Genomic DNA, 53,907 nt, shown 5'->3' on the forward strand with positions numbered 1-53,907 from the left:
CGATTGTTCAGACGATTTCCTGTCACCCTTTATTTTTCGGGATCCGACCTGTTCATGCCAGCACCCCAGCGCAGCGCCATCTTCATCGACGGCGCCAACCTCTACGCCACCACCAAGGCCCTCGGTTTCGACATCGACTACAAGAAGCTGCTCAAGGAATTCCAGTCGCGGGAGAACCTCCTGCGGGCGTTCTACTACACAGCCATGATCGAGGATCAGGAATATTCCTCGATCCGGCCGCTGATCGACTGGCTCGACTACAACGGCTACCGCGTCGTGACCAAGCCCGTGAAGGAGTTCACGGACTCGATGGGGCGGCGGAAGTACAAGGGCAACATGGACATCGAGCTGGCGATCGACGCCCTCGAGCTCAGCCCGCATATCGACCACATGATCCTGTTCTCCGGCGACGGCGATTTCCGCTCGCTGGTCGAGGCGATGCAGCGGCGCGGCGTCAAGGTGACGGTGATCTCCACGATCCAGACCCAGCCGGCGATGATCTCCGACGAGCTGCGGCGGCAGGCCGACGAGTTCGTCGACCTCGCGAGCCTCGCGGGCCGGATCGGGCGCGAGCCCGGCGAGCGCCCGGCCCGGGCCTCCGGGGAGGCGCCGACCCGCTACCGCGGCGAGGGCCGGGCCAATCCGGGCCTGGAGAACCGCTACGGCATCCGCCAGCCGGAGGCCGAGGAGGAGTAGCGCCTCAGGCGCCGGCCCCGTCGAGCCAGTCGAGGACCTGCCGGGCGCTCCGGTCCGGCGGGAAGACCGGGTAGAACAGCCGGCTCACGACGCCGTCGTCGATCACCAGGGTGAGGCGGCGCAGCAGCACCTGGCCGCCGGCCTCGAAGACCGGCAGGCGCGCCGCCATCGAGAAGGCCCGGTGCGGGTCGGCCAGGAGCGGGAAGGGCAGGCGCAGGCGCTCGGCCGCCTCCCGCTGGTAGGCGCTCGTCTGGGTCGAGAGGCCGAAGACCTGGGCGACGCCCCGGGCCGTCAGCGCGGCGTGGTGATCGCGGAAGTCGCAGGCCTGCGGCGTGCAGCCCCTCGCGCCGGGGATCGCGTCCCAGTCGGGCGTCAGGCCCGGCCGGCCCGGCTCGCCGGTGCGCGGGTAGGCGTAGGCCACGGTGCGGCCCGGGAGCCGCGCCAGCGAGACCGTGCGGCCGTCCGTGGCGGTGAGCGCCACGTCGGGCAGGCGCATCCCGCGCAGATGGTCGGCCGCGCCGTCGTCGACGGGGACCGGCAGGTCATCGGGCAGGGTATCGTGGGTGGATGGCATGGGTCGCTCCGCAGGATCGCAGGCTCGGGACGCGGCACCGGCGAGTCCGGGATCTTGTGCCATCGCGCGGTCAGCGCAAGGCGCGCGCATCGCGGCCTGCGCGCGCCCCTGTCGGAACGATCGTCTCTGCGAGCGGAGCGAAGGCATCCGGCAGCACCGTGCTCGTCGAGGTCGCGCTGCCCTGGCTCGCTTCGCTGCGCTCGCGATGACGGCGCGGCCTCAGCCCCGGTCCCGCAGCAGCCGCGCCCGGTCGCGCTGCCAGTCGCGCTCCTTGACCGCCTCGCGCTTGTCGTGGGCCTGCTTGCCCTTGCCGAGACCGAGTTCGACCTTCGCGCGCCCCTTGTCGTTGAAGTAGATCTTCAGCGGCACCACCGTGTAGCCCTGGCGCTGGGTCGCGCCGATCAGCTTGTTGATCTGGCGGCGGTGCAGCAGCAGGCGGCGCGGGCGCTTGGTGTCGTGGTTGAAGCGGTTCGCCTCCAGGTATTCCGGGATGTAGGCGTTGAACAGCATCAGGTCCGTGCCGGAGGGCCCGGCATAGGCCTCGCCGATCGTCGCCTTGCCGCCGCGCAGGGACTTCACCTCGGTGCCGGTCAGCGCGATGCCGGCCTCGAGCGTGTCCTCGATCGTGTAGTGATAGCGCGCGGCGCGGTTGTCGGCGACGATGCGCCGACTGGGCTCCGGTTTCGGGGCCATGATGCGTGACTTCCCTCAGTCCACCAGCAGGCCGGCGTGGCGCAGGGCGTCGTCGACGATGCGCTTGGTGGGCTCGGTCACCGGCACCAGCGGCAGGCGCAGCTCGTCGGTCATGTGGCCGAGCCGCGACAGCGCGTACTTCACCGGCGCCGGGTTGGCCTCGGCGAACAGGCCGGTCTGCAGGGGGAACAGCCTGTCCTGGAGGGTCAGCGCCCTGGCGTAGTCGCCCGCCAGCGTCGCCTCCTGCAGGTCGGCGCAGAGGCGCGGGGCGACGTTCGCCACCACCGAGATGCAGCCGTGGCCGCCGTGGGCGTTGTAGCCGAGCGCCGTCGCATCTTCGCCCGAAAGCTGGATGAAGCTCGCGCCCATGGCCTGACGCTGCTGGCTGACGCGGTCGATCTTGGCGGTCGCGTCCTTCACGCCGGCGATGTTCTTCAGCTCGAAGAGCCGGGCCATCGTCTCGACGCTCATGTCGATGACGGAGCGCGGCGGGATATTGTAGATGATGATCGGAATGCCGACCGCGTCGTTGACGGCCTTGAAGTGGGCGTAGAGGCCCGCCTGCGTCGGCTTGTTGTAGTACGGCGTCACCACCAGGACGGCGTCGGCGCCCGCGCGCTCGGCGTGCTGCGCCCGCTCGACCGCCTCGGCGGTGGAGTTGGAGCCCGCGCCCGCCACGACCGGCACGCGCCCGCCCGCCTCGTCGATGCAGGCCTCGACCACCCGGTCGTGCTCGGAATGGGTCAGGGTCGGGCTCTCGCCGGTGGTGCCGGTGGGCACGAGGCCGTGGCTGCCCTGCTCGATCTGCCAGCGCACGAACTTTCGGAACGCGGCCTCGTCGAAGGCGCCGTCGCGGAAGGGCGTCACAAGCGCGGTGAGCGAGCCCCGCAGGCGGCTCCCGGTCATCTCGGTCATCTCAGGCGTCCCAAAGGGTCCCAGCTGGGATTTCGGCGGTCTCGGCGCCGCGCGTGGTCCGCATCGTACGGGCACGGACCGGCAGACATAGGCGGTCGCGTCACGGCGCGCAAACAGATCGTGGCGACGGTTAACGCGATCTTAATGGTCACGGCCCGATCCTCGACCTTTCCCGCTCCGGTGATCAGTAGGGGGGAATCGTGATCCGACCCGCGGCCTCGTCTCCGGCCCCGAAGCGCACGTCCCTCACCGCCGCCGCGCTCATCGCCACCGTCGGCGTGGCGCTCGCCGGCCCGGCCGGCCAAGCTGGCCCAGCCGGCCAGGCCGGCACCGACGCGGCCGCGACGCCGCCGGCCTCGCAGCCGACCCCGCCGGCGAGCGACGCCGCCCTCTCGACCGCCCAGGTCCGGGGCGCGCAGGCCGCGAAGGCCAGCGACCCGGTCGCGGCCGACGCCCTGAAGCTCGACCCGGTCCACGCCTCCGGCGGCGACGACAAGGGCGAGGAGCCCGCCCGGACGCTGCCGGCCGCGGCCTCGGCCTACGCCTCGGCCGACCCCGACGCCCCGGTGGCCTTCCCGCTGCCGGACGCCGCCGTCACACCGCCGGCCCCGGTGCCCGAGGTGCCGGACCCGGCGCGCCCGAAGATCTCCGGCGACACCGACCCGACGCTGCTGCGCGGCGCCATCGACCTCTACCGCAAGGGCCGGGTCGCCGACGGCGACCGGATGCGCGACGGCTTCACCGACCCGGCCGCGAAGGCGCTGCTCGAGTGGGTGGCGATCCGCGCGGGCGCCGGCATCGGCTTCAACCGCACCGTGGCCTTCGCTCGGGCCAATCCGGACTGGCCGGCCGGCCCGCTGCTGCGCCGCCGGGCCGAGGAGGCGCTGCTCTCCGAGAAGAAGGCGCCCGCGACGGTGCGGGCCTACTTCGCCACGGCGAAGCCGGTGAGCGCGCCGGGCAAGTTCGCCCTGGCGCTGGCCCTGCGCGCCGACGGCTGCGAGGCCGACGCCGCCGAGATGGTCCGCGACCTCTGGCGCACCGAGAGCTTCGGGCGGAGCCTGGAAGCCAAGGTGCTCGACGCCTTCCCGGACGCGCTGACCCGGGTCGACCACCGCTACCGGATGGAGCGGGCGCTCCTGAAGGACGACTGGGAGAGCGCCGGCCGGGCGGCCGGCTACGCGGGCGGCGCCTACGCCAGCCTCGTGCGCGCCCGCCGGGCCGTGGAGGACAAGTCCTCCGGCGCCGCTTCCGCGCTCGCCGCGGTGCCGCCGTCGCTGCGCGGGGACGCCTCCTACATCTTCTCCCGGGCGCAGTACTTCCGCCGGGCCGACAAGCCCGAGGCGGCCGCCGCCGTGCTCGCCGCGGCGCCGAGCAACCCGGACGTGCTGGTCGACGGCGACGAGTGGTGGATCGAGCGCCGGATCGTGGCGCGCAAGCTCCTCGACCTCGGCGATGCCAGGACCGCCTACGCGGTCGCGAGCGGGCAGGCGGCGCGCACGCCCGAGAAGCGGATCGAGGCCGAGTTCCACGCCGGCTGGATCGCCCTGCGCTTCACCGGCGACCCGGCGAGCGCCGCGCAGCATTTCGCCCGGATGGCCACCGTCGCGGAGAGCCCGATCTCGGTGGCGCGGGCCGCCTACTGGCAGGGGCGGGCGGCCGAGGCGCTCGGCCAGGCGGAGGAGGCGAAGCGCTTCTACGAGCGCGCCGCCCTGCAGCCGATCGCCTATTACGGCCAGGTGGCCCGGGCCCGGCTCGGCCAGACCAGCCTGCCCCTGCGGGCGCCGGCCGACCTCGAGGGCGCGGAGCGCCAGGCCTTCGACGGGCGGCTCTACATCCGCGCCCTGCGCCTGCTCGGCGAGGCCGGGATCAAGGAGCTGGCCCTGCCGCTCTACATCGACGCGGCGCGGGATCTCTCCGACCCGCGCGAGCTCCAGGCGCTCGGCGACCTCGCCACCGACATGAAGGACGCCCGCGCCCTGGTGGCGATCGGCAAGCTCGCGGTCCAGCGCGGCCTGCCGCTGGACGCCCACGCCTACCCGACGATCGGCATCCCCAGCTACGAGACCTTCACGGCGGTCCCGCAGGTGGAGCGGGCCATGGTCTACGCCATCGCCCGGCAGGAGAGCCAGTTCGACCCGCGGGCGCAGTCGGGCGTCGGCGCGCGCGGCCTGATGCAGATGATGCCGGCCACCGCCCAGCGCACCGCCCGCCGGGTCTCGACCGCCTTCGACGTCGACCGCCTGACCAGCGATCCCGCCTACTGCGCGAAGCTCGGCCAAGCCCATCTCGGCGAGCTGATGGAGGATTGGCGCGGTTCCTACGTGCTCGCGTTCGCGTCCTACAACGCGGGTGGCGGCAACGTGAAGAAGTGGATCGACGCCTACGGCGACCCGCGCAAGGGCGACGTCGACGTGATCGACTGGGTGGAGCGCATCCCGTTCACGGAGACGCGCAACTACGTCCAGCGGGTCATGGAGAACCTGCAGGTCTACCGCGCGCGGCTCGACAGCCGCAGCGCCCTGCTGATCGAGGGCGACCTCCACCGCGGCGCGCGGTAGCGGGCTCCGCACCGTCTTCGCGCGCGGAGCGAAGACGAAGTTCTCGATCTGCAGCCCCCCTCCGGGACGTAACCCACACCCCTCTCCGCGGCGGCATAGCTTTTGGTTGTGCCTCCGGCGTCTCGCTCCCTAGAAGATGGGCCGGTCCGCGTTGACCGGCCCGGGCGGGCCGTCGCTGCCGAGAGGTTCCCATGCTGCGTTCGAGATCGGGTTTCGCCCTCCTGCTGAGCACCGCGCTCGCGGCCGCCGCCCTGGCCCAGGCTCAGGCTCAGGCACAGGCTCAGGCCCAGGAGGCCTCCACCGCCGAGCAGACGATCGACGTGATGACCACGCTGTTCGGCAAGCATCCGGGGGCGCGGGCCAACCACGCCAAGGGCGTGGTGGCCGAGGGCAGCTTCACCCCGTCGCCCGAGGCGGCCAAGATCAGCAAGGCCTCCCTGTTCCAGGGGCCGGCGGTGCCGGTGACGGTCCGGTTCTCGGACGCCACCGGCGTCCCGACCATCCCGGACGGCGTCGCCGACGCCAACCCGCACGGCCTCGCCCTCAAGTTCAAGCTGAGCGACGGCTCCGAGATGGACGTCGTCACCAACGCGCTGAAGTACTTCCCGGTCGCCACCGGCGAGGAGTTCCGCGACCTCCTGAAGGCCGCCGCCGAGAGCGGCCCGAACGCGGCCCATCCGACCGCCCTGGAGCGCTTCGCCGCCGCCCACCCGGCCGCCGCCACCGCGGGCGGGACCGCCAAGACCCCGTCGAGCCTCGCCCGGCAGACCTATAACGGCGTCAACGCCTTCATCCTGGTGGACGCCGCCGGCAAGCGGCAGCCGTTCCGGTTCCGCTTCGTGCCGGTGGAGGGCGAGGAGATCCTCCCGCCCGAGGAGGCGGCCAAGCGCGACCCGAACTTCCTGATGGCCGAGATCGGCCCGCGGGTCGCCAGGACGCCCGCGAAGTTCAGGATGCTGGCCCAGCTCGCCGAGCCGGGCGACCCGACCAACGACGCCACCAAGCCCTGGCCGGACGACCGGAAGACGGTCGATCTCGGCACCGTGACGGTGAGCAAGGTCGTGCCCGACAGCGCCGAGGCCGAGAAGGCGCTGCTGTTCATGCCCAACAACCTCACCGACGGGATCGAGGTCTCGGACGACCCGCTGATCGACGCCCGCGTCCAGGCCTACGCGGTCTCGTTCAGCCGCCGCTCGCAGTAGCGCCGTCCGGCCGGGCGGGACCCCCGACCCGGCGCCTCATCCCGAGGTGCCGGAGCGGATCAGCGGCCCGTCCCGGCCTTCGGGGCGGAGGGCGGCTTCGCGCCGCCCGGCTGCCCCTTGCTCTCGACCGGGCTCGTGCGGGCGCCGTCCCGGGTGGCGCCGGTGCCGCTGAGGCCGCCCGCGCCCATGCTGGTCGTGGGCGCGCCGGCATCCGTGCGTCCCTCGGCCTTGCCCCGGCCCTCGGCGGCACCAGCGGCCCCCGCCGCGCAGGTGAGCAGGGCGGCGAGCAGCATCGTACGGTTCAGGAACCTCATGGGGCCTCCGCGAGTCCTCGTGCGCCCCGGACGGGCTTGCCGGTCCAACCGGGTGTGCCCGGCAGCGTTCCCGCTGACGACCGGCCTGTCACCCGGCGGCGCCGAGCGCGGCGGCGGCGCGGCGGCCCCGCCGCTCGGCGGGATCCTGGAACACCCCCGACCACAGGCCGAGGCGGCGCCCCCAGGCCCGGTCCGCCGCCGGCGCGTAGTCCGGCGCGAGGTCCCGGTCGGGCAGGGCGAGGCCCTGCGCCACCATCCAGGCCCCGAGATCCGCCTCGCCGACCCGGCAGAGCGCCGCGCCGGCCTCGCCCCGCGTCTCGCAGGCGACGAGGGCCCCGCCGATCCGGTCGGCGAGCGCCCGGGCGGCGTCCCGGCCGCACGGGTAGGGCCGGTCCCGGGCGTCCGCGCAGGTCGCGTCGGCCTCCGGCGCGGCGATCCCGAACAGGCTGACCGGCCGCCCGCCGACGCGCAGCGTCCCGCCGTCGATCACCTGGGCGGGGCCGCGCAGGGTCTCGCCGGCCCGGGCGGGGCCGTGCCAGGCGAGGCCGCCCGCCAGGAGCGCGGCGAGGAGCGGCAGGCGCGAGCGGCCGGACCTGCCGTCCGGGCAGAGGAGGGTGCCGGCGAGGCCGGCCGCGCAGGCGAGGAGGATACCGACGTAGAGCGACATGGTCTCAGGTCTCCGGACGGGCTATGGCGGCCCTTGTGCCGAAGCCCCGCCCCGCGACCCTGACGCCGCCTGTCAGCGTCCCGTCAGGCGGCGCGGCCTAGCCTGCGCCCGCATGAGCCCGTTCCCGCCCCGCCGCGTCCTCGTTCTCGCCCTGCTGGCCGCCCTCGCGGGCGGGCCCGTGCACGCCTCCGAGGACGCCGACCGGGCCCGCCGGGCCCTGGAGAGCGGCGCGATCCACCCCCTCGACGCGGTGCTGGCGGCGGCCCGGGCGGCGGTGCCGGGGGACGTCGTGTCGGTCGACCTGAAGCACGACGACGGACACTGGCTGTACAAGCTGCGCATCCTCGGGCCCGACGGGAAGCGCCGGACCGTGAAGGTCGATGCCGGCACGCTGAAGATCCTGGACGAGGACGACGATGATTGAGGAGGCCGGCCCGTGCGCGTCCTGATCGTCGAGGACGAGCCGCGCATCGCGGCGGACATCCGGCAGGGCCTGGAGAGGGCCGGCTACGTCGCCGACGTGGTGGCGGACGGCGAGGCCGCGTGGTTCCGGGCCGAGACCGAGACGTACGACGCCATGGTGCTGGATCTCGGCCTGCCGCGCCTCGACGGGCTCGGCGTGCTGCGCCGCCTGCGCGCGGCCGACATCGCCCTGCCGGTCCTGATCCTCACCGCCCGGGACGGCTGGCGCGAGCGCGTCGAGGGCATCGACGCCGGCGCCGACGACTACCTCGCCAAGCCGTTCCGCATGGAGGAGCTGGTGGCGCGCCTGCGGGCGATCCTGCGGCGCACTGCCGGCCACGCCGCGCCGGTGCTGCGCGCCGGCCCGGTCGAGCTCGACACCCGCACCCGCGCGGTCAGCGTCGACGGGCGGCCCGCGGAGCTGACCGCCCTGGAGTACCGGCTGCTGGCCTTCCTGCTGCACCGGCCGGGGCAGGTCGTGCCGGCGGGCGAGCTGCTCGACCACCTCCACGGGGTCGGGACCGAGCGCGAGGCCAACGCCCTGGAGGCGCTCCTGACGCGCCTGCGCCGCAAGCTCGGGCCGGGGGTGATCGAGACCCGGCGCGGCCAGGGCTACCTGATCGCCGGACCGGGCGGGTCGTGAGGCGCGACTCCCTCCGCCTGCGGCTCGGCCTCGCGGCGGCCGCGCTGATCGCGCTGGCGCTGGTGCTCGCCGGGCTCGGCCTGACGGTGATCCTCGACCGGGTGCTCGACGCCCGCACCGTCGCGGACCTGGACCGGACCGCCAAGCTCATCGCCGGGCGGGTCGGCCTCGCTCCGGACGGGGCGCCGACCCTGTCCCGGGACCTGCCGGACCCGCGCTTCGCAACGCCCTACGGCGGCCTGTACTGGCAGGTCGAGGCGGGATCGCACCTGCTGCGGTCGCGCTCGCTCTGGGACAAGAGCCTCGATCTCGGACACGCCGGCACCGGCGCGCAGGTCCCCGCCACCCTCGACACGACCGGGCCCGACGGCGGCCGGCTCATCGCGGTGGTTCGGCCGCTGCAGATCGGCGCGCCGGGCGCCGAGACCGCGCTGCGCGTCGCGGTGGCGGAGGACCGGCGCGGCCTCGCGGCGAGCCGGACCACGTTCCTGCGCCTGCTCGTCCCGGCGCTCGTCGCCCTGTTCGTCGTCCTGACGGTGGCGATGGGCCTGTTCGTCCACCGGGCGCTCGGCCCGTTCCGGGTGCTGCAGGCGGAACTCCTGGCGGTCCATGCCGGGCGGCGGGCGCGGCTGCCGGAGCGGTTCCCCGACGAGGTCCGGCCGCTGGTCGCCGACCTCAACCGGCTGCTCGACGCGCAGGAGCGCGCCCTGGTCCGGGCCCGCGACGCCGCCGCCGACATGGCCCACGGCCTCAAGACCCCGCTGGCGGTGCTGGACGCCCTGGCGCGCCGGACCGGGCCGGCCGACCCGGCGCTGGCGGCCGAGATCGCCGAGCAGGCGCGGGCCATGGGCGGTCAGGTCGAGCGGGCGCTGGCCCGGGCGCGGGTCGCGGCCGCGGGCGACCTGCGGCGGCGGTCCTGCCGGGTCGCCCCGGTGGCGGAGCGCCTCGTCGCGACCCTGCGGCGGCTGCCGGAGGGCGACTCCCTGGAATGGACAGTGGCGGTGCCCGGGAGCCTCGCCTATCCGGGCGAGGAGGGCGAGCTGATGGAGGTGCTGGGCAACCTCCTCGACAACGCCCGCAAGTGGGCGCACCGGCGGGTCCGCATCACCGGGACGGCAGCCGGGACGGGCGCCGGCCACCCGGGCCTCGCCGTCGAGGATGACGGCCCCGGCATGAGCGCCGCGGCCATCGCGGGGATCGCGCGCGGTCAGCGCTGGGACGAGAGCCGGCCGGGCACCGGCTTCGGCATCGCCATCGCCCGCGACGTCGCCGAGGCCGCGGGCGCCCGGCTGGATTTCGGCCGCTCGGAGATGGGCGGCCTGCGGGCGGAGCTGCGCTGGCCGGGCAGGTAGGGGCACCGGCGCCGCTGGCGGGCGCGACCGGCCGCCTCTCCCCTCCGGGAGAGGGTCGGGGTGAGGGACGAGACCGCCCGGAATCGAGCCCGTGATCGACGCGCCGGCAGGGCGCGCCGCTCACCGCCCCGGCGTCTCACCCGCGGCCGCCCGGCTCAGCCGCATCAGCCGCGCGCTCAGGGCGCGGGCGCAGGCCCCGGTGCCGCGCCCCTCGGTGGCGATGGTCAGGTCCGGCCGCTCCGGCGCCTCGTAGGGCGCCGTGACGCCGGTGAAGCCCGGGATGCGGCCGGCGCGGGCCAGACGGTAGAGGCCCTTCGGGTCCCGGGCCTCGCACAGGCCCAGCGGCGTGTCGACGAACACCTCCAGGAACGGGATGTCGCCGGCGATCCGGCGGGCCAGCGCCCGGTCGGCCCGGTAGGGCGAGATCAGCGAGACGATCACCACCGTCCCCGCCTCGGCCATCAGCCGCGCCACCTCGGCGGTGCGCCGGACGTTCTCGGCGCGGTCCTCCGGCGAGAAGGCGAGGTCGGCGTTGAGCCCGTGGCGCAGGTTGTCGCCGTCGAGGACCGCGCTGTGCCGGCCGCCCGCCACCAGGCTCCGATCGGCCTCAGCCGCCAGGGTCGACTTGCCGGCCCCCGACAGGCCGGTCAGCCACGCGATCACCGGCACCTGGCCGAGGCGCGCCCAGCGCGCCTCGCGGGCCTGGAGGGGGTGCCAGGTGACGGGCCCCGGAGGGTGGCCAGTTGGGCTCGCCCCCGGGATCGTCTGGGGGATCGTCTGCACGACGCACATATCCACCGCTCGGTTCACCGCCTGGTCCACCGCTTGGTCCACCGTCTGGGGCGGCGTCCGCGGGGGCGGCCGCCGGTTCTCGGACATCGACACGGGCGGACCCTAGGGCACGCGCCAGACGGGGTAGCCGACGGCCTCGCCGAGGCGCTCCCGGCACTCCTCCAGGACGTGGGCCGTCCGCCGCCGCCACGCGGGCGGGGACCGGAAGGCGGCCCGCGCCGCCGCCGCCCGCACCAGCGCCTCGACCGCGGCCTCCGTCTCGGGCGCGACCGGCCCGGCGGCGAGCTCGTTCGGCGGCGCGGCGGGCGCGGGCGCGATGACCGCGTCCCAGCTCTGCCCCCAGCAGGCGGCGGCGAAGCGCGCGTTCCCGGCCGCGTAGCGCGCCGCGACGCGGGCCAGCCCCTCCGGGGCGTCGCCGCGGAACCGCTCCGCGTCGAGCCCCCGCGCCCAGGCCCAGTCGTCGAGGACGTGGCCGAGGAGCCGGCGATGCCCGGTCACCTGCCGGTGGACGCCGAGCCGGTATAGGCGGCGCGACGCCTCGACCGCGACCGGCCCGGAGCTCCGGTTCGTGCGGTAGGCGAGGTCGGCCGGGCCGAGGAGCGGCGCGAGGCGCCCGCCCAGGCCGAGCCCGTCGACCAGCCGCGCCAGCAGCGGCGCGTCGGACCGCCGGTCGCGGTACGGCAGGGCGGTGACGCGCCCCGCGGCGGCGCGGCGCCAGGGCTCGAGCCTGTCCGCGTAGTCGTAGCGCCGGGACGCGCCCTCGGAGCGCAGGAAGCCCCGGAAGGTGCGGCCCTCGGCCACGACCTGCGCCCGCAGGGCGTAGGCCGAGGCCAGCTGCTCGGCCTGCGGCTTGACCACCAGCACCGCCTCCAGGGCGAAGCCGCGGCGCGCGAACAGGTCGGACAGGATCTCGGGAACGCGCCAGAGCGGGCGCTGGACGGAGAAGTCCTCGTAGGAGAGCAGGACCGTGTCGGCCGGCGTGGCGGCGAGGATCGCGTCGAGGCGCGCGAGGGCCTGCCGGCGCTCCGCGGCGCCGCGGCGCCGGTCCAGCGCCTGCCCGAGCCGGTAGTGATTGACGTCGTCGCCCCCGGGGGCGCCCGGCGGGGCGAGGTTCGGGTAGCAGATCCCGACCGCGGCGAGGTGGGGGCGCAGGCGGGCCAGCACCTCCTGGAACGCGGTGGAGCCGGTTCGGGGCATCCCGATGTGAACGATCGCGCGGCGCACGTGTCCTGTCGACCCTGCTGGAATTCGCGATTGCGGCAAGTTTTCCGCCCAGCCGGACACAGTCCACGACCCCTCGTGAACGCGTACGTCTCGGGAAAAGCGCCAAACGAATCCGTAATCACGGTCCGATCACGGGAGCGCGACCAGAAATAGCCAAGCTCCGTTTCTGCTCTATTTCGGACTGCCGGCGTCATCCCCGGGCCGGGGCGCGGCGGGTGCCCGGGAGAGACAGCGCCGTGCGGCGACCCTCGAGCGCCGGACAACAGCGGCGCGATGCTGGGGCCGCTTCCGATCGTGTTGCAACGGTTGGGAAGGACGACGACCCCGGTCGAGACATCGGCGCCATGCCCCCTCTCCCGTGCGGGAGAGGGTCAGGGTGAGGGACAAGACGCTTCGAGGTCGAGCGAGCCATCAGGGCGCGACCGGAGTGTGCCTCGTCCGGCACGGGCTCGACGCGCCACCGCCTCGCCTTGATCGGGCGCGGCGCTAGGGCCCGGCATCCTCGCGCCGGAGCAGGAACACGCCCTGCGCGCCGAACAGGTTCCAGACCCACCAGGGCATGGAGAACCGCATCGGCCGGCCGCGGGCGTCCAGCGCGGTCGCGTGCTCGATCCGGGCGCCGATCAGGCGGCACAGGCCGACGAAGTCGCGGATCGTGCAGTGGTGGATGTTGGGCGTCTCCCACCACGCGTCCGGCATGATCTCGGTGACCGGCATCCGCCCGCGGAACGCCAGCTCGGAGCGCACGCGCCAGTGCCCGAAATTCGGGAACGAGATGATCACCTGCCGGCCGATGCGCAGCAGGTGCTCCAGCACCACCCGGGGATTGCGGGTCGCCTGGATGGTCTGGGACAGGACCACCACGTCGAAGGCGCCGTCCGGGTAGTTGGCGAGGTCGGTGTCGGCGTCGCCCTGGATCACCGACAGGCCCCGGGCGAGGCAGGCGTTCACGCCCTCCCGGGACAGCTCGATCCCGCGCCCGTCGATGCCGCGGCGGTCGCGCAGCAGCGCCAGCAGCGAGCCGTCGCCGCAGCCGATGTCGAGGACCCGGGCGCCGGCCGGGACGAGGCCGAGCACGACGAGGTGGTCGACGCGGGCGCCGCCGCCCTCGGCCGCGTGGGGGAGGGCGTCCGCGCCCTCCCAGGGGGCACCGTGCCGGACCTTGCCCAGAGCGATCTTGCCCGAAGAGATCTTGCCCGAAGAGATCTTCTCCGAAGAGATCTTGCCCATGGGCGGCTTGCCGAAGGTCATCTTGCCGGACCCGCCGCTCGCCATCCGCGTCACAGCCCGCGCGCCCGGGCGGCGGCGTCGATGAAGCCGCGCGCCGCGGAGAACATCGCCGGCTCGTCGAGCAGGAAGGCGTCGTGGCCCTTGTCGCTCTCGACCTCCACGAAGGCCACGGGCGCCGCGGCCGCGTTGAGCGCGTGCACGATCGCGCGCGAGTCGCGGGTCGGGAACAGCCAGTCGGAGGTGAACGAGATCACGCAGAAGCGGGTCTTGGTGCCCCGGAAGGCGTTGGCGAGCACGCCGCCGTGGTCCTCGGCGAGGTCGAAATAGTCCATCGCCCGGGTCAGGTAGAGGTAGGCGTTGGCGTCGAACCGCTCGACGAAGCTCAGGCCCTGGTGGCGCAGGTAGCTCTCGATCTGGAAATCGGCGTTGAACGAGAAGGTCGGCGCCGTGCCGCCCTGGAAGCGCCGGCCGAACTTCCGGTGCAGGGCCGGCTCGGACAGGTAGGTGATGTGCGCGCCCATCCGGGCGACGCCGAGCCCCTTGGCGGGGCGCGTGCCCGCCTCGAGGTAGCGCCCGTCCGCCCAGGCGGGATCGGCCATGATCGCCTGACGGCCGACCTCGTGGAAGGCGATGTTCTGCGCCGAGTGGCGGGCGCCGGTGGCGATCGGCATCGCGGCGAAGACGCGCTCGGGATAGAGCGCCGCCCATTGCAGCACCTGCATCCCGCCCATCGAGCCGCCGATGCACAGGAACAGGTCCCGGATCCCGAGATGCTCCAGCAGCATCGCCTGCGCCCGGACCATGTCGCGGATCGTGACCAGCGGGAAGTTCAGCCCGTAGGGCCGCCCCGTCGCCGGGTCGATCGAGGCCGGGCCGGTGGAGCCCATGCACGAGCCGATGACGTTCGAGCAGACGACGAAGTAGCGGTCGGTGTCGATCGGCTTGCCGGGGCCGACCAGCGTCTCCCACCAGCCGGGCTTGCCGGTCACCGGATGGGTGTGGGCGAAGTACTGGTCACCGGTGAGCGCGTGGCAGATCAGGACGGCGTTCGAGCGCGCGGCGTTGAGCGTGCCGGCGGTCTGGTAGGCGATCTGGAAGGGCGCGAGCTCGACGCCCGCGTCGGTGAGCAGCGGCGTGTCGGCGGCGAAGCGCGCCACCGGGCTCCTCGGGTCGAGCGCCTGCGAGCGCTCGGACGCGCGCCGCGCCGGCTCGTCGATCGGGTCCGGCCTCAGGGCCGTGTCCGTTTGGGTGTCCATGGCGGGTCTTGACGACCGTGTATCGGTTCGGATCCGAACCGGGAGAGCACGGGATCGCCTGACGCGCCGCACTCGCCCGACGCGGCCAGCCCCGCCGAGGTAATGCGCGGGGCGCCGAGCGTCAACGCGCGTGCGGGCTCCGGCCCTCCGACGCGCCCCGGGTCTCGGAGCCCGGACGATCCCGCGCGTCGGGGGCGGCCCCGAAGAGACGCCGCCGCCCGAACCGCCAAGCGGCCTCGATCGCGTCGATCACGAGGAAGAAAACGATATCCGCTACGATGCTCATCTCGAGGCTCCGCCGTTCGAGATGGACCTCTACGATCGGCGCCCGGCGCCCGAGGTGCCGCGGAACACGGGCCCCGGCGCCCGTCCACGGCCGATCGGGCGGGGTCCGACACCCGGCACCTCACTCACGCGATCGGCGCGGCCATCACGGCGAGCCCCAGGGCGGGCAGGCCGAGCGCGAGGGCGGCCCGGACGTCGAGCCGGTCCGCGCCGACGCCCGCCCGCCAGTGCCGGCTCGCCGCGCTCTCGATCAGGATGCCGGTGAGCACGAGCCCGCAGCCGATCAGGGCCTGCATCGATACCATGGAACCCTCGCCCCGCCAGTCGCGCCGCCGGGCGCGGGCCCGGACGCCGCTGTGAAAGTCCGTCCGGCGTCCGGCGGTTCCTCAGAACATGGCGGCCGCGCAGGCCGCGAAGACCAGGGCGGCGCCGGCGGCCGTGATGCAGCCATTGGCCCACGGGGCCGCCTCGACACGGCGCAGGCGGCAATCCGCGGCGACCGACACGAGGATCCCGATCAGGAAGAGGCTGCAGGGGATCAGGTCACCGGGCATCGTCGATCCATCCAGGGGCTGCGGGGTGGGGCACGCCCGACGCGCCCCTGTTCTCCCGGTTCAACAGGCCGAAACGTGGCGAGTGCCCCGCGGCATTTGCGCGTCGCCGTTTTGCCGCGGCGCCCCGGATGGATCGCGCTGTTTGAGGCCCGCCGCTCAGGGCCTGCCGCTCAGGGCCTGGCCGAGGCCGGCCGGGTGTCGAAATCCTCCGGGCCGAGATCGAGGAGGTCGTTGGGGGTCTCGGTCCGGTCGTAGGCCTGGCTCGCCGCGGCCTCGATCACCGCCTGATTGCGGGCGAACAGCTCCAGGGGGGCGAGGTCGGCGCCGCCGCCGAACTGCTGGCGCAGCACGGGAACCGGGACCTCGACCGCGATCACCCGCTGGCCGTTGGTCATGGCGAAGCGGATCAGCGAGTCGTCGGCGGGGAGGATGTGGGCGCCGCCGTCCAGGTAGCGTTCGAGGGGCATGCGGAGATCCTTCGTGTCGGGCGCCTGTCGGCGGAGCGCCGGCATACAGGCACGACTCCGTGGGGCCGGACAAGTCGCCCCGGCAGGGTCGGGCCGGCCTCACGGGCGGCGGCCCCGGGTTCACCGGCCGGCGAAATGCTGTAGACGGGCGCGGAACCGACCGAACCCCGCCCATCCCGAGTCGCACCGCTATGTCCGCCCCCCGACCCGCCCGTCCGGAACCGCGTCCCGGCGTCCTGGCGATCGACACCTACGTGCCCGGCAAGAGCGGGCGGCCCGGCGGCGGCAAGGTCTACAAGCTGTCCTCCAACGAGACGCCCCTCGGCCCGAGCCCGGCGGCTTTGGCCGCGCTCCACGCGGCGACCGCCAAGCTGGAGACCTATCCGGACGGGCGCGCGACCGCCCTGCGCACCGCCATCGCGCGGCGCTACGGGCTCGATCCCGAGCGCATCGTCTGCGGCGCGGGCTCGGACGAGCTGCTCTCGCTGCTCGCCTACGCGTATGGCGGACCGGGGACCGAGGGGATCTACTCGGAGCACGGATTCCTCGTCTACCGGATCGCCATCCTGGCCTCGGGCGGCGAGCCCGTGGTCGCGCCCGAGCGCGACCTGACCGTCGACGTCGACGCGATCCTGGCCCGGGTCACCGACCGGACCCGGATCGTCTACGTCACGAACCCCAACAACCCGACCGGCACCTACCTGCCCTTCGACGAGATCCGCCGCCTCCACGCCGGCCTGCCGCCGCACGTGCTGCTGGTGATCGACGGCGCCTACGCCGAGTACGTCCGGGCGAACGACTACTCGGCCGGGCTCGAGCTGGCCCTCGAGGCCGAGAACGTCGTGATGACCCGCACCTTCTCGAAGATCCACGGGCTGGCCGCCGTGCGGATCGGCTGGATGGTCGCGCCGGCGCACGTGGCGGACGCGGTCAACCGGATCCGCGGCCCGTTCAACGTCTCGGGCCCGGCGATCGCCGCGGGCTCGGCCGCCATCGCCGACGAGGCCCACATGGCGGCGGCCGCCGCCCACAATGCCGAGTGGCTGCCGAAGCTCACCGAGGGCGCCCGCGCGCTCGGCCTGGCGGTCACGCCGAGCGTCGCGAACTTCCTGCTGATCCACTTCCCCGACGCGCCGGGCCGCTCGGCCGAGGACGCGGACGCGTTCCTGACCGAGCGCGGCCTGATCACCCGGCGGGTCACGGCCTACGGCCTGCCCAACGCCCTGCGGGTGACGGTGGCGGGCGCCGAGGCCAACACGGCGTTCCTGGCGGCGCTCGGCGACTTCGTGCGGGGCCAGCATGGCTGAGACCCTCAAGGCCGCGGCACCCGTCGTCGGCCGCCTCGCCATCGTCGGCCTCGGGCTGATCGGCTCGTCGATCGCCCGGGCGGCGCGCCGCTACGGCCTCGCCCGGACCATCGTGGCGGTGGACCGCGACGCGGCCGTGCGCGCCCGGGTGCGCGACCTCGGCATCGCCGACGTCGTCACGGGCGACCCGGCGGAGGGCGCGGCCGGCACCGACCTCGTCATCCTGTGCGTGCCGGTGGGCGCCATCGGGGCGGCGGCGGCCGAGATGGCGCCGCACCTCAAGCCCGGCGCGATCGTGTCGGATGTCGGCTCGGTGAAGGGCGCCGTTGTGGCGGCGGTCCGGCCGCACCTGCCCGACGGCGTCGCGCTGGTCCCCGGGCACCCGATCGCCGGGACCGAGTTCTCGGGACCGGACGCGGGCTTCGCGACCCTGTTCCAGGGCCGCTGGTGCATCCTGACCCCGCCCGAGGGCACCGACCCGGCGGCGATCGAGACCGTCCGCGCCCTGTGGGCGGGGATGGGCGCCGACGTCGAGACGATGAGCGCCGAGCACCACGACCACGTGCTCGCCATCACCAGCCACCTGCCGCACCTGATCGCCTACAACATCGTGGGCACCGCCGCCGACCTCGAATCGGCGACGCAGTCGGAGGTGATCAAGTTCTCGGCGAGCGGGTTCCGCGACTTCACCCGCATCGCGGCGTCCGACCCGACCATGTGGCGCGACATCTTCCTCAACAACCGCGAGGCGGTGCTGGAGATGCTCGGCCGGTTCAACGAGGACCTGTCGGCGCTCGCCAAGGCGGTGCGCTGGGGCGACGGCGACGCGCTCCACGCGATGTTCACCCGCACCCGGGCGATCCGGCGCAGCATCGTGGCGCAGGGCCAGGAGACCGCGGCCCCGGATTTCGGCCGGCCGCGGCCGCCGGAGGCATAGGGACCGCCGGCGCTCACGCCGGCGGGCGGTTGACCAGCACGGGCTGCGCCGCCGTCCGCTCCGGGAACAGGGCGCGCAGGGCCTCGAGCTTCGGCGCGTCGTTGGCGGCGATGTACGGGTGCCCGGGGTGCTGGGCCATGAAGTCCTGGTGGTAGGCTTCGGCCGGATAGAAGGTCGCCCCCGGCTCGATCCGGGTGGCCACGGGCCGCGCGTAGGTCTTGGCCGCGTCGAGCTGGGCGATGTAGGCCCGCGCCACCCGCGCCTGCTCGGCATCCTGCGGGAACAGGGCCGAGCGGTATTGCCGCCCGGTATCGGGGCCCTGGCGGTCCAGCTGGGTGGGATCGAGCGCCACCGAGAAGAAGATCCGCAGCAGCTCGTCGTAGCGGATCACCGCGGGATCGTAGGTGACCGCCACGGCCTCGGCATGGCCGGTCCCGCCGCCGCTGACCGTCCGGTAATCGGCCTCCGCACGGGTGCCGCCGGCGTAGCCCGACACGGCGCCGCTCACCCCGCGCACGTGCTGGAACACCCCCTGCACGCCCCAGAAGCAGCCGCCGGCGAAGACGGCCACGCGCGGCCCCAACGGCTCGGCGGCGCGGGCCGCGGCCTCCGGCAGGCGCCGGGGCGCCTCCTCGGCGAAGGCCGGGAGCCGGGGGAGCAGGACGGCCGCCGCGAGGCCGAGCCCGAGACCCGCCCCGAGGACCGGGCGGGAGAGGGTGCGGAACGTGTCGCGAAGGGCCATGATCAACCTCCTGCCGGATGCTGACAGCCCGTTCGCGCCGGCGCCCGATCCGGTTACGCGCGCGGCTGGCCGCATTGCGGTGGCGGCCGCATGGGTCTAGGCACCCCGCAAATCATCGATTCGCCCGCAGGACCCGTCCCGTGACCATCGCCCCCGAGCCCAACTCCTTCCGCACCGGCCCCGACGAGCGCGGCCGCTTCGGCATCTTCGGCGGCCGCTTCGTCGCCGAGACGCTGATGCCGCTGATCCTCGAGCTGGAGGCGGCCTACGAGACGGCCAAGAAGGACCCGACCTTCCAGGCCGAGATGGAGAGCTACGGCACCCACTATATCGGCCGGCCGAGCCCGCTCTACTACGCCGAGCGCCTCACCGAGCACCTGCGCGCCAAGGCGCCGGCCGGGCAGGGCGCCAAGGTCTATTTCAAGCGCGAGGAGCTGAACCATACCGGCTCCCACAAGGTGAACAACGTGCTGGGCCAGATCCTGCTGGCCCGCCGCATGGGCAAGCCGCGGATCATCGCCGAGACCGGCGCCGGCCAGCACGGCGTCGCCACCGCGACGCTCTGCGCGCGCTTCGGCCTCAAGTGCGTCGTCTACATGGGCGCGGTCGACGTCGCCCGTCAGGCCCCCAACGTCTTCCGCATGAAGATGCTCGGCGCCGAGGTGATCCCGGTGGAATCCGGCACCAAGACCCTCAAGGACGCCATGAACGAGGCGCTGCGCGACTGGGTCACCAACGTCGCCGACACGTTCTACTGCATCGGCACGGTGGCGGGCCCGCACCCGTACCCGGCCATGGTCCGCGACTTCCAGTCGGTGATCGGCCGCGAGACCCGCGAGCAGATGATCGCCCAGGAGGGCCGGATCCCGGATTCCCTCGTCGCCTGCATCGGCGGCGGCTCGAACGCCATGGGGCTGTTCCACCCGTTCCTGGACGACCGCGAGGTCGAGATCTTCGGCGTCGAGGCCGCGGGCCACGGCGTCCAGTCGGGCCTGCACGCGGCCTCGCTGACCGGCGGCAAGCCGGGCGTGCTGCACGGCAACCGCACCTACCTGCTGATGGACGGGGACGGCCAGATCGCCGACGCCCACTCGATCTCGGCGGGCCTCGACTACCCGGGCATCGGCCCCGAGCACGCGTGGCTGCACGAGATGGGCCGGGTCACCTACCTGTCGGCGACCGATTCCGAGACGCTGGAGGCGTTCAAGCTCTGCTCGATGCTGGAGGGGATCATCCCGGCCCTGGAGCCGGCCCACGCCCTGTCCAAGATCCTGGAGCTCGCGCCGCAGCGCCCGGCCGAGCACCTCATGGTGCTCAACATGTCGGGCCGCGGCGACAAGGACATCCCGCAGGTGGCCGAGATCTTCGGCACGAAGATCTGAGGGCGCGCGGCGGCGGTCCTCCGCCCGCCGCGCCCCGCCTGCCCCGCGCGGACCGTCGGCCTCAGGCGGTCTCGATGTCCGTGAGCGGGAAGTCGTTGCCCCTGTAGAGCAGCGGGACGCCGTGGGCGCGGGCACAGGCGTAGGCGAAGCAGTCGCCGAAGTTCAGGCCGGCCGGGTGCCGGCCCTTGCCGAAGCGGTCGTAGGCGTCCAGCGCGCCCGCTTCGGCCTCCGGCGGGACGGCCAGGATCTCGATGCCGGCGAGGTCGAGATAGGCGCGCACCGCCTCGCGGGCGGCCGGGACCGGGAGATCGAGGTGGTGCGCCACGGCCACGCCGGTTTCCCAGACCGCCAGGGGCGACGTCACGCGGCGCAGCGCCCGCTGAAGCCGGGCCGCCAGGGCGGCCGCATCCGTCTCGTCGGTGAGGATCGCCGTGAGGGCCGACGCATCCACGAACATCGGGTCCCACCTCAGGTGCGCTCGTACAGACCGTCGATGAACGCCGCGTCGGCGGGCTTCCGGTCCGGGCCGGCACGCTCGTGCAGGGCACGGACGAAGTCGGCCGTCCGCGCGACGAGATCGGGCCTGTTCGTCTGGCGGGCGATCTCGTTCTGAAGCGCGCGGCGCACCGCGTCGGTCTTGCTCGTGCCCAGCAGCGCCATGAGCTGGGCCGCGAGCGCGTCGACCTGCGGATCCTTGACGTAGAGCGGCATGCGCGGACCCCTGGGATATCCCGCACAGCGCTAATTTGTATCCTCCGACGCCGCAAGACGGAGCGGGTCGCGGGGCCGCGGCCTCGCCGCACGCTCACCGCACGGTCACCTGATCCTTGATCTTCTCGTAGACCGACCGGCTGAGCACGCGCTTCGACAGCAGCTGCTCCACCGACGTGTAGGGCCGCTTGGCGACGATCGCCCGGCCGATGGCGCCCCCGCCGCGCAGGTGATTGAGATCCGCCACCGAGGCGGTGTTGAGATCGAGGATGGCCAGGGCCCGGGGACCGGCGCCGTCCTCCGCCCGGTCGACCTCGGCCTGACCGGCCGCCTCCTGCGCCGACGGCTCGGGCTGCGCCTCCCGCGGGAGCGGCTCGGCGGGGAAGGCCGTCGCGTCGGAGGGCATCCGCGCCGGCGCCGGAGCGCCGCCGGGCGGGGCGGGGGCGGGCTCGACCGCCGCGGGCGGGGCGGACGGGGTGGGCGGAGCGGACGGGGCGGGCGCCGCCGCGGGAGCCGCAGGAGGCGGCTCGACGCGCCGGACCGTCGCCGAGGGCTGGGGGGCCGCCGGTGTTTCCGGAGCGGACGCGGGCGGAGTCGCCGGTCCGGGCGCGGGGCTCGGCAGCAGGGCCTGCACCACCGCCGCGAGGATGCCGGCAATGATGAGGAGAACCGAAACTCTGAGGATTGCAGGACCGCTGAGCACGCACCACTCGACGAGGATTAAAACTATATGCATCTACAGTTAATGATATCCTTGCACGTCGTCCAATCCACGCCCGAAACCCGGCGGGTCATCCCCAGGGTATGAGCGGGCCCGCACCGCGGCCGGGGGCGGGACTGCGTCGGCGGCTGGGTGAGCGATTCGGCAAGCGCCTGGGCGAGCGCGTCGGCGCGCTGCGCCACCTGCCGACCCTGTTCCGGGAGATCGCCGCCGCGAGCCCGCGCCTGCTGGCGGCGAGCCTGTCGCTGCGCCTCGTGGCGGCCTGCCTGCCGGTCCTGACCCTCTACCTCGCCAAGCTGATCCTCGACGGGATCGTGGCCGAGCACGCCCGGCCGGCGCCGGAGGCGGGGCTCGCGGCGTGGCTCGCCGATCCCGGCCGGGCGCGGCTCGCCGGCCTCGTCGCCGCCGAGTTCGGCCTCGCCCTGCTCTCGGACCTGACCGGCCGGCTCTCGAGCCTCGTCGAGACCCTGATCGGCGACCTCTACGCCAACGCGGCCTCCCTGCGGCTGATGGCGCACGCCGCCGAGCTCGACCTCGCGCAGTTCGAGGACAGCGCCCAGCAGGACCGGCTGGAGCGGGCCCGCCGGCAGGTCAGCGGCCGCACCGGCCTGATCGGCACGGTGTTCGGCCAGCTCCAGGGCCTCCTGACCCTCGCGACCCTGGCGGTCGGGGTCGCGGCCTTCACGCCCTGGCTCGTGGTGCTGATCGCCGCCGCCCTGATCCCGGCGGTGCTCAACGAGTGGCACTTCACCAAGGCCGGCTACCGCCTCGCCTGGATCCGCAGCCCCGAGCGGCGGCGGATCGACTACCTGCGCTACCTCGGCGCCAGCGTCGAGACCGCCAAGGAGATCAAGCTCTTCGGCCTCGCGGGCTACGTCACCGGGCTCTACGCCGCGGTGGCGGGGCGGCTGCTCGCCGAGAATCGCGGCCTCGCGGTCGCCCGGGCCGGCTGGGGCTTCGCCTTCGCGAGCCTCGGGACGCTCGCCTACTACGCCGCCTACGCGGTGATCGTCTGGCGGACGGTGGCGGGCGCCTTCTCGGTGGGCGACCTCGCCTTCCTGGCCGGCGCGTTCCAGCGCCTGCGCGGCGGCCTGGAGGGGCTGCTCCTCGGGCTGACCCAGATCACCGGCCAGGCGCAGTATCTCGAGGATTTCTACGCCTTCTTCGCGATCCGGCCGCAGATCCGCTCGCCCGCCCGGCCCGTGCCGGTGCCGAGCCCGATCCGGGAGGGGCTGGTCTTCGAGGGGGTCGGCTACCGCTATCCCGGCACGCAGACTTTCGCGCTGCGCGACCTCTCCTTCGCGGTCCGGGCCGGGGAGACGGTGGCGCTGGTCGGCGGCAACGGCGCCGGCAAGACCACGATCGTCAAGCTGATGACCCGCCTGTACGACCCGCACGAGGGCCGCGTGCTCCTCGACGGCGTGCCGCTCGCCGCCTACGACCTCGACGACCTGCGGGCGCGGATCGGGGCGATCTTCCAGGACTTCGTCCGCTTCGACCTCACCGCCGGGGAGAACGTCGCGGTCGGCCGGATCGCGGCCGCCGACGACGCGGACCGCATCGCGGCCGCGGCGGCCCGGGGGCTCGCGGCCCCGGTGATCGAGCGCCTGCCCGCGGGCTACGCCCAGCCGCTGGGCAAGCGCTTCGCCGGCGGCCTCGACCTCTCCGGGGGCGAGTGGCAGAAGGTCGCGCTGTCCCGGGCCTACATGCGCGAGGCCGAGATCCTGATCCTGGACGAGCCGACCGCGGCCCTCGACGCCCGGGCCGAGCACGACGTCTTCGCGCGGTTCCGGGAACTGTCGGCCGGGCGGACGACGGTGCTGATCTCGCACCGCTTCTCCACCGTGCGCATGGCCGACCGCATCCTCGTCCTGGAGGGCGGCCGGGTGCTGGAGGAGGGCAGCCACGCCGCCCTCATGGCCCGGGGCGGCCGCTACGCCGAGCTGTTCACCCTCCAGGCCGCGGGCTACCGGTAGGCGGGCCCCGGCGCGGCCCAAGCATTGCCCGATTCCCCGGGCCTGCTATCTGCGGCGGACCGAACCGGGGTTGTCCATGCGCCTGCGCCTCTTCCCACTGCTGACGGCCGGTCTTCTCGTCTGCGCCGGGCCCGCCCGCGCGGCCCCGCCCGCCGGGCCCGAACCGGACGCCAAGCCGCCGGCCCCGGCGCCCGGGATCGTGCTCGCCAACCACCGCGCGGTCTACGACCTGTCGCTGGCCGAGGGCGGCGGCACCCGCTCGGTGGAGAGCGCCCGCGGGCGCATCGTCATCGATTTCCGGGGCGACGCCTGCCGCGGCTACACGATGCAGACCCGCCAGGTGACGGAGCTGTCCTCCGGCGAGACCGGCGCGCGCCTGTCCGACATGCGCAGCACCACCTTCGAGGGCGGGCAGGGGCGCGAGTTCCGGTTCAAGACGACGACGCTCACCAACAACAAGCCCGCCGCCCCCGTGGACGGGACCGCCTCCGAGCAGGGCGACGCCCTGACGGTGAAGCTGAAGGGCGGCCCGAAGCCGTTCACCGTGGAGGGGCCGGTCCTGTTCCCGAGCGAGCACATGCGCCGCCTGATCGAGGCGGCGCGGGCCGGCCAGTCGACCCTCGCGGTCAAGGTCTACGACGGCTCGGACGACGGCCGGAAGGTCTACGACACCTTCGCGGTGATCGGCCACGCCGCGACCGCCCCGGCCTCCGACTCGACCCGCGACAAGCCCCTGCGCGACGGGTCGCTGGCCGCCATGCCGCACTGGCCGGTGCGCCTCAGCTACTACACCGAGGGCGCCGGGGAGCGCACGCCGATCTACACCCTCGGCTTCGACCTCTACGAGAACGGCGTCAGCGGCGCCCTCAAGCTCGATTACGGCGACTTCGCCATCCTGGGCGACATGACCGCCCTCGACATCGACGCCAAGGCCGGGCGGGCCGACCGGGAGGCGGGGAAGGGCTGCACGCCCTGAGGGCGCGCCTCACGCCCACGCGTCGTCCGGCCGCGGCGACAGCGCCTGCCAGGCCGCGGCGATCCGCTCCGGCTTGATCCCGAGGCCGTTCGCGCAGGCGACGAGCACGTTCTCGTCGCCCATCACGTGGTCGAGGACGCCCACCAGGAAGGCGGGCTCCCGGGCGCTCGCGCGGAGCGTGTCGGGGCTCAGGCCGCTCGCCGCCAGGAAGGGCAGGAGACGGTCGTCGTCCCCAGCGATCCACAACAGAACGTCGAGGGCGAGCCGTTCGGCCGACTCATGCCCTTGAAGAGGTTTGCCATTCATCAACATGTGAACGCTACAAAGGTGACGGAGGGGCTTCACGGCCCGCTAATCATGATCGGCGCGCACCGGGACAACGGATCATGAAGAAAACGGTGCTGATCGTCGAGGACAACGAGTTGAACATGAAGCTGTTCAACGATCTCCTGGAGGCGAACGGCTACGCGACGCTCAAGACCGCCCACGGCATCGAGGCGATCGAGCTGGCGCGCGCCCATCACCCCGACCTGATCCTCATGGACATCCAGCTCCCCGAGGTCTCCGGCCTCGAGGTGACGAAATGGCTCAAGGAGGACGACGACCTCAAGAGCATCCCGGTGATCGCCATCACGGCCTTCGCCATGAAGGGCGACGAGGAGCGGATCCGCGAGGGCGGCTGCGAGGCCTACCTGTCGAAGCCGATCTCGGTCGCGAAGTTTTTGGCAACGGTTCGGGCCTATCTTGAACCGCGTTGACGCCGGCGAGGCGCGCCGTTGAACCGGTCCCCCGGCCGCGCCGGGCCGGGGGACCGGTTCAACCGTCCGTCCCGTCGTGTCCGTCCCGGCCCCTGGGGCCGCCCGGCGGCGCGCACCCAAGGCACACGGCGCCCGGTCCGGGCCGCTCACCCGCGCCCTGACGAGGAAGCATGTCGGCCCGTGTCCTGATCGTCGACGATCTGTTCCCGAACGTCAGGCTTCTGGAGACGAAGCTCGGCCTGGAATATTTCGACACGCTCGCGGCCATGAACGGCCGGGACGCGATCGCGATCTGCGAGAAGGGCCTCTGCGACCTCGTCCTGCTCGACGTGATGATGCCCGGCATGGACGGGTTCGAGGTCTGCCGGCACCTCAAGAACAACCCGCTCACGGCCCACATCCCGGTGGTGATGGTCACGGCCCTCGACCAGCCCGCGGACCGCCTGCGCGGCCTCGATGCCGGGGCCGACGACTTCCTGACCAAGCCGGTGGACGACACCGCCCTGTTCACGCGGGTGCGCAGCCTCGTGCGGCTCAAGGCCGTGACGGACGAGCTGCGCCAGCGCGCCCTCGCGTCGCGCGAGTTCGGCATCGGCGATCCCCTGGCGCTCGCCACGGCCGAGAGCGGCCTCGACGCCCGGATCCTGCTGATCGAGGACCGGCCCGGCTCGGCCGAGCGCCTCGCCGGCGCCCTGCGCCAGCACCACGTGGTCACGGTCGAGCCCGACCCGCAGGCGGCCCTGCGCCGCGCCGCCGAGGAGCCCTTCGACCTCGCCCTCGTGAGCCTCGACCTCACCGGCTTCGACGGCCTGCGCCTGTGCAGCCAGCTCCGGTCCCTCGACCGGACCCGGGCGATGCCGCTGATCATGCTCGCCGAGGCGTACGACCGCGCCCGGGTTGTCCGCGGCCTCGATTTCGGCGTGCACGACTTCCTGATGCGGCCGGTCGACCGCAACGAGCTGATGGCCCGGGTCCGCACCCAGGTGAAGCGCAAGCGCTTCACCGACGCGCTCCGGGGCGCGATGCAGGCCTCGCTGCAGATGGCGGTGACCGACGCCCTCACCGGCCTGCACAACCGGCGCTACCTCGACAACCACCTCGGCACGCTGTTCGGCGACGAGGCCGCCCGCCGGGCCAGCCTCGCGGCCCTGATCCTCGACATCGACCACTTCAAGGGGATCAACGACAGCTTCGGCCACGAGGCCGGCGACGAGGTGCTGCGCGGTTTCGCCGAGCGGGTCCGCCAGCACACGCGCCCCATCGACATCGTGGCGCGCTACGGCGGCGAGGAGGTGGTGGTGATCCTGCCGGAGGCGGGGCTCGTCGAGGCGCAGGGCATCGCCGAGCGCATCCGCGAGCGCGTCGAGGCGGTGCCGTTCACCGTGCAGCGGGCCACCCGGCCCGTGTCGGTGACGGTCTCGATCGGCGTCGCCGTGCGCCGCGGCGAGGATCTCGGCCCCGCCGACATGCTCCGGCGCGCCGACCTCGCCCTCTACCGGGCCAAGGCGGCCGGGCGGAACCGGGTCGAGTCGCAGGCGGCCTGACGTTCCGGCCCGCCCGTCCCCCGACATGTCCGCCTCAGCCCCGGAGCGCGCGCCGGAGGCGGCCCGGCGCGCCGGCGGGTCGGGGCGCGTCAAATCGCTTACTCCGGCTTAGGGATGAAAACCCTAGGATGCGCGTGGGGCCGATCGACGAGGCGGGACGGTCCCCGCCCCGCCGGATCGACCCCGCACAGGATCGGACGAGCCACATGGACATGCAGGTGCCGGCACGATCCGGCCGCGACGCGAGCGTCCTCGACCACCGCCGCCTGTGCAAGATCGCCTCCTCGCCGCACGCCTATGTCCGCGGCAGCACGGCGCGGTTCTACGAGCTGCTCGCCGGGATGCCGGCCGGCACCCTGCCCGAGGGGCCGCCGGTCTGGATCTGCGGCGACGCGCATCTCGGCAATCTCGGGGCGCTCGCCGGCCCGGACGGCGGGATCGACATCCAGATCCGCGACCTCGACCAGACCGTGGTGGCGAACCCGGCCTTCGACCTCGTCCGGCTCGCGCTCTCCCTGGTCACCGCGGCGCTCAACGCGACCCTGCCGGGCATCGTCACTGCCCGGATGATGGACGCCATGGCGGACGGCTACGCCGACGGGATCGCCGATCCCGAGGGCGCCGAGCGGGGCGTCGACCCGTCCGAGATCGTCGTCACGACGAAGCGGCGGGCGCTCGGCCGGCGCTGGCGCCACCTCTCGCGCGAGCGCCTGAAGGGCAAGGCCGCCCGGCTCCCGCGGGGCCGCCGGTTCTTCGACCTCGACGCCGACGAGCAGGACGCGCTGACGGCGCTGATCCGCGACCCGGAGATCCGACGCCTCGTCCTGGCGCTCGGCAGCGCGGCCGACGACGCCGAGATCCGGCTGCTCGACGCCGCCTACTGGATCAAGGGCTGCAGCTCCCTCGGGCGCCTGCGCTACGCCGCCCTGGTGGAGGTTCTGGGCGGCGACCGCCCGCAGCTCGCCCTCCTCGACGTCAAGGAGGCGGTGCCGCACCTCGCGCCGGCCGCCGCCGGGATCGCGGTGCCGCCCGACCACGCCGCGCGGGTCGTCGCGGGGGCGCGGGCGCTGTCGCCCAACCTCGGCGACCGGATGGTGGCCGGCCATGTCGGCGGCACGCCCGTCACGGTCCGCGAGCTGCTGCCGCAGGATCTCAAGATCGACGCCGAGCAGTTCTCCCGCGGCGAGGCGGTCCGCGTCTCCCGCCACCTCGCCGCCATCCTGGGGCGGGCCCACGGCCGCCAGATGGGCGCGGCCGACCGCCGGACCTGGATCGACGCCGTGCGGGCGCCGGGCCCGGGCCCCGACGCCCCCGGCTGGCTCTGGTCCGTGGTCACCGACCTGATGGGCGCGCACCAGCGCGGCTACCTGGAGCATTGCCGCCGGATCGCCCGGGAGGAGCTGGACGCGGCCTGACGCCGCCCGGCCCGGACCGGCCGCGGGGCGCTTCCGCCACGACGCCGGTTGACACCATCCCCGCCATCGCCAACACCTCGCGCCCGCCGCCTCTCGCGCGGCGGACCCCGGGAAGACCTGTGATACGATGGCGGTGACGCGCACCTACCTCGACTTCGAGAAGCCGGTGGCCGAGCTGGAGGCCAAGCTCGAGGAACTGCGCGCCGTGAGCGCGCGCGACGGCGCGGTCTCGATCGCCGAGGAGGTCGGCCGGCTCGAGGCCAAGGCCGGCCAGGCGCTCGCCGAGATCTACGCGAACCTCACGCCCTGGCAGAAGACCCAGGTGGCCCGCCACCCGCAGCGGCCGCACTTCGTGGACTATCGCGACGGGCTGATCACCGAGTTCACCCCGCTGGCCGGCGACCGCAGCTTCGGCGAGGACGAGGCGATCCTGGGCGGGTTCGGCCGGTTCCGCGGCCGGCCGGTCCTGGTGCTCGGCCAGGAGAAGGGCGCCACCACGGAGGCGCGGCTGCGCCACAATTTCGGGATGGCCCGGCCCGAGGGCTACCGCAAGGCGGTCCGCCTCATGGAGACCGCCGACCGGTTCGGCTTAGCCGTCATCGCCTTCGTGGACACGGCCGGCGCCTATCCCGGCATCGAGGCGGAGGAGCGCGGCCAGGCCGAGGCCATCGCCCGCTCGACCGAGGCCTGCCTCGCGCTGGGCGTGCCGAACGTCGCCGTGGTGATCGGGGAGGGCGGCTCGGGCGGCGCCATCGCGCTCGCCACCGCCAACCGGGTGCTCATGCTGGAGCACGCGATCTACGGGGTCATCTCGCCGGAGGGCGCCGCCTCGATCCTGTGGCGCGACCAGGGCCGCGCCTCCGACGCCGCCACCGCCATGAAGATCACCGCCCAGGACCTGCTGCGGCTCGGCGTCATCGACGGGATCATCCCGGAGGCCACCGGCGGGGCCCACCGCGACCGCGAGGCGGCGATCCGGGCCGCGGGCGACGCCATCGCCGACGCCCTCGCGCAGTTCGACGGCCTCTCGCCCGTCGAGGTCCGCGACCGGCGCGCGGAGAAGTTCCTGGCGATCGGCCGGACCCTGTGAGCGAGCCCGGGGCGACGGGGGGCCTGTTCGGCGCGCTCGGCCGGCTGCTCGGCCGGCGCGATGCGCGGGAGCCGGGCCGGCACAACCACGTCTCCCTGGGCTGCAATTGCCAGATGGCGCACGTCCTCAAGACGCTCGACCTGCGCCAGTGGTCGGGGCCCCTCGACTGGATCTTCTCCATGCCCGGCATGGCCCGGGACTGCCTCGCCGACGACTTCGCGGCGCTCGTCGACCGGGGCCAGCTGGAGAGCATCCCGGAGGCCGAGCGGCGCGGCCCCGGCATCTGGCGGGGGCGCCACCGCCTCTACCGGGAGCGGCACGGCCTCGAGTGCGTGTTCAACCACCACGACCCGGCGACGAGCGAGGCGGACTACGCCTTCCTCACCGAGGGCGTGCGGCGGCTGCGCCGGGCCCTCGACACGCCGGGCACCGACAACCGCCTCTGGATGATGACCCATCTGCACACGCCCCGGGACGTGGTCGCGGCGATCGACGACCTGCTCGGGCAGCGCGCCAGCCGCAACCACCTGACCTTCGTGCAGCTCGAGACCGGGCATCCGCGCATGGCGGTGGTCGAGGCGCTCGACCTCCGGCCGACCCTGCGCTGGCTCACCGTGCACACGCCCTCGGAGCCGGTCGGCCTGCGGCTCGCCGACCCGTCCGACGACGCGGCGCTGGTGGCGATCATCCGCGCCGAGGCGGCGCGGCGGCCGGCGCTGTTCGCCTGAGCGGCCGCCCGGGGGCGACGTGGCCGGGGCGGCGGCCGGTCGGCTCCCGGGGCTGCCGTCAATGCGCGGCGCGCGACAGGGCAACGATCGCGCCGACGATGACGATCGTCTGGAAGCCGATCGAGCCGATCACCCATTTCATGATGTCGAACTTCGCTTCGGCCAGATCGGTCTTGGTGACGAGGTTCGTCAGATCGGAATCCCGACTCTCGCGGATCGCCGCGGTGATCGCCTCGGCCTGATCCCCGGACAGGCCGGTCGCCCGCAGGCGACGGACGAGGGCGTGCGTGTCGAGAGAGAGGGCCGTCATGGGCGACGTTCACGTTTTCGAGCCGTCCGGGTCGATCGACCGAATCCGGATGGCAGCCTCCGCGAACGTGGCGCCTTCATCCCGCCGGGGCAAGCAGCTCAAAGTTGGGCGTCCGGCGCGGTCACGCGTGTCTGCTCCGCCAGGGAGTCCACCGATCCGCGCACCGGGCCGGCAGGCCGGACCGCAGGCGGGACTGCGCACGAGCACCGCATGTAGCGCCGCGCGGCCCTGCAGCTCGAACGGCGCCGTCCCGCGACCCCGCCGCGGCGCGCTGTGGATAGCGCGCATCCGCCGGCTCTCCACACCGGAGAACAATCCAGTGTTGCAGCCGGGTCCTTGCGGTAAGGAAGGCGCAAGCTTAACGAGCCTATTGGGTTGGGGAGTGGCACCCGACGCGGCCAGCAAGGCCCGCGGGCGCGCGTAAGACGATCGAGGTTCCCCATGACGGCGCGTCTCGCGACCGCGCGACTGCTGGCGGCGGCGTCCCTGCTGGCCCTGTCGCTCGCCGCCTGCCAGGACGGTTCCGGGATCAACGGCCCGAGCGCGCGCAGCCTCGCGCCGATCGCCCCCCAGACCGTCGCGTTGATGCAGTCCAAGGGGATGCAGCCCTCCGACCCGATCCTGATCCGTACCTTCAAGAAGGAGGCGGAGATGGAGATCTGGAAGCGGGGGAGCGACGGCCGCTACGCCCTCATGAAGACCTACCCGATCTGCCGCTGGTCCGGCCAGCTCGGGCCGAAGACCCGCGAGGGCGACCGGCAGGCGCCCGAGGGCTTCTACACGATCACCCCGGGCCTGATGAACCCGAACTCCTCGTACTACCTCTCGTTCGACACGGGCTTCCCGAACGCCGTCGACCGGGCCAACGGGCGCACCGGCAAGTACCTGATGGTGCACGGCACCTGCTCGTCGGCGGGCTGCTTCGCCATGACCGACGCCACCATCGCGGAGATCTACGCCGTCGCCCGCGACGCGTTCATCGGCGGCCAGCGCAGCTTCCAGTTCCAGTCCTACCCGTTCCGGATGACGGCCGAGAACATGGCCAAGTTCCGCAACGATCCGAACATCGCCTTCTGGCAGAACCTCAAGGAGGGCTCCGACTATTTCGAGGCCCTGCACGAGGAGCCGAAGGTCGGCCAGTGCGGGACCAAGTACGTGTTCGGCGGGGCCGACGCGGCCGCCGGCTCGTGCAGGCCGCGGGTCGACCCGCTGGTGGCCGAGAAGAGCGCGCGCGACACGCACGCCGTCGCCGACCTCGTGGCCAAGGGCACGCCGGCGGTGCGCGTCGTCTACCAGGACGGCGGCCAGAACCCGGTCTTCCGCCCGCAGAACGCCAGCGCCTTCGCGAGCCTCGGCGGCACCGAGACGGTGCTGCCCTACGACGCCAAGGAGTACGGCCGGCACAATCTCGGCGACGTGAGCCGGCCCGAGACCCTGGCGGCCGGCCCGCAGGAGATCGAGCTCACGCCGAAGGGCCAGCCGGTGATGATGGCCGGCGCCGAGCCGGCGGCCGCGACCCGCGCCGCGAAGGCCGGCGGCAAGGGGCACGGACGGGAGCCCGCGGCGCCCACCACGCCCACCACGCTCATGGCGAACCGCGCCGATCCCGGCGCGCAGGTCGAGACCACGGCGGCGCTGCCCGACAAGCCCGCCCGGATCGCGGTCGCCGACGCGGACGGCGATCCGAGCAGCTACCAGAAGCTGTTCGGCCAGCTCTTCGCCAAGGACAAGCCGGCCCCGGCGGCGCCCCCGACCCCCGCGGTCGACGCGGCGGTCGTGCCCGCGGCGGTGCCGGAGCCCGTGAAGCTCGCCCACGCCGCCGAGACGGTCGCTCCGAAGGCCGCCAAGGGCCACGCGGTGAAGACCGCCAAGGTCGAGGGCAAGGGCGAGGGCAAGGGCGAGTCGAAGGGCGCGAAGGCGGAGAAGCCCGCCCTGCGGAAGGGCGAGCCCGAGGGCCGGAAGCCCTGACGGCTCAGACCAGCGGCCGGTCGCGGTTCATGAGCCACAGGGCGTGGACCGTGCCGGGCAGCCAGCCGAGGATCCACAGCAGGATGTTCAGCAGGAACTGCAGGCCGAAGCCCGTGGTGACGAGCACGGCGATCGGCGGGAAGAAGATCGCGAGCAGGATGCGGACGAGGCTGGACACGGGGACTCCGGGCGTGAGGTCGGCACGTCCCGGCTCCAACGAAACACGGTTTTATCCGTTCCGCCCGATCTGACCCCGGACCGACCCCGACGCCCCCGGCAGGCCGGGGCCGCGGGGCGGCGCCTCAGTTCTTCGCCGGCGGCGTGGTGGCGGAGGGGACGTTGGCGGCCTGCTTCTCCGGGTGCTTCACCTGGCTGTAGGCGACGTTGGAGAAGGTGCCGATCACCGCGGGCCAGCTCGGGTTGCCGTATTGCGGGTCGTCGCGGCCGACCTTGCAGAAGGCGGTGGTCAGGCCGTTGACGATGTCGTCGTCGGTGACCCCGGTCGGCTCGGCCTTCACCTGCTGCACCAGCCGGGCGAGGGTCGGGACGAAGTCCTGCTGCTTCAGGCCCTTCAGGCTCGCCTGCAGCCCGATCTTGTCGAAGGCGGCCTTGAGCTTGTCCTGCTCGATCTCCGCGCAGGGCGCCGTGCCGGCCAGCATGGTCTTGGTGGCGGCGCGCGCCTCCGAGGCCTTGTCGCCGGTCACCGGGGGCGCCTTGTTGCCCCAGGAATTGCGGATGTAGTCGGTGACGTTCCTCACCTCGACGTCGGTCATCTGCTGACCGATCGCCACCATCGGGGCCAGCCCGCTCTGGGCGGCGAGGCCGCCGTAGATCACCCGCAGCACCGTCTCGGGCCCCTCCGACATCACCGAGGTGTTGCCGGCGAGCGCCGGCACGGCGCCCGCGATGCCCTTGCCGTCGGGCTGGTGGCAGGAGGAGCAGTAGGTCAGGTAGGTGGAGGCGCCGGGCGCGTCGGGCGTGTCGAAGGCCGCGAGGTCCTTCGGCTTGTAGGTCTGCTTGGCCGGCACGGTGCGCAGGTACGCGACCATGGCCTTGAGGTCCTCCTCCTTCACCTTGGAGAGGGATTCCATGATGGTCTGGCGCATCGGGCCGGCGGCGACGCCCGGCCGGTCGCCCGGGGCGGTGCCGGTCTTGAGGTAGGTCACCACCTGCTCGTCGGTCCAGGCGCCGATGCCCTGGTGGCCGTCCGGGGTGATGTTGGGGGCGTACCAGCCGTCGATCACGCCGCCGCCGAACCGGCCCGCGAAGCTGGAGTTGCCGACGAGCTTGTTCTCGTTGTGGCACATGGCGCAGTGGCCGAGCCCCTCGACCAGGTAGGCGCCGCGGTTGACCTCGGCGCTGGCGTTCGGGTCGGGCTTGAAGCGCTCGTCGGTGAAGAAGGCGGTCCGCCACGTCACCAGCGCCGTGCGGACGCTGAACGGGAACGGGATCTGGCTCTCCTGCCGCTTCTCGTTCACGGCCGGGACCGACTGGAGATAGGCCCAGATCGCCTTGGTGTCGTCGTCGGTGACCTTGGTGAACCAGCCGAACGGGAAGGCCGGGTACAGGTAGCCGACGTTCTTGCTGTAGCCGTGCCGGAACGCCTGGTCGAAGTCGGCGTAGCTCCAGTTGCCGAGACCCGTCTCCTTGTCGGGCGTGAGGTTGGGCGTCATGATCACGCCGAAGGGCATGTTCAGCGCGTAGTTGCCGGCGAGGTACTTGCCGCCCGGCGCGGTGTGGCAGGCCGCGCAGTCGCCCATCGTCACGAGGTACTTGCCGCGCTCGATCTGGTCGGCCGACCCGTCCTGCGCCAGCGCCGGCGCGGTCAGGAGCAGGCCCGCGAGGAACGGGGCGGCCCGCATCGGGGTCAGCCGCGTCGGGGACCGCCGCATCGGGGCCGCGCGGCCGGAGGAGAGGGCTCTCGTGCGCTGCATGCCGCGTCTCCCATCCCGATTTAGAGCTGTTTGAAACTTGTGACGCGCGTGAACGCGGCCGTCGCGGGCGTTGTTCCGGCCGGCGCCGCGCTGCGGCGTTGTGCCGTGGCCGCCCGGACGCGCAGGCCGAGATCGGCGAGGTGGGCGACGAGCCCGGCGAGCATCCAGCCGGCGACCGCGACCCAGCCGGCCCCCACGAGCGCCGCCCGCAGGGCCAGCATCAGCGCGGCGCCGGAGGCGAGGTTCGTGAGCAGGGACGGCAGCGGCAGGCCGACCCGGCGGCCGAGCCACGCGAGGGCGAGCGCCTCCAGGGCGACCAGCAGCAGGATCCCGTCGACGATCCGGCCCGACGCGAAGGCGGGGCGAAGGACGGGATCGAGCAGCGCCTCCATCAGGCGGGCTCCGCGAACGGCCCGTTGAGGCGCACGATCCGCAGGTTCAGGCAGGCGGCGACGCTGACCCAGGCGAGGTAGGGCAGGTTCATGAGCCCCGCCGCGCCCGAGACCCGGCCGGTCACCAGCACCAGCGCGCCGATGGACAGCCACAGGGCCGCGACCTCGGCGAGCGCCCAGTCGGGCCGGCGGAACCGGAAGAACAGCACGCTCCAGGCGATGTTGAGCACCCCGTTCACCGCGTAGGCGGCCAGCAGGACGCCCCGGGCGACGGGGTCGGCGTCGCCGTTCCAGGCGAGCACGCCGGCGGTGGTGGTGAGCGCGAAGATCACCGCCCAGACCGGTCCGAAGGCCCAGTCCGGCGGCTTCCAGGCCGGGACCCGCAGGCGCCGGTACCACGTGTCGGTCGTGGTCGCGAGGCCGCCGGCCACGGCCACCAGCACGGCGGCGACCGCCGCCACCGCGGGCGGCCCGAGATCGGCGGCGGCGAGGCTCACGGCGAGACCCAGCGGAACAGGTGGGCGAGGTCCTTGAAGAAGATCCGCGCGTGGGCGGCGGGCTTCGCGCGGACCAGCTCCTTGTTCATGTAGCTGTCCCAGGTGAGCTGCTGCACGTCCTTGTCCCGGCAGATCGAGACGAAGCGCTCGCGCAGGCCGTCGCTGCGGTACCAGACCCACTGCATCATCCCGAGGATCCAGAACACGCGCCCGTGCAGCTTCATGAACTGCCTCCGCGCGCCCGCGAGGGCGCGCGCGTCCCCGGTCCGCAGGAAGGCGGCGGCGGCCTCGGCCGAGAGCCGGCCGCCGAGCATCGCGTAGTAGATCCCCTCGCCGGAGGCCGGCGCGACGACGCCCGCGGCGTCGCCCGCGAGCAGCACGTCCCGGCCGTTGTCCCAGCGCTTCAGGGGCTTCAGCGGCAGCGGCGCCCCCTCGCGGCGGACGGTCTCGGCGTGGTCGAGGCCGGTGGCGGCGCGCAGCGCCCGGATCGAGGAGCGCAGCGAGAACCCCTTCCGCGCGCTGCCGGTGCCGATGCTCAGCGTGTCCCCGTGAGGGAAGATCCAGCTGTAGAAGTCCGGCGAGTGCCGGCCCTGGTAGTAGACGTCGCAGCGGGTCGCCTCGACCGACCCGGCCCCGGGGGCGCCGGCCTCCGGAACCCGCAGGATCTCGTGATAGGCGAAGACCTGCCGCATCCTGGCGTGGCCCGGCACCTCCGCGCGGCCGACCGGCGAGCAGGCGCCGTCGGCCCCGACGACGAGGCGCGCCCGGACGGCGTGGCGGGCGAGGCCGGCCCCCGCGCCGGTGGTGAAGTGGACCAGCGGCGGCCCGTCGTCGGGCCGGGTGATCCGGTCGTAGGCCGCCTCCCGCAGGTCGGCGCCCGCCGCCGCGGCCCGCGCGCGCAGCCAGGGATCGAAGTGCTCGCGGTCGACCATGCCGACGAAGCCCTCGCCGACCGGCATGTCGACGGCCTTGCCGCTCGGCGCCACCATCCGGGCGGAGCGGATCTTGGCGACGAGGAGCGCGTCGGGGATCGCGAAGTCGCTGATCAGCCGCGGCGGGATCGCGCCGCCGCAGGGCTTGATCCGGCCGGGCTTGTCGAGGAGCAGCACCGCGTGGCCGGCCCGGGCGAGGTCGGTCGCCGCCGTGGCGCCGGCCGGCCCGCCGCCGACCACCACGACGTCGTAGCTGTCGCGGCCGGAGCCGCCATCGTCCAACCGGGCCATGGCCTCACCTCGCGCTGAAGGCAGGATCGAGCGGCACCGGGTCCGGTGCCGGAGCGGGTTCGAGCCGCGCCGCCAGGACGACCGCGACGAGGAACAGCAGCCCTTCCGCGGCGAAGACCGCCGCGTAGGCCTGGACGGGTTCGGCGGTGACGAGCCGGACGGCGTCGACCGCCACGGCCCCGAGGAAGCCGCCGGCCCCGAAGGCGACGCCCTGCGCGGCGCCCCAGACGCCCATGCGGGTGCCGCGCTCCCGCGCGTCGCCGCGGCCGGCGAGCGCCATCATCGAGCCGATGGCGGCGACCGCGTAGGCGCCGTTGGCCACCCCGAGGGCGAAGACCGTCGCGCGCAGGGGGAAGTCCGACCCCGCCGACGCGCCGCTCGCCAGGGCGAAGAGGGCGGCGGCCGAGCCGGCGCAGCCGATCCCGATCCAGAGCCGCAGGGAGGCGAGGGCGGTGCCGCGGGCGAGGAGCGTCACCGCCGCCACCAGCAGCATGCCGGCGAGGACGCCGCCGTGCTGGAGGCCGGCGAGCTTGGTGGTGGCGCCGGGGCTCATCGCGAAGACGAGGCCGGCATAGGGCTCCAGGATCAGCTCCTGGGCACTGTAGGCCAGCATCGACACGAAGACGAAGACCGTGAAGGTCCGGGCCACCGGGTCGGCCAGCACCCGGGCCAGCACGGCGAAGAACGGGCGGCGCGCCTCCGCGGGCTCGGGCGCCCGGACCGGCAGGCGGCGCTCGACGCCGGCGACCGCGAGCGCCGCCACGCCGAAGGCGACGAGCGAGACCGTGCCCGAGACCGCGACGAGCCGCAGGCCGGAGAACGGGTCGAGGAAGTGCCCGGCGAGCGGCGCCGTGACGGCGAAGCCGACGATCATCATCACCCAGACGACGGTGGCGGCCGCGCCCCGCCGGGCCGGCGCGACGCCGCCCGAGAGCAGGACGAGGAGGGAGGTCCCGGCGGCGCCGACGCCCATGCCGACGCACAGGAAGGACAGGGCGGCGAGCGCCAGCCCCAGGGCGAGGTGCTCGGCGGCCAGCGCGGTGCCGCAGGCGGCGCCGAACCCGCCGAGGCAGAGGGCGGCCATGCCGCCGACGATCCAGGGGGTGCGCCGGCCGCTGCGGTCGGAGCCGTAGCCCCAGCGCGGGCGCAGGACCTGCACCGCGTAGTGCAGGGCGACCAGCAGGCCCGGCACGAGGGCGGGCAGCGCCAGCTCCACCACCATGACGCGGTTGAGGGTGGCGGTCATCAGCACGACGACGCTGCCCAGCGCGGTCTGGACGAGGCCGAGGCGGACGATCTGGGGCCAGCCGAGGCCTGCGCCGGGGTCCGGTGCCATCACGCCCCTCCCACCAGCGGGCGCAGCGCGAAGGCCGAGACCAGCATGCCGAGGACGTAGAGGGTGGTGCCGGTGCCGTTGTACCAGATCGCCCGCTCCCGGGGATTCTCCAGGAACCGGGCCATCAGGGCGAACTGGCCGGCGAGCAGCGCGGCGACGAGGCCGGCGTGCCAGTAGCGCTCCCAGCCGACGAGGAGCGCGATCACCGCGACCTGCGGCAGGGCCATGACCAGGCAGGCGAAGCGCGCGGCGCGCTCGGAGCCCATCTGCACCGGCAGCGACAGCAGCCCCATCCGCCGGTCGCCCTCCACGGACTTGAAGTCGTTGAGGGTCATGATGCCGTGGGCGCCGGCCGCGTAGAGCAGCGCCACCAGGAGCACCCGCCGGTCGGGCAGGGCGGCGGCCATGACGGCGGCGCCGGTGAACCAGGGCAGCCCCTCGTAGCAGAGCGCCACCGCGGCGTTGCCCCACCAGCCGTTCCGCTTCAGCCGCACCGGCGGCGCCGAGTAGATCCAGGCCAGAACCAGCCCGAACAGCGCGGCCCCGAGGATCCAGGGCCCGAGGGCGGCGGCCACCGCCAGCGACAGCGCCGTCCAGGCGAGGGCGAGGTAGAGCCCCCAGCGGCCCGGGATCCGCCCGGAGGGGATCGGCCGGTCCGGCTCGTTGATCGCGTCGACGTGGCGGTCGAACCAGTCGTTGGCGGCCTGGCTGGTGGCGCAGACCAGCGGGCCGGCCAGCAGGATGCCGGCGGCGATCACCGGCCACTGGCCGCTGGCCGGCTGGCCCGAGGAGATCACCCCGCAGGCGAAGGCCCACATCGGCGCGAACCACGTGAGCGGCTTCAGCAGCTCGATGACTGCGCTCGGGGCGGGCGTAGCGGTCATGGGGGGAGGCTACCGGGGCCCGCCGGGGTGTCAAGCCAGATTTACACCCCGCGTCAGCATGTGCGGGACGTTTGTCGAATAAATACAGCGGCGGGTCAGAAATACATTATCCGAAACACCGGAAAACGGTGCCGGCTGGACCGCCCACGCGGGCGCTTTCCGGCGCCCCGGGCGCTCCCGGCGACCCCCGTCCGCGAGGACGATTCCGGGATCCTCGAGGCCTTCGGGGCCGGGATCCGAGCGGGTCCGGCAGGCCCCGCCGCGCGCACCTTCGGGAGACAGGACAGGATGCGGGGGACGGGTCCCGCCGCGCCCGGAGGCCGTGCCCGGCTTCTCAGATGTCCTCGACCGGGCCGTCCAGGTCGCCGACGCCGTAGCGGCGCATCTTGGCGTAGAGGCCCTGCCGGCTCAGGCCGAGCATCTCGGCCGCCGAGGCCCGGTTGTCCCGGGTGATCCGGAGCGCCGCCTCGATGCAGAGCTTCTCGATCAGGTCGGTCGTCTCGCGCACCAGGGTCTTCATCGAGACCCGGCCGACCAGCTCGGTCATCTGCTCCACCGAGCGGGGCACCTCCCGCCCGACCCCGGGGCGCCCCTCGGCGATCCGCCGCGGGCCCGACCGGATGGCGAAGCCCAGGCAGGGGCGGGCGCCGGCCACCGACACGGCGGCGACCTCCACGTCCTCCATGCCGCCGTAGGCGCCGCGGACGACGGTGGCGAAGCGGCGCACGGCGCCGTGGTCGACCAGGGTCGCGAACAGCGCCTGCGCCTCGGTCTCGTCGCGGCCGAGCCAGTGGTCGAGGGTGCGCCCGCGGGCCTGGCCCACGGTGGCGAGCTGCGCGAGCTCCAGGAAGGCGGCGTTGGCCATCAGGACCCGCCGCGCCGAATCGGTGACCACGAAGCCTTCCGGCATCGCCTCGATCACCGCGGCGGTGGGCGCCTCCTGGTCGGGTCCGGCCGAAGCGGCCGCCGGGTCGGCGACCAGCTGCAGCAGGGCGCTCGCGCCGCCCTCGCCCCGGAACAGCGAGGCCGAGACCGTGACCTCCCCGCGCCCGTGCGGCAGGGCCGCCCGGATCTCGCCCGCCTGCCCGGTCGCCCGCAGGGCGGCGAACTGCGCCTCCAGGGCCCGGGTGCTGGCGGGGTCGAACAGCTCGACGGCGTCCTGCCCGGCGATGCGCTTGGCCGGGCGCCCGAGGAGGCGCGCCGCGGCCGGGTTGGCCTCGGCCACCCGGCGCGTGCCGGCATCGACCACCAGCACCGGCTCGCCGGAGATCTGGAACAGGAGCCGGTAGCGGGTCTCGGCGGCGCGGAGCCGGTCGTAGTCCCGCTCCAGGGCCTGCTGGGTCTCCACCAGCCGGCGCTGCAGGGCGGCCACCGCCCGCATGTCGCGCCCGAGCACGAGGATCGGGCCGCCCTCCGCGGGCCGGATCGACGCGTAGCGGATCGGCAGGTCGGCACCGTCGGGCGAGGGGTGGTTCACCTGGCGCCAGCGGGTGATGCCGTCGGACCCGGCGTCCCGCAGCAGGGCGTCGATCTTCGGGCGGCTCTCCACCGTGACGGTGTCGATCCAGCGCCGGCCCAGCCAGCCCGCCACGGTCTCCGCCGCCGTCTCCGTCGCGAGGTCGGCGCCGACCGCGGCGTCCCGAATCACGCCGTCGGTGTCGATCACCAGGGAGAGGTCCGCCGACGCCGCGACGATGCGCCCGACCGCCTCGCCCTGGAGGAGGCCGGCCACCTGCTGCAGGGCCGCGGGCGGCGACTGCGGGGAGGGGCGGGGCTGAGGGGTCACGGTCACCGCAATGTGATAGTCGGTTGGAGGCCCTTTCAGCAGGCCAAGGCCTGTCTGTCCAGCAAAGCTTCCGCCGCGGCGGGCGCGAGGCACGCGTCCGACGCGCAGGCATCCGCCCCGACGATCCCCGCCTCGCCGCCGTGGCGCGCGAAGAAGGGGCCGCCGACCAGCACCCGGACGTGCCGGTTGCGCGAATCGCGGCGCACCTCCGCCACCGTCGCCGTCAGGACCGGCAGCAGGACGTCGCAGGAGAGCGACAGGCCGACCACGTCGAACCAGTCGGACCGGAGCAGGTCCAGGGGATCGACCCCAGGCCCGGGCACCGCGGTGGTCACGTCCCAGCCCGCCTCCCGGAAGAAGCTCGCGACCAGCGACAGGCCGAAGACGTGGGTCTCGCCCGGGCAGGGCAGCAGCAGGACGCTGCGCCCGTTGGCGGGGACCGATTCGCTCTCCAGCTCGGCGCAGAGGCGGCGGCTCACGGCGTGCAGCCGCCCGAGGGCCTCGGTCACCGCCAGGAAGTCGCAGGCATCCTCCTCCCAGAGGGCGCCGAGATGCCGGGCCGCCGGGGCGAGCAGGTCGAGGAGCAGGCGCGGGAGCGGCAGGCCGCCGTCGCGCAGGGCGTCCACCCGGGCGTCGAGGTCGACCGGGCCGGCGGCCAGGAGCAGGGCGCTGAAATCGGCGATCTCCCGCGCGCTCGGCGCCCGGTCCGCCGGGGCGGCGCGGCCGGCGGGCCGGTGGGCGAGCATCAGGCGCGGCAGGATCTCCGCCTCGACGACCTTGGCGAGCGCGTCCGGGACGGGCCTGTTCAGGTCGGACCAGCCGAGGGCGGTGTCGCGGAACACGGGGAGACCATCGCTGACGGGGCTGCAGCCGGCCGCGGACGGACCGTGATCCAGACGGCCACCGAAATGCCTCCAGTTTCCCATCGGCATCCTCCCTTGAGACGACCCCGGCCCGGGAGGGCCGGCGGATCCGCTCGCGCGCTCGGTGTGGCGTTGCTCGCCCGTCTATTCTTCGTGTCCGTCAGTTCCTGAGGCTGACCAGCCAAACGGCGGCAATCTCTGCCGCCGCGGCCGACGATACGCTTCCTAGCGATCTTGGCAATGATCTTATTCGAAGAAAAGATATCCCTCCTCCTGTCATGCTATCGAAGCGTCAAGCGCACTTGACACTTCTGGGAGCCCCGCCCTAGCCTCTGTCAACGACGGAGCCTCTGGCGCCGCCGATCACAAGGGAGCGGATGCATGGGTCCCGAGGACCGGCCGGCACGACCGCTCTACACGCCCGCCGAACGGCGCCGGCGCGATTCTTCGCCCTGGACCATGATCCAGGGGGTGCTGGCGCCTCTCCAGTTCGCGATCTTCCTGATTAGCCTCGCCCTGGTGCTGCGCGCCCTGGCCACCGACGACGGCCTGCGCGCGGCCGAGATCTCGGTCATCGTGAAGACCGTGGCCCTGTACGCGATCATGGTCACCGGCTCGATCTGGGAGAAGGTCGTATTCGGACGGTGGCTCTTCGCCCCTGCCTTCTTCTGGGAGGACGCGGTCAGCATGCTGGTGCTGGCCCTCCACACCGCCTACCTCGCGGCCCTCGCCACGGGCGTCCTGAGCGGGCAGGCGCTGCTGCTCCTCGCGCTGGCGGCGTACGCGACATACGTGGTCAACGCGGCCCAGTTCCTCCTGAAGCTCAGGGCCGCGCGCCTGGAAGGTGCAGGCAGCCGCGCGCCGCGTCTCGCGGAGGCGCTGCCGTGAACGCTCCTCTGGCCCACCAGCCGCCCTGCGGCGGGATCGACCTGCATCAGGAGCAGGGCCAGCGGGCCGTGTTCTGCGGGCTCACCGGCATCGTCTGGCTGCATCGGAAGATCCAGGACGCGTTCTTCCTCGTGGTCGGCTCGCGCACCTGCGCGCACCTGATTCAGTCCGCCGCCGGCGTGATGATCTTCGCCGAGCCGCGCTTTGCCACCGCGATCATCGACGAACGCGACCTCGCCGGCATCGCCGACGCCAACGAGGAACTCGACCGGGTGGTGACCCGGCTGATCGAGCGCCGGCCCGACATCAAGCTCCTGTTCCTCGTGGGCTCCTGTCCGTCCGAGGTGATCAAGCTCGACCTGTCCCGGGCGGCGCAGCGCCTGTCGAGCCGCCTGAATCCGGTCCGGGTGCTGAATTATTCGGGCTCCGGCATCGAGACCACGTTCACGCAGGGCGAGGATGCCTGCCTCGCGGCCCTGGTGCCGGACCTGCCCCACGATGCGGATGCGGCGGCGCCGTCGCTCCTCGTGGTCGGCGCGCTGGCCGACGTGGTCGAGGACCAGTTCCTGCGGATGTTTTCCGCGATGGGGATCGCGGATGTCCGGTTCCTGCCCGCCCGCCGGGCCAACGCGATGCCGGCCATCGGGCGCAACACGCGATACCTGCTGGCCCAGCCGTTCCTGACCGACACGGCACGCGCCCTCGAAGAGCGCGGCGCCCGCCGGCTGCCCGCGCCCTTCCCGCTCGGCGCCGAGGGCACGACCGGCTGGCTGCGGGCGGCCGCCGAGGCCTTCGGCGTCTCCGACGCAACCTTCGAGGCCGCGACCGCGCCGGGTCGCGCCCGCGCCGAGACCGCGCTGGCGCCCCACCGGGACAAGCTCGGCGGCAAGCGCGTGTTCTTCTTCCCCGATTCGCAATTGGAGGTGCCGCTCGCCCGCTTCCTCGCCCGGGAACTCGGCGCCGAGCTGGTGGAGGTCGGCACGCCCTATCTGCACCGGGGGCATCTCGCCGCCGAGATCGAGCTTCTTCCCGCCGGCACGCGCGTGACCGAGGGCCAGAGCCTCGACGACCAGATGGACCGCTGCCGGGCGGCCCGGCCGGACCTGACGGTCTGCGGCCTCGGCCTCGCCAACCCGCTGGAGGCGGAGGGTCTGTCGACCAAGTGGTCGATCGAGCTGCTGTTCACGCCCGTACAGGGCTACGAGCAGGCCGGCGACCTCGCCGAGCTGTTCGTGCGCCCGCTCCGGCGCCGCGCCTTGCTGGAGGTGTAGCGCCATGCAGCTCACCCTCTGGACCTACGAGGGGCCCCCTCACATCGGCGCGATGCGCGTCGCCACGGCGATGTCCGGGCTGCACTACGTCCTGCACGCGCCGCAGGGCGACACCTACGCCGACCTGCTATTCACGATGATCGAGCGGCGGGACGCCCGCCCGCCCGTGACCTACACGACCTTCCGGGCCCAGGATCTGGGCCGCGACACCGCCGAGCTGTTCAAGCAGGCGGTCTCGGCCGCCCACGCGCGGGTCCAGCCGCAGGCGATGATCGTCGGCGCCTCCTGCACCGCCGAGCTGATCCAGGACGATCCGGGCGGCCTCGCCAAGGCACTCGACCTGCCGATCCCGGTGATCCCGCTGGAGCTCCCCGCCTACCAGAAGAAGGAGAACTGGGGCGCGTCGGAGACCTTCTACCGGCTGGTCCGCGCCCTCGCCGGGCCGCCAGCCCCGCGCCCGGCACGGGAGCCCGGGCAGCGCCCGCTCTGCAACATCCTCGGGCCGACCGCGCTCGGCTTCCGTCACCGGGACGACCTGATCGAGATCCGCCGGCTCCTCGACACCCTCGGCATCGCGGTGAACGTCGTGGCGCCGCTGGGGGCTACGCCCGCCGATCTCGGCCGGCTGCGGGACGCCGATTTCAACGTCGTGCTCTACCCAGAGACCGGCCGGGCGGCGGCAGAATACCTTAAGAAGAACTTCGGGCAGCCGTTCACGCAAACCATCCCGATCGGCGTCGGCGGCACCCGCCGGTTCGTCGAAGAGGTGGCGGGCCTCGCCGGGACCGATCCGGCCCCGGTGCTCGACGGCCCCGGCTCGCGGCTGCCCTGGTACTCCCGCTCGGTCGATTCGACCTACCTTACGGCCAAGCGCGTCTTCGTGTTCGGCGACGCCACGCACGCGATCGGCATCGCCCGGGTCGCCGCGAAGGAACTCGGCTTCACGGTCGTCGGGCTCGGCACCTACGGCCGCGAATTCGCCCGCGAGGTCCGCGCCGAGGCGGCCGAGCACGGCATCGAGGCGCTGATCACCGACGACTACCTCGACGTCGAGGCGGCGATCCGCGCGGCAGCGCCAGAGCTCGTGCTCGGCACCCAGATGGAACGCCACGTCGCCAAGCGGCTCGGCATCCCCTGCGCGGTGATCTCGGCCCCGGTCCATGTCCAGGATTTCCCGGCCCGCTACGCCCCGCAGATGGGCTTCGAGGGCGCCAACGTCCTGTTCGACACCCTGGTCCATCCGCTGATGATGGGCCTCGAAGAACACCTCCTCGGCATGTTCCGGGAGGATCCCGAATTTCACGACGGCGTCGGCCCCTCGCATCTCGGCGGCAAGTCCTTCGGGACTCCGGCGGACGGGGCGCTCGAGGCCGCGGAACGGGCGCCGGCCGACACCCCTCCGACGCCGGCGCCCGTTCCGATTCTCCTGGACCGCGCGGCGGCTTGGTCGCCGGAGGCCGAGAAGGAGCTGAAGAAGATCCCGTTCTTCGTGCGGGGCAAGGCGCGCACCAACACCGAGACCTTCGCCCGGGAGCGGCACCTGCCGCTCATCACCCTCGAGACCCTCTACGATGCCAAAGCGCATTACGGCCGCTAGAGCGCTCTCCGCCGAGGTGGACGCCGGCTCGGCGCAAGGGAGCGCGTCGAAGTCGTGGCTTGGCGCAGGGCTCCGTCGCGGCGCGATCGGGCCCGCAGCCAAGCCGCCGATCCGCGTCGTCATCGTCACGCTCGACAATCACTTGGCGAGCGCGGTGGAACGGGCGCGCCTGCGCCTCCGGTCGGAGATGCCCGGGCTGGTGCTGGGCTTCCACGCGGCCGCCGAGTGGGAGAACGATCCCGCCACCCTGGAGGCCTGCCGGGCCGACATCGCGCAGGCCGACATCGTGCTCTCGGCCATGCTGTTCATGGACGAGCATGTCCGGGCGATCCTGCCGGCGCTGGCGGCCCGGCGCGATGGCTGCGACGCGATGGTCGGCTGCCTCTCGGCCGGCGAGGTGGTGAAGACCACGAAACTCGGCCGCTTCGACATGAGCGGCACCAAGCGCAGCGCCCTCGACTTCCTGAAGAAGCTCCGCGGCAAGCCGGGCCAGCAGGGCAATGCCGGCCGCCAGATGGCGCTCGTGCGCAAGCTGCCGAAGATCCTGCGCTTCATCCCGGGCTCGGCCCAGGACGTGCGCGCCTACTTCCTCACCCTGCAATACTGGCTCGCGGGGTCGGACGAGAACGTCGCCGCCCTGGTGCGCTTCCTCGTGCACCGCTACGCGGCCGGCGCGCGCGCCGCCTGGCGCGAGGGTCCGGCGGCGCCTGCGCCCCTCGATTACCCGGAGACCGGCCTCTACCACCCGCGCCTGCACGGCCGGATCGGCGCCGACCCGTCGCGGCTGCCGCGCCTCGCGGGCGCCCGGGGCCGGGTCGGCCTGCTGGTGATGCGCAGCTATGTGCTCGCCGGCAACACCGCCCATTACGACGGCGTCATCGCCGCCCTGGAGGCGCAGGGCCTCGACGTGGTGCCGGCCTTCGCCAGCGGCCTCGACAACCGCCCGGCGGTGGAGGCCTTCTTCATGCGAGACGGGCGCGCCGCGATCGACGCGATGGTCTCGCTCACCGGCTTCTCGCTGGTCGGCGGCCCCGCCTACAACGACGCAGCCGCCGCCGAGGCGATGCTGGCCCGCCTCGACGTGCCGTACCTCGCCGCCCAGGCGCTGGAATTCCAGACGATCGAGCAGTGGGAGGCGGGGGACCGCGGCCTGTCGCCGGTCGAGGCGACCATGATGGTCGCGATCCCCGAACTCGACGGCGCCACCGCCCCAATGGTGTTCGGCGGCCGCTCCTCGGCCTCCGGCAGCGACAATGCCCGGGACATGCGGGTCCACCCTGAGCGCGCCGCCCGCCTCGCCGAGCGGGTCGCCCGGCTGGTGTCGCTCCGCCGGACCGCGAGGCCTGAGCGGAAGCTCGCCGTCGTGCTGTTCAACTTCCCGCCCAATGCCGGCGCCACGGGCACGGCGGCGTTCCTGTCGGTCTACGCCTCGCTGCTCAACACCCTGAAGGGTCTGGCGGCGGACGGCTACACGGTGGAGGTCCCCGAGAGCGTCGATGCCCTGCGCGCGGCGATCCTGGAGGGCAATACCAAGCGCTACGGGACCCAGGCCAACGTCCACGCCCGCATCCCGGCCGAGGATCATCTGCGCCGCGAGCCCCACCTCGCCGAGATCGAGGCCCAGTGGGGCCCGGCGCCGGGCCGCCACCTGACCAACGGCGGCGAGATCTTCGTCCTCGGCGCGCAGTTCGGCAACGTCTTCGTCGGAGTCCAGCCGGCCTTCGGCTACGAGGGCGACCCGATGCGGCTGCTGTTCGAGCGCGGCTTCGCGCCGACCCACGCGTTCTCGGCCTTCTACCGCTACCTGCGCGAGGACTTTTCCGCCGACGCCGTCCTGCATTTCGGCACCCACGGGGCGCTCGAATTCATGCCCGGCAAGCAGACCGGCCTATCCGAGGCCTGCTGGCCGGAGCGGCTGATCGGGGCGCTGCCGAACGTCTACCTCTATGCGGCCAACAATCCATCCGAAGGAACGCTCGCCAAGCGCCGCTCCGCCGCGACGCTGGTGAGCTACCTGACCCCGAGCCTCGCGGCGGCCGGGCTCTATCGCGGCTTGCTCGATCTCAAGAGCTCGATCGAGCGCTGGCGCGGCCTCGGCCCCGAGGCGGCGCCCGAGCGCGGCAGCCTTGCCGAGCTGATCCAGCAGCAGGGTGCGGCGGTCGATCTCGTGGCCGCGGAGCCCGCGTGGAGCGGCGATCTGGAGGCGCGGGTCTCCGGCCTCTGGGCCGCCCTTCAGGAACTCGAGCAGACCCTGATCCCGCACGGTCTCCACGTGGTCGGCCAGGGCACGCCGGCGGAGGAGCGGGTCGACCTGCTCCTGGCGCTCGCCGAGTCGGCCCACGGCGTGCGGCCGGAGCGGGCCGGGATCGAGGCCCTGGTGGCGGGGCAGGGGATCGAGGCGGCGCTGAAGGCGTCCGGCCTGCCCGCCGACGAGGCGACCCGCGAAGTCCTGAAAAATCTGGCCGAAACCGACCGGCTGCTGTCCCGCGACCACGAGGTGCCGGCCCTGCTGCGCGCGCTGGACGGCCGCTTCGTACCGCCGGTGGCCGGCGGCGACCTGCTGCGCAACCCGGCCGTGCTGCCGACCGGCCGCAACATCCACGGCTTCGACCCCTACCGCCTGCCCTCTGCCTTCGCGGTGGCCGACGGCGCACGGCAGGTGGCCCGGATCCTCGAGCGCTTCGCCGCGGACGGAAAGCCCTGCCCGGAGAGCGTCGCCCTGGTCCTGTGGGGCACCGACAACCTCAAGAGCGAGGGCGGCCCGATCGCGCAGGCGCTGGCGCTGATCGGCGCAAGGCCCCGCTTCGACGGCTACGGCCGGCTCAGCGGCGCCGAGTTGGTCCCGCTCGAGACCCTCGGCCGCCCGCGCATCGACGCGGTGGTCACCCTCTCGGGCATTTTTCGCGATCTGTTGCCTTTGCAGACCAAGCTTCTGGCTGAAGCGTCGTATCTCGCCGCCACCGCCGACGAGCCGGTGGAGCAGAACTTCGTCCGCAAGCACGCCCTGGCGATCCAGGTCGAGCAGGGCTGCGATCTGGAGACCGCGTCCCTGCGGGTCTTCTCCAACGCCGAGGGGGCCTACGGCGCCAACGTCAACCACTTGGTCGATTCCGGGAACTGGGACGACGACGCCGAGCTGTGCGAGACCTTCTCCCGCCGCAAGAGCTTCGCCTACGGCCGCACCGGCCGCCCGGCGCCGCAGCGCGCGCTGATGCAGGCGGTGCTCGCCTCCGTCGACATGGCCTACCAGAATCTCGATTCGGTCGAGGTCGGCGTCACCTCGGTCGATCACTACTTCGACGGGCTCGGCGGCATGGGCCGGGCGGTGGCCCGGGCCAAGGGCGAGTCGGTGCCGATCTACATCAGCGACCAGACCCGCGGGGAGGGGCGCGTCCGCTCCCTGGAGGAGCAGGTGGCGCTGGAGACGCGCACCCGGATGCTCAACCCGAAATGGTACGAGGGCCTGCTCGGCCACGGCTACGAGGGTGTCCGCCAGATCGAGACGCATCTCACCAACACGGTCGGCTGGTCGGCCACCGCCAACGCGGTCCAGCCCTGGATCTACGAGCGGATCACCGAGACCTACGTCCTCGACCCCGCCATGCGCGAGCGCATGGCGGCCCTCAACCCCACCGCCTCCGCCAAGGTCGCCCAACGGCTGATCGAGGCCCACCGGCGCGGCTTCTGGACTCCCAACGCAGAGATGCGGGACGCCCTCGACCGGGCCGAGGAGGAGCTGGAGGATCGTCTCGAAGGCGTCACCACAGGAGTCGCCGCATGAACATCGCCATCCGCAATCCGGTCGTCGCCCGGAAGGAAGAAGGCAGCGTCCAGGTCGCCCTCGATCCGGACCTGAAGATCGAGACCGCCAAGGTCTTCGCGGTCTACGGCAAGGGCGGGATCGGGAAGTCGACCACCTCGTCGAACCTGTCAGTGGCCTTCTCGAAGCTCGGCAAAAGGGTGCTGCAGATCGGCTGCGACCCGAAGCACGACTCGACCTTCACGCTGACCAAGCGCCTCGCCCCGACGGTGATCGACGCCCTGGAGGCGGTGAACTTCCACTCCGAGGAGCTGCGCGTCGAGGATTTCGTGGTCGAGGGCTACAACGGCGTGATGTGCGTCGAGGCCGGCGGCCCCCCGGCCGGCACCGGCTGCGGCGGCTACGTGGTCGGCCAGACGGTGAAGCTCCTCAAGGAGCACCATCTCCTGGAGGACACCGACGTCGTGGTGTTCGACGTGCTGGGCGATGTGGTCTGCGGCGGCTTCGCCTCGCCGCTCCAGCACGCCGACCAGGCGCTGATCGTCACCGCCAACGACTTCGACTCGATCTTCGCCATGAACCGGATCGTCGCTGCGATCCACGCCAAGTCGAAGAACTACCCGGTGCGCCTGGGGGGCGTCATCGCCAACCGCTCGGCCAAGACCGACGAGATCGACCGGTTCAACGACGCGGTCGGCCTGAGGCGGCTGGCCCACTTCCCCGATCTCGACGTGGTCCGCCGCTCGCGGCTCAAGAAGTCGACCCTGTTCGAGATGGACTCGTCCCCGGAGCTCGACGCCGTGACCGCCGAGTACATGCGGCTCGCCGAGACGCTCTGGTCGGGCGCCGCGCCCTGCGAGGCAGTCCCGATGAAGGACCGCGACCTGTTCGAGTTCCTCGGTTTCGATTGAGTTTGGGGTCCGACCGATGGCCAGCGCCAGCTACGACGCCCGGCGGGGCGAGCTCACCACCTACTTCGACCGCACCGCGGTCGAGGCGTGGTCGCGCCTGACCTCGGACGCCCCGGTCAGTCGGATCCGCGCCACCGTACGCGCTGGCCGCGACGCCATGCGGGCGACGCTGCTCTCCTGGCTACCGGCCGACATGACCGGCCTGCGGCTGCTCGACGCCGGTTGCGGCACCGGGGCGCTGAGCGTCGAGGCGGCGCGCCGCGGGGCCGAGGTGGTGGCCATCGACGTCTCGCCGACGCTGATCGGGCTGGCGCAGGAGCGACTGCCGGCGATCTCCGGCGCGGGGCGCATCGACTTCCGCGTCGGCGACATGCTCGATCCGGCGCTCGGCCGCTTCGACCACGTCGTGGCCATGGATTCGCTGATCCACTACCGCGCCGTCGACATCGCGCGGGCGCTGGCGGTTCTGGGCGCGCGCACGGACGGCTCGGTGCTGTTCACCGTGGCGCCGCGCACGGCGCTGCTGACTGTGATGCACGCCGCCGGGAAGTTCTTTCCGCGCGGCGACCGCTCGCCGGCCATCGTGCCGGTGACCGAGGGCGGGCTGCGGCGGCGGATCGCTTCGGAGAAGGCCCTCGCCACCTTCGCCTGGACCCAGAGCCACCGGATCAACAGCGGGTTCTACCTGTCGAACGCGGTCGCGCTGACGCGCACCCTGCCTCCCGCCGCGGATGGGGGAGCAAGCCCGGCGGTACCCGGGGTGCGACCATGACCCCCGCCCGCAAGCTCACCGATGCCCTGATGCGCCTCGGTCCGGCCGTGCTTCCCTTCGCGGATGCCGCCACCGTCGAGCTGCCGCTGGGACGTCTGCTCCGCCTCGCCCTGTTCCAGGTGACCGTCGGCATGGCGGCGGTGCTGCTGATCGGCACCCTGAACCGGGTGATGATCGTCGAGCTCGGCGTCCCGGCCTGGATCGTCGCGATGATGCTGGCGCTGCCGCTGGTCTTCGCCCCCCTGCGCGCGCTGGTCGGCTTCCGCTCGGACACGCACCGCTCGGTCCTGGGCTGGCGGCGCGTGCCCTATATCTGGTTCGGCACGCTGCTCCAGTTTGGCGGCCTGGCGATCATGCCGTTCGCCCTGCTGATCCTGTCGGGCGACACGACCGGGCCGCTCTGGGTCGGCGACCTCGCGGCGGCGCTGGCCTTCCTGCTGGTCGGCGCCGGCCTGCACACCACCCAGACCGTGGGCCTCGCACTCGCCACCGACCTCGCCCCCGCCCACGCCCGGCCGAAGGTGGTGGCGCTGCTCTGCGCGGCCCTCCTGTTCGGCATGATGGCGAGCGCCGTGCTGTTCGGCCTGTTCCTCGCCCACTTCTCGGCCGTCCGGCTGATCCAAGTGATCCAGGGCGCGGCTCTGGTCACGATCATCCTCAACGGGTTCGCCCTCTGGAAGCAGGAGCCGCGCGATCCGAACCGCACACGGACGGCGCCGCAGCGGGACTTCCGGTCCTCCTGGCGGGCTTACGCGGGGCAGGGCACCGCGCGGCGCCGCCTCGTGGCGATCGGGCTCGGCACGGCGGGCTTCTCCATGCAGGACATCCTGCTCGAACCTTACGGCGGCCAGATCCTGCACCTCTCGGTCGCCGCCACCACGGCGCTGACCGCGCTGCTGGCCGCCGGCGGCGGACTCGGCCTACTGGTCGCGGCGCGCTGGCTCGGCCGCGGGGGCGACCCGTTCCGCGTGTCGGCGGTGGGTGTCGGGATCGGGATTCTGGCCTTCTCGGCGGTGGTCTTCGCCGCCCCGCTCGCCTCGGCCGACCTGTTCGCCGCGGGCGTGAGCCTGATCGGGCTCGGCGGCGGCCTGTTCGCCCACGGGACGCTCACCGCCTCGATGAACCGCGCCGGCCCCGAAGATACCGGGCTCGCGCTCGGCGCCTGGGGCGCCGTGCAGGCGACCGCGGCCGGCCTCTCGATCGCGGCGAGCGGCCTCGTGCGGGACGTGGGCGGCGCCATCGCCCAGTCGGGGGTGCTCGGCGAGGGCATGAACGAGCCCGCCATCGGCTACCTCATCGTCTACCACATCGAGATCGCCCTGCTGTTCGCGGCCCTCCTCGCCCTGGGGCCGCTGGTGCGGGAGGACGCGCGGGCTGAGACGCAACACCGACTCGGCGGCGATCTTGCCGGCCGGACGGCCTGAGATACGGGGAGGTCCACCATGCCAACCGGCGCACTCACGGGTTACGTCGACGTCGCCCAGGTCGTGCTCTACGCCTTCTTCCTCTTCTTCGCGGGGCTGGTCTTCTGGCTGCGCCGGGAGGACCGGCGGGAGGGCTACCCCCTGGAGAATGAGGCGGTCGGGCGGCGCAAGTCGGACGACCCGATCCTGATCCCGCGGTCCAAGGCGTTCCACCTGCCGGGCGGCGAGACGACCTACGCGCCGCAGGCGGTGCACGGCCGCGACGACGTCGAGACCGGAATCCCGGCCCGCAAGGTCGAGCCCTGGCCGGGGGCGCCCTACGAGCGCACCGAGTCGTCGCTCCAGGCCGGGGTCGGTCCCGGCTCCTGGGTGCTGCGGCACGACGTGCACGATCGGACCTGGGACGACGAGATCCGCATCGTGCCCCTGCGGGTGGCCAGGAACTTCGTCATCCACGAGGACGGCCCGAACCCGATCGGCATGACGGTGTTCGGCACCGACAACGCCGTCGCGGGCGTGATCAGCGACGTCTGGGTCGACCGCGGCGAGTCGCTGATCCGCTACTACGAGGTCGAGCTCCCGACGGGCGGGCGCCGGCTGATGCCGACCACGTTCTGCCGGGCCGGCGGCTTCACCAAGACGGTGACGACCGAGGCGCTGCTCGCCAGCCAGTTCGCCGACATCCCGACCACCCGCGACCCCGACAGCGTGACCTTCCTCGAGGAGGAGCGGATCATCTCGTATTTCGGCGCCGGCACGCTCTACGCGACGCCGGCCCGGGCGGAGCCCCTGATATGAGCGGCGACTTCCTCCCCGAAGGCACCCTGCGGGGTCTGCCCGGCCCGCTGCCGGCGGGCGAACGCATCCTCTGGCAGGGTGCGCCGGCCACCGCGGGGCTGCTGGTCCGGGTGTTCCACGCCCGCCTCGTGATCGCGTGGTTCTCGGTCTGCGCCCTGGCCTTCGGCCTCGCGGCGGGCTCGCCCGCCGCGGCGATGAGGGTGGTGGCGCCGACCCTGGTGATCGGCGCCGTCGCCGTCGGGCTGCTCTGGCTGCTCGCTTGGCTCACCCACCGGACGACGCTCTACACGGTGACCAACCGCCGGGTCGTGCTGCAGGCCGGCATCGCCCTGCCGGTGACCCACAACCTGCCCTTCGCGCAGATCGAGACGGCGGCCCTGCGCGCCTTCACGGACGGCAGCGGCGACCTGCCGCTGCGGTTGCGGCCGGGCCTCCGGATCGCCTACCTTCACATCTGGCCGCATGTCCGGCCCTGGCATCTCGCCCGGACCGAGCCCATGCTGCGCTCGGTGCCGGACGCGGACGCCGCGGCGGCGCTGCTGGCACGCGCCCTCGAGGCCCATGCCGACGGCACGGCGCCGCCGGTTCGGGTGGCGCGTCTCGGCCGAGCGGACGAGAATCCCGGTCGCCTCGTCGCGGCCGAATAGGGAGGGGCACGATGGGCGAGCGGGCGGAGGGCGCCGGCCGGGCCATGGCACCGTCGGTCGCGGGACCGGCACCGGCGCTGCTGATGATCGGTGCCGGAGCGCTGATGGGCTTCACCATGCTGGCGGTCCTGATCGGCCGGAGCGAGAAGGTCGGCCTCGTCGCCCTGCCGCCTGCCAAGGTGGTGGAGCGCCTCGAGTTCCGCGCCGAGGATCAGGTCGACGGCTCGATCGCCCTGCGGGACGTCGCCGACCGGCACATCGTCGCCTGGATCCGACCCGGCGAGGACGGCTTCCTGCGCGGGACCCTGCGGGGTCTCGCCCAGGCCCGCCAGCGGGAGGGCCTCGGCCCCGAGAAGCCCTTCAGCCTGACCCGCTACGACGACGGCCGCCTCGCGCTGGCCGACGAGGCGACCGGCCGCCGTGTGCCGCTCGAAGCCTTCGGGCCGACCAATGCCGGGGCCTTCGCCCGGCTGAT

The 53,907-nt window shown here is 73.4% G+C and carries 55 protein-coding genes (1 of these 55 only partly in view); 27 read left to right on the forward strand and 28 right to left on the reverse strand.

All coding sequences use genetic code 11. The annotated features are described in order from the left end of the window. Nucleotides 1-54 precede the first annotated feature (54 nt). Entirely contained in the window at nt 55-696 is a 642-nt protein-coding gene (locus ACLBXO_RS16710) for a LabA-like NYN domain-containing protein (protein WP_331316550.1), read from the forward strand. Nucleotides 697-700: 4 nt separating this feature from the next. On the opposite strand, the gene ACLBXO_RS16715 is transcribed toward ACLBXO_RS16710, so the two are convergent. From ACLBXO_RS16715 to dapA, 3 genes are all read right to left on the reverse strand, one after another. Further along, complete coding sequence (locus ACLBXO_RS16715; RefSeq protein WP_447686045.1) at nt 701-1,270, reverse strand: peroxiredoxin; 570 nt, start codon at nt 1,268-1,270, stop codon at nt 701-703. A gap of 219 nt (nt 1,271-1,489) precedes the next feature. After that, nucleotides 1,490-1,963 (reverse strand): SsrA-binding protein SmpB, encoded by a 474-nt coding sequence (gene smpB / locus ACLBXO_RS16720; protein ID WP_043073623.1) that lies wholly within the window; start codon nt 1,961-1,963, stop codon nt 1,490-1,492. Nucleotides 1,964-1,978: 15 nt separating this feature from the next. After that, on the reverse strand, nt 1,979-2,878 hold the full coding sequence (dapA, locus tag ACLBXO_RS16725) for a 4-hydroxy-tetrahydrodipicolinate synthase (RefSeq protein WP_331316547.1): 900 nt from the start codon (nt 2,876-2,878) through the stop codon (nt 1,979-1,981). A 200-nt stretch (nt 2,879-3,078) separates the two neighbouring features. Between dapA and ACLBXO_RS16730 the strand changes: the two genes are divergently transcribed. Both ACLBXO_RS16730 and ACLBXO_RS16735 read left to right on the forward strand, forming a co-directional pair. Further along, nucleotides 3,079-5,436, forward strand: coding sequence for a transglycosylase SLT domain-containing protein (locus ACLBXO_RS16730; protein ID WP_447686046.1), 2,358 nt, complete (start codon nt 3,079-3,081; stop codon nt 5,434-5,436). Nucleotides 5,437-5,627: 191 nt separating this feature from the next. Continuing rightward, nucleotides 5,628-6,638, forward strand: coding sequence for a catalase family peroxidase (locus ACLBXO_RS16735; RefSeq protein WP_331316543.1), 1,011 nt, complete (start codon nt 5,628-5,630; stop codon nt 6,636-6,638). Nucleotides 6,639-6,697: 59 nt separating this feature from the next. On the opposite strand, the gene ACLBXO_RS16740 is transcribed toward ACLBXO_RS16735, so the two are convergent. Further along, a complete protein-coding gene (locus ACLBXO_RS16740) occupies nt 6,698-6,952 on the reverse strand; it encodes a hypothetical protein (RefSeq protein WP_447686047.1) in 255 nt (84 codons plus the stop codon). An 88-nt stretch (nt 6,953-7,040) separates the two neighbouring features. Then, entirely contained in the window at nt 7,041-7,619 is a 579-nt protein-coding gene (locus tag ACLBXO_RS16745) for a thermonuclease family protein (protein ID WP_447686048.1), read from the reverse strand. A 112-nt stretch (nt 7,620-7,731) separates the two neighbouring features. Here ACLBXO_RS16745 and ACLBXO_RS16750 point away from each other — a divergent pair, with 112 nt between their 5' ends. Genes ACLBXO_RS16750 through ACLBXO_RS16760 form a run of 3 tightly spaced genes read left to right on the forward strand, consistent with a single transcriptional unit; the run spans nt 7,732 to nt 10,076 of the window. Beyond that, nucleotides 7,732-8,043 (forward strand): PepSY domain-containing protein, encoded by a 312-nt coding sequence (locus ACLBXO_RS16750; RefSeq protein ID WP_447686049.1) that lies wholly within the window; start codon nt 7,732-7,734, stop codon nt 8,041-8,043. A 12-nt stretch (nt 8,044-8,055) separates the two neighbouring features. Then, the gene (locus ACLBXO_RS16755; RefSeq protein WP_447686050.1) at nt 8,056-8,724 is read left to right on the forward strand and encodes a response regulator transcription factor; all 669 of its coding nucleotides are present in this window, start codon (nt 8,056-8,058) and stop codon (nt 8,722-8,724) included. Beyond that, nucleotides 8,721-10,076 carry a sensor histidine kinase gene (locus ACLBXO_RS16760; RefSeq protein WP_447686051.1) on the forward strand — a complete coding sequence of 452 codons (1,356 nt, stop codon included), beginning with the start codon at nt 8,721-8,723 and terminating at the stop codon, nt 10,074-10,076. The genes ACLBXO_RS16755 and ACLBXO_RS16760 overlap by 4 nt, the downstream gene beginning before the upstream one ends. A gap of 120 nt (nt 10,077-10,196) precedes the next feature. Here the strand turns inward: ACLBXO_RS16760 and cysC are convergent, their stop codons facing one another. The 8 genes from cysC to ACLBXO_RS16800 form a co-directional block, all read right to left on the reverse strand. Next, a complete protein-coding gene (gene cysC / locus ACLBXO_RS16765) occupies nt 10,197-10,868 on the reverse strand; it encodes an adenylyl-sulfate kinase (protein WP_447686079.1) in 672 nt (223 codons plus the stop codon). Nucleotides 10,869-10,970: 102 nt separating this feature from the next. Then, complete coding sequence (locus ACLBXO_RS16770) at nt 10,971-12,092, reverse strand: hypothetical protein (protein ID WP_447686052.1); 1,122 nt, start codon at nt 12,090-12,092, stop codon at nt 10,971-10,973. Between the two features lie 486 nt (nt 12,093-12,578). Continuing rightward, a complete protein-coding gene (gene metW, locus ACLBXO_RS16775; RefSeq protein ID WP_447686053.1) occupies nt 12,579-13,367 on the reverse strand; it encodes a methionine biosynthesis protein MetW in 789 nt (262 codons plus the stop codon). 5 nt (nt 13,368-13,372) lie between these two features. After that, nucleotides 13,373-14,578, reverse strand: coding sequence for a homoserine O-acetyltransferase MetX (metX, locus tag ACLBXO_RS16780; RefSeq protein WP_020095220.1), 1,206 nt, complete (start codon nt 14,576-14,578; stop codon nt 13,373-13,375). A gap of 121 nt (nt 14,579-14,699) precedes the next feature. Then, on the reverse strand, nt 14,700-14,864 hold the full coding sequence (locus tag ACLBXO_RS16785) for a hypothetical protein (protein ID WP_331313824.1): 165 nt from the start codon (nt 14,862-14,864) through the stop codon (nt 14,700-14,702). 124 nt (nt 14,865-14,988) lie between these two features. Then, complete coding sequence (locus ACLBXO_RS16790; RefSeq protein WP_331313825.1) at nt 14,989-15,168, reverse strand: hypothetical protein; 180 nt, start codon at nt 15,166-15,168, stop codon at nt 14,989-14,991. Between the two features lie 81 nt (nt 15,169-15,249). After that, complete coding sequence (locus ACLBXO_RS16795; RefSeq protein WP_331313826.1) at nt 15,250-15,417, reverse strand: hypothetical protein; 168 nt, start codon at nt 15,415-15,417, stop codon at nt 15,250-15,252. Between the two features lie 170 nt (nt 15,418-15,587). Next, nucleotides 15,588-15,884, reverse strand: a complete 297-nt coding sequence (locus ACLBXO_RS16800) for a hypothetical protein (protein WP_331313827.1) — start codon at nt 15,882-15,884, stop codon at nt 15,588-15,590. A gap of 191 nt (nt 15,885-16,075) precedes the next feature. On the opposite strand from ACLBXO_RS16800, the gene ACLBXO_RS16805 reads away from it, so the two are divergent. Together ACLBXO_RS16805 and ACLBXO_RS16810 are read left to right on the forward strand one after the other, a co-directional pair. Then, on the forward strand, nt 16,076-17,191 hold the full coding sequence (locus ACLBXO_RS16805; RefSeq protein ID WP_447686054.1) for a pyridoxal phosphate-dependent aminotransferase: 1,116 nt from the start codon (nt 16,076-16,078) through the stop codon (nt 17,189-17,191). After that, the gene (locus tag ACLBXO_RS16810; RefSeq protein WP_447686055.1) at nt 17,184-18,128 is read left to right on the forward strand and encodes a prephenate/arogenate dehydrogenase family protein; all 945 of its coding nucleotides are present in this window, start codon (nt 17,184-17,186) and stop codon (nt 18,126-18,128) included. The genes ACLBXO_RS16805 and ACLBXO_RS16810 overlap by 8 nt, the downstream gene beginning before the upstream one ends. A gap of 13 nt (nt 18,129-18,141) precedes the next feature. On the opposite strand, the gene msrA is transcribed toward ACLBXO_RS16810, so the two are convergent. Next, a complete protein-coding gene (gene msrA, locus ACLBXO_RS16815; protein WP_447686056.1) occupies nt 18,142-18,870 on the reverse strand; it encodes a peptide-methionine (S)-S-oxide reductase MsrA in 729 nt (242 codons plus the stop codon). A 140-nt stretch (nt 18,871-19,010) separates the two neighbouring features. Between msrA and trpB the strand changes: the two genes are divergently transcribed. Further along, nucleotides 19,011-20,252 (forward strand): tryptophan synthase subunit beta, encoded by a 1,242-nt coding sequence (gene trpB, locus ACLBXO_RS16820; protein WP_447686057.1) that lies wholly within the window; start codon nt 19,011-19,013, stop codon nt 20,250-20,252. Nucleotides 20,253-20,313: 61 nt separating this feature from the next. On the opposite strand, the gene ACLBXO_RS16825 is transcribed toward trpB, so the two are convergent. From ACLBXO_RS16825 to ACLBXO_RS16835, 3 genes are all read right to left on the reverse strand, one after another. After that, entirely contained in the window at nt 20,314-20,709 is a 396-nt protein-coding gene (locus ACLBXO_RS16825) for a type II toxin-antitoxin system VapC family toxin (protein WP_447686058.1), read from the reverse strand. An 11-nt stretch (nt 20,710-20,720) separates the two neighbouring features. Beyond that, complete coding sequence (locus ACLBXO_RS16830) at nt 20,721-20,963, reverse strand: type II toxin-antitoxin system VapB family antitoxin (RefSeq protein ID WP_056523954.1); 243 nt, start codon at nt 20,961-20,963, stop codon at nt 20,721-20,723. Between the two features lie 94 nt (nt 20,964-21,057). Next, nucleotides 21,058-21,369 carry a helix-hairpin-helix domain-containing protein gene (locus ACLBXO_RS16835; RefSeq protein WP_447686059.1) on the reverse strand — a complete coding sequence of 104 codons (312 nt, stop codon included), beginning with the start codon at nt 21,367-21,369 and terminating at the stop codon, nt 21,058-21,060. 398 nt (nt 21,370-21,767) lie between these two features. Here ACLBXO_RS16835 and ACLBXO_RS16840 point away from each other — a divergent pair, with 398 nt between their 5' ends. Both ACLBXO_RS16840 and ACLBXO_RS16845 read left to right on the forward strand, forming a co-directional pair. Then, nucleotides 21,768-23,660, forward strand: a complete 1,893-nt coding sequence (locus ACLBXO_RS16840) for an ABC transporter ATP-binding protein (RefSeq protein WP_447686060.1) — start codon at nt 21,768-21,770, stop codon at nt 23,658-23,660. A 76-nt stretch (nt 23,661-23,736) separates the two neighbouring features. Continuing rightward, nucleotides 23,737-24,636, forward strand: a complete 900-nt coding sequence (locus tag ACLBXO_RS16845; protein WP_331313836.1) for a cell envelope integrity EipB family protein — start codon at nt 23,737-23,739, stop codon at nt 24,634-24,636. 9 nt (nt 24,637-24,645) lie between these two features. Here ACLBXO_RS16845 and ACLBXO_RS16850 read toward each other — a convergent pair whose 3' ends face one another. Continuing rightward, complete coding sequence (locus ACLBXO_RS16850) at nt 24,646-24,948, reverse strand: DUF3572 domain-containing protein (protein WP_307188484.1); 303 nt, start codon at nt 24,946-24,948, stop codon at nt 24,646-24,648. Between the two features lie 74 nt (nt 24,949-25,022). Between ACLBXO_RS16850 and ACLBXO_RS16855 the strand changes: the two genes are divergently transcribed. From ACLBXO_RS16855 to ACLBXO_RS16875, 5 genes are all read left to right on the forward strand, one after another. Beyond that, on the forward strand, nt 25,023-25,394 hold the full coding sequence (locus ACLBXO_RS16855) for a response regulator (RefSeq protein ID WP_007560977.1): 372 nt from the start codon (nt 25,023-25,025) through the stop codon (nt 25,392-25,394). A gap of 170 nt (nt 25,395-25,564) precedes the next feature. Beyond that, nucleotides 25,565-26,938 (forward strand): PleD family two-component system response regulator, encoded by a 1,374-nt coding sequence (locus ACLBXO_RS16860; RefSeq protein WP_447686061.1) that lies wholly within the window; start codon nt 25,565-25,567, stop codon nt 26,936-26,938. A gap of 206 nt (nt 26,939-27,144) precedes the next feature. After that, nucleotides 27,145-28,353, forward strand: a complete 1,209-nt coding sequence (locus ACLBXO_RS16865) for a DUF2252 family protein (protein ID WP_447686080.1) — start codon at nt 27,145-27,147, stop codon at nt 28,351-28,353. Between the two features lie 127 nt (nt 28,354-28,480). Next, a complete protein-coding gene (locus ACLBXO_RS16870; protein WP_447686062.1) occupies nt 28,481-29,443 on the forward strand; it encodes an acetyl-CoA carboxylase carboxyltransferase subunit alpha in 963 nt (320 codons plus the stop codon). Continuing rightward, a complete protein-coding gene (locus ACLBXO_RS16875) occupies nt 29,440-30,171 on the forward strand; it encodes a DUF1796 family putative cysteine peptidase (protein ID WP_447686063.1) in 732 nt (243 codons plus the stop codon). Before ACLBXO_RS16870 ends, ACLBXO_RS16875 begins: the two co-directional genes overlap by 4 nt. Before the next feature lie 58 nt (nt 30,172-30,229). On the opposite strand, the gene ACLBXO_RS16880 is transcribed toward ACLBXO_RS16875, so the two are convergent. Continuing rightward, on the reverse strand, nt 30,230-30,481 hold the full coding sequence (locus ACLBXO_RS16880; RefSeq protein WP_447686064.1) for a DUF1640 domain-containing protein: 252 nt from the start codon (nt 30,479-30,481) through the stop codon (nt 30,230-30,232). Between the two features lie 441 nt (nt 30,482-30,922). Here ACLBXO_RS16880 and ACLBXO_RS16885 point away from each other — a divergent pair, with 441 nt between their 5' ends. Next, nucleotides 30,923-32,449 (forward strand): L,D-transpeptidase family protein, encoded by a 1,527-nt coding sequence (locus ACLBXO_RS16885; protein ID WP_447686065.1) that lies wholly within the window; start codon nt 30,923-30,925, stop codon nt 32,447-32,449. A 4-nt stretch (nt 32,450-32,453) separates the two neighbouring features. Here ACLBXO_RS16885 and ACLBXO_RS16890 read toward each other — a convergent pair whose 3' ends face one another. The 9 genes from ACLBXO_RS16890 to ACLBXO_RS16930 all read right to left on the reverse strand — a co-directional run bounded on the left by ACLBXO_RS16890 (nt 32,454) and on the right by ACLBXO_RS16930 (nt 41,427). Then, nucleotides 32,454-32,627 (reverse strand): YqaE/Pmp3 family membrane protein, encoded by a 174-nt coding sequence (locus ACLBXO_RS16890; protein WP_012318839.1) that lies wholly within the window; start codon nt 32,625-32,627, stop codon nt 32,454-32,456. 124 nt (nt 32,628-32,751) lie between these two features. Next, nucleotides 32,752-34,383 (reverse strand): c-type cytochrome, encoded by a 1,632-nt coding sequence (locus ACLBXO_RS16895; RefSeq protein ID WP_447686066.1) that lies wholly within the window; start codon nt 34,381-34,383, stop codon nt 32,752-32,754. Nucleotides 34,384-34,403: 20 nt separating this feature from the next. Further along, nucleotides 34,404-34,775 (reverse strand): hypothetical protein, encoded by a 372-nt coding sequence (locus ACLBXO_RS16900; RefSeq protein WP_447686067.1) that lies wholly within the window; start codon nt 34,773-34,775, stop codon nt 34,404-34,406. Beyond that, nucleotides 34,775-35,272, reverse strand: a complete 498-nt coding sequence (locus ACLBXO_RS16905) for a TspO/MBR family protein (protein ID WP_447686068.1) — start codon at nt 35,270-35,272, stop codon at nt 34,775-34,777. Before ACLBXO_RS16905 ends, ACLBXO_RS16900 begins: the two co-directional genes overlap by 1 nt. Beyond that, nucleotides 35,269-36,495: a geranylgeranyl diphosphate reductase gene (locus ACLBXO_RS16910; protein ID WP_447686069.1), complete on the reverse strand. Its 1,227-nt coding sequence runs from the start codon at nt 36,493-36,495 to the stop codon at nt 35,269-35,271. Before ACLBXO_RS16910 ends, ACLBXO_RS16905 begins: the two co-directional genes overlap by 4 nt. Before the next feature lie 4 nt (nt 36,496-36,499). Beyond that, nucleotides 36,500-37,831, reverse strand: a complete 1,332-nt coding sequence (locus tag ACLBXO_RS16915; RefSeq protein WP_447686070.1) for a BCD family MFS transporter — start codon at nt 37,829-37,831, stop codon at nt 36,500-36,502. Next, nucleotides 37,831-38,715, reverse strand: a complete 885-nt coding sequence (chlG, locus tag ACLBXO_RS16920) for a chlorophyll synthase ChlG (RefSeq protein WP_331313844.1) — start codon at nt 38,713-38,715, stop codon at nt 37,831-37,833. The genes ACLBXO_RS16915 and chlG overlap by 1 nt, the downstream gene beginning before the upstream one ends. Nucleotides 38,716-39,049: 334 nt before the next feature. After that, nucleotides 39,050-40,507 carry a transcriptional regulator PpsR gene (gene ppsR, locus ACLBXO_RS16925; protein WP_447686071.1) on the reverse strand — a complete coding sequence of 486 codons (1,458 nt, stop codon included), beginning with the start codon at nt 40,505-40,507 and terminating at the stop codon, nt 39,050-39,052. 29 nt (nt 40,508-40,536) lie between these two features. Continuing rightward, nucleotides 40,537-41,427 carry a cobalamin B12-binding domain-containing protein gene (locus ACLBXO_RS16930; RefSeq protein ID WP_331313812.1) on the reverse strand — a complete coding sequence of 297 codons (891 nt, stop codon included), beginning with the start codon at nt 41,425-41,427 and terminating at the stop codon, nt 40,537-40,539. Nucleotides 41,428-41,745: 318 nt separating this feature from the next. On the opposite strand from ACLBXO_RS16930, the gene bchF reads away from it, so the two are divergent. The 10 genes in view from bchF to puhC are tightly spaced (at most 18 nt apart) and all read left to right on the forward strand, a layout consistent with a single transcriptional unit that may run on beyond the window. After that, nucleotides 41,746-42,252: a 2-vinyl bacteriochlorophyllide hydratase gene (gene bchF / locus ACLBXO_RS16935; RefSeq protein WP_331313811.1), complete on the forward strand. Its 507-nt coding sequence runs from the start codon at nt 41,746-41,748 to the stop codon at nt 42,250-42,252. Further along, nucleotides 42,249-43,523 (forward strand): ferredoxin:protochlorophyllide reductase (ATP-dependent) subunit N, encoded by a 1,275-nt coding sequence (locus ACLBXO_RS16940; RefSeq protein WP_447686072.1) that lies wholly within the window; start codon nt 42,249-42,251, stop codon nt 43,521-43,523. The genes bchF and ACLBXO_RS16940 overlap by 4 nt, the downstream gene beginning before the upstream one ends. 4 nt (nt 43,524-43,527) lie before the next feature. After that, nucleotides 43,528-45,120, forward strand: coding sequence for a ferredoxin:protochlorophyllide reductase (ATP-dependent) subunit B (gene bchB / locus ACLBXO_RS16945; protein WP_447686073.1), 1,593 nt, complete (start codon nt 43,528-43,530; stop codon nt 45,118-45,120). Next, nucleotides 45,095-48,901: a magnesium chelatase subunit H gene (locus ACLBXO_RS16950; RefSeq protein WP_447686074.1), complete on the forward strand. Its 3,807-nt coding sequence runs from the start codon at nt 45,095-45,097 to the stop codon at nt 48,899-48,901. Before bchB ends, ACLBXO_RS16950 begins: the two co-directional genes overlap by 26 nt. Further along, entirely contained in the window at nt 48,898-49,791 is an 894-nt protein-coding gene (bchL, locus tag ACLBXO_RS16955; protein WP_331313807.1) for a ferredoxin:protochlorophyllide reductase (ATP-dependent) iron-sulfur ATP-binding protein, read from the forward strand. Before ACLBXO_RS16950 ends, bchL begins: the two co-directional genes overlap by 4 nt. A 16-nt stretch (nt 49,792-49,807) precedes the next feature. After that, complete coding sequence (gene bchM / locus ACLBXO_RS16960) at nt 49,808-50,563, forward strand: magnesium protoporphyrin IX methyltransferase (protein ID WP_331313806.1); 756 nt, start codon at nt 49,808-49,810, stop codon at nt 50,561-50,563. Further along, complete coding sequence (locus tag ACLBXO_RS16965) at nt 50,560-51,987, forward strand: BCD family MFS transporter (protein WP_331313805.1); 1,428 nt, start codon at nt 50,560-50,562, stop codon at nt 51,985-51,987. The genes bchM and ACLBXO_RS16965 overlap by 4 nt, the downstream gene beginning before the upstream one ends. An 18-nt stretch (nt 51,988-52,005) precedes the next feature. Then, a complete protein-coding gene (puhA, locus tag ACLBXO_RS16970) occupies nt 52,006-52,785 on the forward strand; it encodes a photosynthetic reaction center subunit H (RefSeq protein WP_331313804.1) in 780 nt (259 codons plus the stop codon). After that, nucleotides 52,782-53,432 carry a photosynthetic complex putative assembly protein PuhB gene (puhB, locus tag ACLBXO_RS16975; RefSeq protein WP_331313802.1) on the forward strand — a complete coding sequence of 217 codons (651 nt, stop codon included), beginning with the start codon at nt 52,782-52,784 and terminating at the stop codon, nt 53,430-53,432. Before puhA ends, puhB begins: the two co-directional genes overlap by 4 nt. Before the next feature lie 11 nt (nt 53,433-53,443). Beyond that, nucleotides 53,444-53,907: the 5' portion of a photosynthetic complex assembly protein PuhC gene (gene puhC / locus ACLBXO_RS16980; RefSeq protein WP_331313801.1), read on the forward strand. It continues 37 nt past the right edge of the window; the window shows 464 of its 501 coding nt (coding positions 1-464); it begins with the start codon at nt 53,444-53,446; its stop codon lies off the right edge, out of view.

Source organism: Methylobacterium sp. C33D (assembly GCF_053345825.1).

What these genes read in the sequence shown, in the direction of transcription:
- ACLBXO_RS16710 (WP_331316550.1), top strand. Translation starts at nt 55, where the DNA reads ATGCCAGCACCCCAGCGCAGCGCCATCTTCATCGACGGCGCCAACCTC.
- ACLBXO_RS16715 (WP_447686045.1), bottom strand. Translation starts at nt 1,270, where the DNA reads ATGCCATCCACCCACGATACCCTGCCCGATGACCTGCCGGTCCCCGTC.
- smpB (WP_043073623.1), bottom strand. Translation starts at nt 1,963, where the DNA reads ATGGCCCCGAAACCGGAGCCCAGTCGGCGCATCGTCGCCGACAACCGC.
- dapA (WP_331316547.1), bottom strand. Translation starts at nt 2,878, where the DNA reads ATGACCGAGATGACCGGGAGCCGCCTGCGGGGCTCGCTCACCGCGCTT.
- ACLBXO_RS16735 (WP_331316543.1), top strand. Translation starts at nt 5,628, where the DNA reads ATGCTGCGTTCGAGATCGGGTTTCGCCCTCCTGCTGAGCACCGCGCTC.
- ACLBXO_RS16740 (WP_447686047.1), bottom strand. Translation starts at nt 6,952, where the DNA reads ATGAGGTTCCTGAACCGTACGATGCTGCTCGCCGCCCTGCTCACCTGC.
- ACLBXO_RS16745 (WP_447686048.1), bottom strand. Translation starts at nt 7,619, where the DNA reads ATGTCGCTCTACGTCGGTATCCTCCTCGCCTGCGCGGCCGGCCTCGCC.
- ACLBXO_RS16750 (WP_447686049.1), top strand. Translation starts at nt 7,732, where the DNA reads ATGAGCCCGTTCCCGCCCCGCCGCGTCCTCGTTCTCGCCCTGCTGGCC.
- cysC (WP_447686079.1), bottom strand. Translation starts at nt 10,868, where the DNA reads ATGTGCGTCGTGCAGACGATCCCCCAGACGATCCCGGGGGCGAGCCCA.
- metW (WP_447686053.1), bottom strand. Translation starts at nt 13,367, where the DNA reads ATGGCGAGCGGCGGGTCCGGCAAGATGACCTTCGGCAAGCCGCCCATG.
- metX (WP_020095220.1), bottom strand. Translation starts at nt 14,578, where the DNA reads ATGGACACCCAAACGGACACGGCCCTGAGGCCGGACCCGATCGACGAG.
- ACLBXO_RS16785 (WP_331313824.1), bottom strand. Translation starts at nt 14,864, where the DNA reads ATGAGCATCGTAGCGGATATCGTTTTCTTCCTCGTGATCGACGCGATC.
- ACLBXO_RS16790 (WP_331313825.1), bottom strand. Translation starts at nt 15,168, where the DNA reads ATGGTATCGATGCAGGCCCTGATCGGCTGCGGGCTCGTGCTCACCGGC.
- ACLBXO_RS16795 (WP_331313826.1), bottom strand. Translation starts at nt 15,417, where the DNA reads ATGCCCGGTGACCTGATCCCCTGCAGCCTCTTCCTGATCGGGATCCTC.
- ACLBXO_RS16800 (WP_331313827.1), bottom strand. Translation starts at nt 15,884, where the DNA reads ATGCCCCTCGAACGCTACCTGGACGGCGGCGCCCACATCCTCCCCGCC.
- ACLBXO_RS16805 (WP_447686054.1), top strand. Translation starts at nt 16,076, where the DNA reads ATGTCCGCCCCCCGACCCGCCCGTCCGGAACCGCGTCCCGGCGTCCTG.
- ACLBXO_RS16810 (WP_447686055.1), top strand. Translation starts at nt 17,184, where the DNA reads ATGGCTGAGACCCTCAAGGCCGCGGCACCCGTCGTCGGCCGCCTCGCC.
- msrA (WP_447686056.1), bottom strand. Translation starts at nt 18,870, where the DNA reads ATGGCCCTTCGCGACACGTTCCGCACCCTCTCCCGCCCGGTCCTCGGG.
- ACLBXO_RS16825 (WP_447686058.1), bottom strand. Translation starts at nt 20,709, where the DNA reads ATGTTCGTGGATGCGTCGGCCCTCACGGCGATCCTCACCGACGAGACG.
- ACLBXO_RS16830 (WP_056523954.1), bottom strand. Translation starts at nt 20,963, where the DNA reads ATGCCGCTCTACGTCAAGGATCCGCAGGTCGACGCGCTCGCGGCCCAG.
- ACLBXO_RS16835 (WP_447686059.1), bottom strand. Translation starts at nt 21,369, where the DNA reads ATGCCCTCCGACGCGACGGCCTTCCCCGCCGAGCCGCTCCCGCGGGAG.
- ACLBXO_RS16840 (WP_447686060.1), top strand. Translation starts at nt 21,768, where the DNA reads ATGAGCGGGCCCGCACCGCGGCCGGGGGCGGGACTGCGTCGGCGGCTG.
- ACLBXO_RS16845 (WP_331313836.1), top strand. Translation starts at nt 23,737, where the DNA reads ATGCGCCTGCGCCTCTTCCCACTGCTGACGGCCGGTCTTCTCGTCTGC.
- ACLBXO_RS16850 (WP_307188484.1), bottom strand. Translation starts at nt 24,948, where the DNA reads ATGTTGATGAATGGCAAACCTCTTCAAGGGCATGAGTCGGCCGAACGG.
- ACLBXO_RS16855 (WP_007560977.1), top strand. Translation starts at nt 25,023, where the DNA reads ATGAAGAAAACGGTGCTGATCGTCGAGGACAACGAGTTGAACATGAAG.
- ACLBXO_RS16860 (WP_447686061.1), top strand. Translation starts at nt 25,565, where the DNA reads ATGTCGGCCCGTGTCCTGATCGTCGACGATCTGTTCCCGAACGTCAGG.
- ACLBXO_RS16865 (WP_447686080.1), top strand. Translation starts at nt 27,145, where the DNA reads ATGGACATGCAGGTGCCGGCACGATCCGGCCGCGACGCGAGCGTCCTC.
- ACLBXO_RS16870 (WP_447686062.1), top strand. Translation starts at nt 28,481, where the DNA reads ATGGCGGTGACGCGCACCTACCTCGACTTCGAGAAGCCGGTGGCCGAG.
- ACLBXO_RS16880 (WP_447686064.1), bottom strand. Translation starts at nt 30,481, where the DNA reads ATGACGGCCCTCTCTCTCGACACGCACGCCCTCGTCCGTCGCCTGCGG.
- ACLBXO_RS16885 (WP_447686065.1), top strand. Translation starts at nt 30,923, where the DNA reads ATGACGGCGCGTCTCGCGACCGCGCGACTGCTGGCGGCGGCGTCCCTG.
- ACLBXO_RS16895 (WP_447686066.1), bottom strand. Translation starts at nt 34,383, where the DNA reads ATGCAGCGCACGAGAGCCCTCTCCTCCGGCCGCGCGGCCCCGATGCGG.
- ACLBXO_RS16900 (WP_447686067.1), bottom strand. Translation starts at nt 34,775, where the DNA reads ATGGAGGCGCTGCTCGATCCCGTCCTTCGCCCCGCCTTCGCGTCGGGC.
- ACLBXO_RS16910 (WP_447686069.1), bottom strand. Translation starts at nt 36,495, where the DNA reads ATGGCCCGGTTGGACGATGGCGGCTCCGGCCGCGACAGCTACGACGTC.
- ACLBXO_RS16915 (WP_447686070.1), bottom strand. Translation starts at nt 37,831, where the DNA reads ATGGCACCGGACCCCGGCGCAGGCCTCGGCTGGCCCCAGATCGTCCGC.
- chlG (WP_331313844.1), bottom strand. Translation starts at nt 38,715, where the DNA reads ATGACCGCTACGCCCGCCCCGAGCGCAGTCATCGAGCTGCTGAAGCCG.
- ACLBXO_RS16930 (WP_331313812.1), bottom strand. Translation starts at nt 41,427, where the DNA reads ATGGGAAACTGGAGGCATTTCGGTGGCCGTCTGGATCACGGTCCGTCC.
- bchF (WP_331313811.1), top strand. Translation starts at nt 41,746, where the DNA reads ATGGGTCCCGAGGACCGGCCGGCACGACCGCTCTACACGCCCGCCGAA.
- bchB (WP_447686073.1), top strand. Translation starts at nt 43,528, where the DNA reads ATGCAGCTCACCCTCTGGACCTACGAGGGGCCCCCTCACATCGGCGCG.
- ACLBXO_RS16950 (WP_447686074.1), top strand. Translation starts at nt 45,095, where the DNA reads ATGCCAAAGCGCATTACGGCCGCTAGAGCGCTCTCCGCCGAGGTGGAC.
- bchL (WP_331313807.1), top strand. Translation starts at nt 48,898, where the DNA reads ATGAACATCGCCATCCGCAATCCGGTCGTCGCCCGGAAGGAAGAAGGC.
- bchM (WP_331313806.1), top strand. Translation starts at nt 49,808, where the DNA reads ATGGCCAGCGCCAGCTACGACGCCCGGCGGGGCGAGCTCACCACCTAC.
- ACLBXO_RS16965 (WP_331313805.1), top strand. Translation starts at nt 50,560, where the DNA reads ATGACCCCCGCCCGCAAGCTCACCGATGCCCTGATGCGCCTCGGTCCG.
- puhA (WP_331313804.1), top strand. Translation starts at nt 52,006, where the DNA reads ATGCCAACCGGCGCACTCACGGGTTACGTCGACGTCGCCCAGGTCGTG.
- puhB (WP_331313802.1), top strand. Translation starts at nt 52,782, where the DNA reads ATGAGCGGCGACTTCCTCCCCGAAGGCACCCTGCGGGGTCTGCCCGGC.